We start from the raw sequence: 56,241 nt of genomic DNA, 5'->3' as shown, positions 1-56,241 counted from the left end.
GAGGTGAAGCCCGGATCGTAGGTGAATGTCCCCGTTTGCGCGTAGAGCTTGCGGATATCGATGACCTCAGGCCCGACCGAGCCCGGCAGCACCGGATATTCATGGTCTTTTCCGGCCACGCTCAGCTTCGCGGAGTCACTCATGCGGCTTCCTTTCGTTCGTTCTTCTCAAGCGGCGGACACCATCCGGTCGGCGATGCGTCCCAGGCTCTCCTCACGCCCGAGCAGATCGAGCACATCGAAGATGCCGGGCGACGTCTTGCGTCCGGTCAGCGCCGCTCTCAGCGGTTGTGCGACGGCACCCAGCTTCACACCCTCGGCCTCGGCCACCGAGCGCACTGCGGCTTCGGCCGCGGCGGCGTTCCAATCGGCGAGGGCCGCGAGCGCGTCGTGAATGCGCGCCAGCAACGTAGGTGCGTCGCCCCCTAGCAGATTGGCGGCGTCGTCGTCCATTTCCAGTGGGCGCCTGCGAAAAAGAAACTGCGCACCGTCCGCGAGGTCGAGCAAATTGGCGGCGCGCGGCTTCAGGAAGGACATGCTGCGTTGCAAGAGCGCGCGTTGGCCATCGGTGAGGGCGAAGCCGAGCCTGCCGGCGACGAGATCGGTGAGCCGCGCATCATCGGCCTCGCGGATATAATGGCCGTTGAGATTCTCGAGCTTCTTCAAATCGAAACGCGACGGCGACTTGCCGACGCCAGCGAGATCGAACCACTCGATCGCCTGTGCGCGGCTGATGATCTCGGCATCGCCATGCCCCCAGCCGAGCCTGAGCAGGTAATTGTCGAGCGCCTCGGCGAGAATCCCCATCTCGTCACGATAGGCATCGACGCCGAGCGCGCCGTGGCGCTTGGAAAGCTTGGCACCGTCACTGCCGTGGATCAGCGGGATATGCGCATAGGCGGGTTCCGCCCAGCCCATCGCGCGAATCACGGGAAGCTGGCGGAAAGCGTTATTGAGATGATCGTCGCCGCGGATGATGTGGGTGACGCCCATGTCGTGATCGTCGACGACGACCGCGAGCATATAGGTGGGCGTGCCGTCGGAGCGCAGCAGGACGAAATCGTCGATCTCGGCATTCTGGACGGTGACGTCGCCCTGGACGCGATCGGCGATCGTCGTCGCGCCTTCGCGCGGGGCCTTGAGGCGGACGACGAAGGGCGCGCCCTCGGGCGCCTCGGCGGGATCGCGATCGCGCCAGCGGCCGTCATAGCGGATCGGCCGGCCCGCGGCGCGCTGTTCCTCGCGCAGTGCCGCCAGTTCCTCAGGCGTCGCGTAGCATTTATAGGCGTGGCCTGTGGCAAGCAATTGCGCGGCGACCTCGGCATGGCGCCCGGCGCGCGCGAATTGGTGGACCGCATCGCCATCCCAATCGAGCCCGAGCCAGCGCATCCCGTCTAGGATCGCGTCGATCGCGGGCTGGGTCGATCGGGCGCGGTCGGTATCCTCGATGCGCAGCAGAAACTTGCCGCCGTGATGGCGCGCGAACAGCCAGTTGAACAGCGCGGTGCGCGCGCCGCCGATATGAAGGAAACCCGTCGGCGACGGCGCGAAGCGCGTGACGACGCCGGTATCAGACCTTGCGCTCAACTGCGCCTGCTCCCAAGCTGGAAAAAAGATGGCCAGTTCAGCCGCGGACGCCCCTAGCACGGCATCGGGGCCGCTTCAATTCGCGGCATCCCGGCGGCTGGGCCGTGCCCGGGACGCGCTCGAAACCTGGCTCGAAGCCGAGCGCGACCAGCTTCCCTTGTGGGTGCCGGTGATGCTGGGCGGCGGGATCACGGCGTGGCTCGTGCTGCCCGATTCCGGCCGGTGGATCGCCGCGCTGCTGCTGCTCGGCGCGCTCGCGCTGTTCGGGGTCGCGGTGGGGCGCGGCGGGCGGGCAGGGCGCGCGCTCACGATCGTCGCCGTCACCGCCGCGATCGGGCTGGCGCTGATCTGGTGGCGCGCCGAACGGGTCGCGGCGCCGGTGCTGGCGCATCCGACGGTGGCGGCGTTCGAGGCGCGGGTCGAGGCGGTCGCGCCGCTGCCGGCACGCGGGCTGGTACGGGTGCGGCTTGCCCCGCTTGGGAATGTGGGGATGCCGCCGCACGTCCGCGCCAATATCGCCGAGAAGGACGTGCCGGCGGGCCTCGCGCCCGGCGCCGTCATCCGGCTGCGCGGCTGGTTCATGCCGCCGCCCGAGGCCGCCGTTCCGGGTGCCTATGATTTCGCGCGGCTCGCCTGGTTCGACCGGCTGGGCGCGACCGGGCGGGCGTTCGCCCCGGTGACGCTCGTCAGCCCGGGAACGTCGCCCGGATCGGCGTTGCGTGCGCGGCTTTCAGCACACATTCAAGGCGAGGTCGCGGGCGGGCCGGGGGCGATCGCGGCGGCGCTCGCGACCGGGGACCGGGGTGCGATCGGCGATAGCGATGCCGAGGCGATGCGCCGTGCCGGGCTGGCGCACCTGCTCTCGATCAGTGGGCTGCACGTCACCGCGGTGGTCGGTGCGACGATGCTGATCGTGCTCAAGCTGCTCGCGCTGAGCCCGGCACTGGCATTGCGGCTGCGGTTGCCGCTGATCGCGGCGGGGGCGGGCGCGATCGCGGCGGTCGGCTATACGTGGCTGACGGGCGCCGAGGTGCCGACGATCCGATCGTGCGTCGCCGCGCTGCTGGTGCTGCTCGCGATCGCGATCGGGCGTGAGGCGCTGACCTTGCGGCTGGTGGCGGCGGGGGCGCTGATCGTGCTCGTCGCGTTGCCCGAATCGCTCGCGGGGCCGAGCTTTCAACTGTCGTTCGCGGCGGTGACCGCGATCATCGCCTTGCACGAGCATCCCAAAGTGCGGTCGTGGTTCAGTGCGCGGGGCGACGGCGCGGCGCGGCGGCTGGGCAGGGAATTGCTCTCGCTGTTGCTGACCGGGCTTGTCGTCGAGATCGCGCTGGCGCCGATCGCGCTGTACCATTTCCATCGTTCGGGGGTGTACGGGGCGCTCGCCAATATCGTCGCGATCCCGCTGACCACCTTCGTCGTGATGCCCGCCGAGGCGCTGGCGCTGGTGCTCGACGCGGCGGGGCTGGGGGCGCCTTTCTGGTGGGTGGTCGATCATGCGCTGCGGCTGTTGCTGTGGCTGGCGCATGTGGTGGCCGACGCGCCGGGGGCAAGCGCGGCCTTGCCGGCGATGCCCGACGACGCGTTCGGGCTGATGGTCGCGGGCGGGCTGTGGATTGCCTTGTGGCGGACGCGGTGGCGGCGGCTGGGCGCGGTGCCGCTTGCGATCGGCGCGGCCTGGGCGCTGGCGACCCCGGCGCCCGATCTGCTCGTCACCGGCGACGGCGAGCATCTCGCGATCGCGACCCCCAAGGGGCTGGCGCTGCTGCGCGAGCGGGCGGGGGATTATACGCGGATGACGCTCGCCGAGAACAGCGGCGTGACCGAGGAGCCGCTGGCGCTCGCCGACCTCGCCGAGGCGCGGTGCAGCCGTGACCTGTGCCTCGCCGACCATCGCGCGGGCGGGCGGACGTGGCGGATCATGGCGACGCGGAGCGACAATTTCGTCGATTATGACGAGTTGATCCGGGCCTGCACCAATGCGGACATTGTCGTCAGCGCCCGCGGGTTGCCGCGTGCGTGCCGGCCGCGCTGGCTACGGCTCGACCGGCAGACGTTGGCGCGCACCGGCGGCGTGGCGATCTCGCTGGCGAGCGGGCGGATCGTGACGGTGCGGCGGCCCGGCGCCGAACAACCGTGGCGCGATCCGCCGACGATCGCACCGCCGCGGCACCGGCGACAGGACGCGAGGAATCGCAGCAATATGCGAAAGCCGCCGCCGACGAGGGTGAGATCGATCGGATCGCAGAACAGTGCGGATCACCGCACGAAGACGGAGTTGTAGGACAGCGTAAATAACGAAGAGGGCGGGGTCGATCCCGCCGAGTAATGAGAAAGAAGAACGGCCCCCTTCGACTGCCTGCCAAGGCAGGCGCTCATGACAGGCTTCGACAGGCTCAGGGCGAACGGGGGGCTCCGGACCTTGCCTTCCTATTCCTTTCCCTCAGTCGTAGCGGCGGAGAAGGCCGGCGAGACGGCCCTGGACGCGGACTTGCGCGGGGGCGTAGCGTTGCGGATCGTAGGCGCGGTTGGCCGGATCGAGCCGGATCATCGCGCCTTCGCGGCGGAAATATTTGAGCGTCGCCTCGCTGTCTTCGATCAGCGCCACGACGATCTCGCCGTCGCGCGCCGTCTCGGTGCGGCGGATGAGCGCGTAATCGCCGTCGAGGATGCCCGCCTCGACCATCGAATCGCCCGCGACCTCAAGCGCGTAATGATCGCCGTTGCCGAGCAACGCGGCGGGGACCGACAGGCTCGACTGACCCTCGATCGCCTCGATCGGGACGCCTGCGGCGATCCGGCCGTGGAGCGGGATTTCGAGCACGTCGTTGGCGGGTTCGGGCATCGTCCGCGCGATCTCCGCCTTCGAGACGATGCGGGCGACGCCCTTGCGGTGCGGGGTGGGGCGTTCGGGCATCCGCAGCACTTCGAGCGCGCGCGCCCGGTTGGGCAGGCGGCGGATGAAGGCGCGTTCCTCGAGCGCGCTGATTAGCCGGTGAACCCCCGACTTGGACTTGAGATCGAGCGCGTCCTTCATCTCCTCGAACGAGGGCGAGACGCCCGTTTCGGCAAGGCGATCGTGGATGAAGCAGATGAGTTCGTGCTGCTTTGCGGTCAGCATTCCCAGTCCTCCAAAGGAACAGACACGGAACGTTTACGTATTGTTCGTGGACCTGTCAAGCGAGCGGCAGGATTCCCACGCTCTCGCCGGCCCGCGCGGCCGGTGCACCGGGTGCACGGTGGATGAGGCAGCCTGCGCGGGCGAGCGTGGCGAGCATCGAACTATCCTGGATCGTCGAGGCGAAGGCGCGGCCATCGCGCAGCTCGGCGCGCAGATAATCGGTGCGCGGGCCGTTGGCGGGCAGGTCTTCGCCAAGGGGCGCGGTGACGGTGCGGGGCCGCGGATCGGCGGCGCCCGCCATCGCGGCGATCACCGGGCGCACGAACAGCAGCGCGGTGACGAAGGCGGAGACCGGATTGCCGGGCAGGCCGAGCACGACCGCGCCGCCCAGCCGCCCGGCGAGCATCGGCTTTCCCGGCCTCAGCGCGATCCGCCAGTAATCGATGCTGCCGCCCGCTGCCCGCAGCGCGGGGCGGACGAGATCGTGATCGCCGACCGACGCGCCGCCGGTGGTGACGATCAGATCCGTGGCCGCGGAAAGTGAGGCGAAGGTTAGTCCAAGATCGTCGCATGAATCGGCGACGATGCCGCACTCGATCAGCTCGACGGGCAGGTCCGCGAGCAGCGCGGCGAGCATCAGCGTGTTCGATTCGGGGAGCTGGAGGCCGGTCGCGGGGGTGTCGACGGGAACCAGTTCGTCGCCGGTGGCGAGCGTCGCGACGCGGATCGGGCGACGGACGGGGAGCGCGGCGAGCCCGGCGGTGGCAGCGAGCGCGAGGCGCGCAGGCGTGATCCGGGCGCCGGCGTCGATCAGCAGGTCGCCGTCGTGGAAGTCGAGCCCGCGCGGGCGGACGTTGCGGCGCTTGTGCGCGGGGCCGTCGCCGTCGAGATGGACGAGGGTGCCCTCGCGGCGCGCTTCTTCCTGGACGAGGACGGTGTCGGCACCGAGGGGAAGCGCGGCGCCGGTGGAGATGCGCACCGTCTCGCCCGCGCCGACATTGCCGGCGAAGGGATGCCCGGCGGCGCTTTCGCCGATCAGGCGGAAGGGGCCGGGGAGATCGGCGTGCCGGATCGCATAGCCGTCCATCGCCGAGAGATCGGCGGCGGGCTGGGTACGGCGGGCGTGGACGGGCTCGGCGGCCCAGCGGCCGGCGGCGTGGCGCAAGGGGGTGTTCTCGACTGCGACCGTCGCCGCCATCGCGAACAGACGGGCCTGCGCCTCGGCGACGGGGAGAAGGGGCGATTCAGGCATGACGCGCGCGAAGTTGACCAAGTTGACGGTGCAGCGAGGGACAGGTGACGCGAAACGGCGGCGCACGCGCGGGTGAGGGGCGACGCGAGTTACGTTCGGGAGAGGCGAAGGATGAGGTCAAAGCAGGAACATCATGGCACAGGTGGGGCGTTGTAGGAAAGAGCGTTCGCCGCCGATGGCCTTCTGTCCTCCCCCTCCGTCATTCCCCGCCTTTGCGGGGAACGCCACCTCCCCCTGGCGGGGGAGGATCAGGCGCGGCGCGGGCCTATGGGAAATGCTCGATCGCGTCGCCGAGGATGGCGACCCAGGCGTGCTTGCGTTCCTCGTAGACCGAGTAATGCGGTGGCGGGAATTGGGGGTCGGCGAAGGTGCCGAGCGGGATGGCGGTGACGCCGGGTAGCCCCTCGCTGGTGTAGGCGATCGTCCCGCCGCAGGTCGGGCAGAAGAGGAAGATCGCGCGGTTGCCGTTCTCGGAGGTGCAGGTCCAGCGGTGCGCGTCGCCGTCGATTTGCACCTGCGCGTCGGGCCAGCGCGCCTGTGCGGCGAATGAGCTGCCGCTGCGCCTCTGGCAATCGAGGCAGTGGCAGACCGAGATGCGGACCGGCTCGCCGGTGCAGGTGGCGCGGAGCGCGCCGCAGCGACAGGTGGCGGTGCGGGACGGGACGGCGGCGGATGGCGTCATGGGGTGATCCTGCGCCAGTGCGGGTGCCGAAACAAGGCCGGCATGACGGGATCAGGGCGCGGTGAAATCGCCCGATTTGCCGCCCGTCTTGCTGAGCAGGCGCATGCCCTCGATCGTCATGCCTTTATCGAGCGCCTTGGCCATATCATAGATTGTGAGGAGCGCGATCGAAGTTGCTGTCAATGCCTCCATTTCAACGCCGGTCTTGGCGTCGGTGGCGCAGGTGGCGGTGGCGGTGACGGCGGTGTTATCGACCGTGAGATCGAGTGCCACGCGGGTGAGCGGCAGGGGGTGGCAGAGCGGGATCAGATCGCTGGTGCGTTTGGCGGCCATGATGCCCGCGACGCGCGCGACGGCGAGGACGTCGCCTTTCGTCGCGGTGCCGTTGCGGATCGCGGTCGCGGCCTCGGCGGACATGGTGATGCGGCCGGTCGCGATCGCCTCGCGCGCTGTTACGGCCTTGGCGGCGACATCGACCATGCGGGCGGCGCCGGTCGCGTCGAGATGGGTGAGATCAACCATCCGGCCTCACCCTTCCGCACCTCCGGCACTCCCTTCCGCTCGCAAAGGGAGAAGGGAAGACGGGGCCACCAGCGCCCGCGTGGCGGCGGTGAGATCGGGCTGGCGCATCAGCGCTTCGCCGATCAGGAAGCAGTCGATGCCGTGGGTCGCGAGCGCATCGAGATCGGCGCGGGTCGAAAGGCCGCTTTCGCTGACCAGCGTGGCGTCTTCGGGGGCGCGTGAGGCAAGCTCGATCGTGCGATCAAGATCGACACCGAACGTCTTGAGATTACGGTTGTTTATGCCGATCAAACGCGATTGTAGCTTGAGCGCGCGATCGAATTCGTCGCCGTCGTGGACCTCGACCAGCACATCGAGGTTACACTCGATCGCGGCGGCCTCGATCTCGGCCATCAGGCCGTCGTCGAGCGCGGCGACGATGAGCAGGACCGCGTCGGCGCCGATCGCGCGCGATTCGAGCGCCTGCCACGGATCGACCATGAAATCCTTGCGCAGCACCGGCAGCGAACATGCCTCGCGCGCGGCGGCGAGATAGGCGTTGGCGCCCTGGAACCAGCGCTCGTCGGTGAGGACCGAGAGGCACGCGGCGCCGCCCGCTGCATAGGCCGCGGCGTGGGCGGCGGGATCGAAATCATCGCGGATCAATCCCTTGGAGGGGCTTGCTCGCTTGATTTCCGCGATCAGCGCATGGCCGGTGCGGCGCCTCGCATCGAGCGCGGCGCGGAAACCGCGCGGGGCGCTCTGGGCGTCGGCGCGCGCGCTGAGATCGGCGACCGGAATCGTCGCCATCCTTGTGGCGACCTCGGCGCGCTTGGTTTCGAGGATTTTGTCGAGCATCGTGCTCATGAATAAGCGATCCAGGCATCGAGGAGCGTGTTGGCGGCGCCGCTGTCGAGCGCTTCGGCGGCGATCGCGGCGGCATCGGTGAGGGTGTCGGCGCGAGCGGCGACGACGAGCGCGGCGGCGGCGTTGAGCAGCACCGCGTCGCGATAGGCGCCGCGTTCTCCGGTGAGCAGGCGGCGCAAGGCGAGCGCGTTATAGGCGGGATCGCCGCCGTGGATCGCGGCGACCGGGTGGCGCGGCAGCCCGGCGTCCTCCGGGGCGATGCTGGGCGGCATGGCAAGGCTGCCCACCGACACCGCGATCGTCGGGCCGGCGCCCGACACTTCGTCGAGCCCTTCCTCGCCCGAGACGACGAGCGCGGCCTCGGTGCCCAGTTGCTCGAGCGCCTCGGCATAGACGGGGGCGTAATCGGGGCGTGCGATGCCGATCAACTGACGCGTGACGTGCGCGGGATTGGCGAGCGGCCCCATCAGGTTGAAGATCGTGCGGCGGCCGATCTTGCGGCGGATCGGGGTGATCCGCTTCATCGCCGGGTGGTGGTTGGCGGCGAACAGGAAAGCGATGCCGAGATCGGCGAGCGTCGCCTCCGCCAGCGCGCCGGCGCGTTCCATATCGAGGCCGAGCGCTTCGAGCGTGTCGGCGGCGCCCGCCTTCGACGAGGCGGCGCGGTTGCCGTGCTTGGCGACGGGCACCCCGCACGCCGCGACGACGAGGCTGACCGCGGTCGAGACGTTGAGCGTGTGATGGCCGTCACCGCCGGTGCCGCAGACGTCGATCGCGCCGGGCATCGCGGTGATGGGGAGTACGCGTTCACGCAGCGCGCGGGCGGCCTCGGCGATCTCGATGCTGGTTTCGCCGCGCTGGCTGAGGCGAATGAGGAAATCGGCGATGGCGTCGTCGCTCGCGCGTGCGTCGAGGATGTCGGCGAACGCCTGCGCGGCCGATTCGCGGGAGAGCGGCGTGGCCGGATCGGGAAGGGTAACGAAGGCGGTCAATCGTCCGCTCCCGCAGGTGGGACAGCGACATGCGCGATGCCGGCGATCGCGAGGAAGTTCGCCAGCAGCGCGTGGCCGTGCTCGGTGGCGATGCTTTCGGGGTGGAACTGGACGCCGTGGATCGGCAACGTGGCGTGGCGCAGGCCCATCACCGAGGCATCGGCGGCGGTGGCGTTGGCGATCAGCGCGCCGGGCACGTCCTCGACGACCAGCGAATGATAACGGGTCGCGGTGAAGGGTGAGGGGAGGCCGGCGAACACCCCGCTGCCGTCGTGGCTGACGGGTGAGGTCTTGCCGTGCATCAGCCCGCCGCGCACGACCTTGCCGCCGAAATGCTGGCCGATCGCCTGATGACCGAGGCACACGCCGAGCAGCGGCTTCCCCGCCTCGGCGCAGGCCGCAACGAGATCGAGCGATATCCCGGCATCGTCGGGGGTGCAGGGGCCGGGCGAGATCACGAAGGCTTGCGCGCCGGTGGCGAGTGCGTCGGCGGCGGTGAGTGCGTCGTTGCGCTCGACGCGCACCTCGACGCCCAACTCCATCAGATAATGGACCAGGTTCCAGGTGAAGCTGTCGTAATTGTCGACGACCAGGATCATGGCCGACGCCATAGCCGATGCGCGGGCGAGCGCAACCGCAGCGCTGCTTTGCGAGCGGCCCCGTGCCATTTGTTGGGGCGCTGCCTTGGTTTGGCCGCGAAGGCGCACCAGATGAGGGCTGTTCAGCCCGGAGCAATCAGGCTGGACAGACGTTGACCCCCGGGAGATTGCTCATGTTCGGTTCGCTTGCTGCCCTCGCGCTGATCGCCGCGCCCGCGATCGGCGTCGCGCAGGAAACGCCACAGGCGACGCCGACCGGCGATGGCCAGCAGGGCACGCCGCCCGAAAAAATCCGCAACGTCACCGTTTATGGCGACGAACCGTGCCCCAAGGCCGAGGACGGCGAAGTGGTGGTGTGCAGCCGCCGCGACGCCGACGAACAATTCCGCATCCCGCAGGAATTGCGCGAGACGCATTACAGCCCCGCGAAGAACAGTTGGGTCAACAAGGCGCAGGTGGTCGACGACGTGAGCCGCACCGCGGGCGGATTGCCCGACACCTGCTCGCCGGTGGGCACCGGCGGGCAGACGGGGTGCTTCATGCAGGCCGGGCGCGCCGCCGCGGCCGAGAAGCGCGAGCGCAAGCGGGCGGCGGAATCGATTCCGTAGGAAGCGGCTTGGCTGCGAGCCACTTTCCGTTCGTGCTGAGCTTGTCGAAGCACCGTTCTTTCTTTCAGCGCGAGAGAAAGAGAAGAAGAACGGCCCTTCGACAAGCTCAGGGCGAACGGAAGTAGCGGTTCGGCGCGGGGGTTACTGGCCGAAATCGGGCTCCGATGCGCGGGCGATGGCTTCGCGGGCGGCGGCGAGGAGGGCGCCAGCCTTGGCCTGGCATTCGCGCTGTTCGTAGGCGGGATCGCTATCGGCGACGATGCCCGCGCCGGCCTGAACGTGCATGACGCCGTCCTTCACGATCGCCGTCCTGAGCACGATGCACGAATCCATCGAGCCGTCGGGCGAGAAATAGCCGACGCCGCCCGCGTAGGCGCCGCGCACCTCGGGTTCCAGCTCGGCGATGATCTGGCACGCGCGGACCTTGGGCGCGCCCGAGACGGTGCCCGCCGGGAAGCCGGCGAACAGCGCGTCGAGCGCGTCCTTCGCGGGATCGAGCCGGCCGACGACGTTCGAGACGATGTGCATGACGTGGCTGTAGAATTCGATGCCGTAGCTGTCGGTGACGCGGACGCTGCCGGCCGCCGCCACGCGGCCGACATCGTTGCGGCCGAGATCGAGCAGCATCAGATGCTCGGCACGCTCCTTGGGATCGGCGAGCAGGCTCGTGCGGTTGGCCTCGTCCTCGCTCGCGGTCTTGCCGCGCGGGCGAGTGCCGGCGATCGGGCGGATCGTGATTTCGCCGTCGCGCACGCGCACGAGGATCTCGGGGCTCGAGCCGGTGAGCGCGAAGCCGGGCAGATCGAGATGATAGAGAAAGGGGGAGGGGTTCACGCGACGCAGCGCGCGGTACAGCTCGAACGGCGGCAACGCGAACGGCGCGGTGAAGCGCTGCGCGAGCACGACCTGAAAGATGTCGCCGGCGACGATATAGTCCTGCGCGGCGGCGACCATCTCGGCATAGCGGCCGGGCGGAAGCTGGGGCGCGAGATCGAGTGTCACTGCCTCGGTGCGCGCGGGCGGCGGCAGATCGGCGGCGGCGAGGCGGTGCTGCGCGGCCTCGATCCGATCGCGCGCGGCGGCGATCAGCGCGTCGGGATCGCGGCCTGCGGTGGGCCAGACGGGGGCGACCACGAACAGCGCGTCGCTCAGCCGGTCGAAGATCAGGATCACCGTGGGGCGCACGAACATCATGTCGGGCAAGCCGAGCGGATCGGCGGCGGGGCGCGGCAGATCCTCGACCAGCCCGATCGTCTCATACCCGAAATAACCGACGAGGCACGCGAGTGCGGGCGGAAGCTCGGCGGGGACGTCCATCCGGCACGATGCGACGAGCGCGCGCAACGCGTCGAGCGTGGGCTGGGGGCAGGGCGCGAAGGCATCGCGATCGGCGAGCCAGCGCGGGTTGATCGCGGCCTGGTCGCCGGCTGCGCGAAACACCAGATCGGGGGCGAGGCCGAGCAGGCTGTAGCGGCCGCGCACCGCGCCGCCTTCGACCGATTCGAGCAGGAAATCGCCGCGCCCCGGCTCGATCAGCTTGAGCGCCGCGGCGACCGGGGTCTGGCGGTCCTCGACCGTGCGCTGCCAGATGAGCGCGGGGCGACCGGCGACGAGCGCGGCGCGGGCGGCGGGGGTGCCGTCGATCATGGTCGGGGGCTCATGCTCATCCGTTCGTGCTGAGGGTTTGTTTGAGAAATCGCGGAAGAGCGATTTCCGAAGCGGTACCGGCCCACTCCCCCACGGGGTCCCCACAAAGTATTACTTTGTGGGGCTACACCCCCACCCGGCCACCCATCAGGATACACTCGTGGGTGGCCGGGTGGGGGAGTGGGCCGGTGCCGCCATGCGTCGCAAGACGCATTCCCAAACAGGCTCTCAGCTTGTCGAAGCACTGCTTTCCTTCGTCGAACAAGAGCGGCCCTTCGACAAGCTCAGGGCGAACGGAGGGAGGTTATTGCGTGTCTTGGCCGGTCAGCGCGGCGCGGACGTCGGCGATCGCCTTGGCGTTGCGCTGGACACCGACATGGCGGCGCACCGATTCGGCGAACTGCTCGGCATATTCGGCGCCGACCTGACGCGAGAGATCGGCGCGCGCGGCGTTGATGACGTCATCATGCCCCTTGGGATCGGCGCGTTCGATCTTGTCGAGCACGACGACGAAATAGCCGCGGCCACCGGGCGCTTCGAGCTGCTTGGCCTTGTGTTCGGCCATCGCGAACATCAGCGCGAGCGGCGGCGGGGCGCCGTCGCGGTTCTGGAGCAATTGCGCGCGGGTCGCGCCGAGCGGTTCGGCCGGGGGCAGCTTGACGCCCGCTTCGCCCAGCGCCTTGGCCAGCGTTTCGCCCTTGTTGATCTTGGCGACGATCGCCGTCGCGATGGTGCGGGCGGCACGGCGCGCGCGATCGGCCTCGAAATCGGCGACGACGCGATCGTGGATCTCGGCGAGCGGCCGGGGCGCGGCGGCGACGATCTTTTCGAGCGCGGCCACCGCGAAGCCGCCGTCCTGACCGACGGCGACGATCTGCGGCGCATCGCCTTCCTGCGCGTCGAAGCCGGCGGCGACGACCTGCGACAAGGCCGGATCGGGCTTGCTCGTGGGATCGAGCGGATCGACGCCGGTGACGGCGAGCGGGGGAGTCGTCTGCCCGGTGAGCTTCTTGTCGGCGGCGATCTCGGCGAAGGTGGCGCCGCCGACGATCGCCTCGTCGATCGAATCGCGCAGATCGGCCATCGCTTCCTGCGATTTCGTCGTGGTGAGTTCGCCGACCAGCGTGTCGCGCGCCTCGGCGAGCGTCTTGCCGGGAACACTGGTGATCTTTTCGACGCGCGCGATCGCGAAACCAAGCGGCGTCTGGACCGGCCCGACCACCGCGCCCTGCGCCGCCGCGAACGCGGCATCGGCCGCGCCCGCCGACGCCGATTTGGCGTAATCCTGCTTTTCGACATCGGTGATCGTCGAGGCTTCGAGCCCGGCGGCGCGCGCGGCGGCGTCGATCGCGGTACCCGAGGCGACCTTTTTGGCGAGCGCATCGGCAGCGGCGCGATCGGCAACGATGACCTGCTTCAGCGTGCGCGTTTCCTTCGCCGCGAAACGATCCTTCTGCTGGCTATAGGCCTGCGCGATCTCGGCATCGCTGGGTTTCGCGGCATCGGCGACGCGATCGGGCATGACGACCGCGTAGCGGATCACGCGCCGTTCGGGGACGGTGTAGCGCGCGGTTTCGTGGCTGTAGAAGGTCGCGATCTCGGCATCGGTCGGCGCCTTGCCCGCCGCCATCGCGGCCGCGGGAACGAAGCCGACATGGCCTTGCCGCTTTTCGAGCAGCAACGCCGCATAGGGCAGCGCGACCTGCATCGGAATCTGGCTGGCGCCGACCGTCGGCACGATGAGCTGGCGCGCGACGATCTCACGCGTCATATCCGCGCGCAGCGCCGCATCGGTCAGCCGCTGCTGCGCGAGCACGCTCTTGTAGATTTCCGGGCTGAACTTGCCGTCCGGGCCCTGGAGCGAGGGGATGCTGGCGATCTGCCCGTCGACGAGGCGCTTGCTGACGCGCATGCCCTGGCTTTCGGCGAATTTTTGGAATGCCACCCCATCGATCAGCCGCGACAGCGAGCCTTCGATCCCGCCGCCCTCGACGAAGCTGACGATATCGAGCGAGGGCTGCTGCTGCCGATAATTCTGCAAATCCTGCTGGACGCCGTCGCGCAGCGCGGTTTCGCCGATGCTGGTGCCGCCGACGGTCGCGACCGTCGTTGGCGTCATCCCGCCGCTGCTGGGGGTGATTCCCATCATGTCGCCCGCCGCAAAGGCGATCGCGATCACGCCGAGCACGATGAACGTGATCACCAGGCCGATCTTGGAACCGGTGATTTTGCGGATAATGCCGAGCATGCCTGACCGATCGTTGGAGAAGCGAAAGGGCCGCTTTACGGGCGGAGCAAGCCCGCTTCAAGCTTGCGTGCGCGGGCGGCGTTGTTAGAGGCGTCTTAGCCGGACCAAATCCGGGCGCGGCGCCGGCCCTCTCCCCCACCCGGCCACCCACTAGGATAATCGCATTGGGTGGCCGGGTGGGGGAGAGGGCCGGCGCCGCTCGTCCGGCAGGACGCAAAGGTGGAGGGTGATCGATGACGCGGCGTAAATTTGTGGCGGCGAACTGGAAGATGAACGGGCTGCGCGCCGACCTGCCCGAAATCGAGGGTATCGCCGCGGCGGCCGCCGCGCACGATGGGGTCGATGTCGCGGTGTGCGTGCCGTTCACGCTGATCGAGGCGGCGGCGCGGGTGGCGCCGGGGCTGCCGATCGGCGCGCAGGATTGCCACGACGCCGATTGGGGCGCGCACACCGGCTGCGTCGCCGCGCCGATGCTGGTCGAGGCCGGCGCGCGCACGGTGATCGTCGGCCATAGCGAGCGCCGCGGCGACCAGAACGAGACCAGCCAGGACGCCTGGGGCAAGGCCGCCGCCGCGCATCGCCACGGGCTGAACGTCATCCTGTGCTGCGGCGAAACCGAGGCCGAGCGCGACGCCGGCCGCGCCGAGCGCGTGGTGCAGGCGCAGATCGAGAAATCGGTGCCCGACGATGCGGCGGCGCGCTGGTTCACGCTCGCCTATGAGCCGCGCTGGGCGATCGGGACGGGGCGGACGCCGACGCTGGAGGAGATTTCGTCGATCCACGCGATCGCGCGCGCCAAGTTAAGGCAATTGGTGGGCGACGAGGCGCGGGGCATCCGCATCCTCTATGGCGGATCGGTGACCGGGGCCAATGCGGGCGCGATCCTGTCCGCGCCCGATGTCGACGGCGCGCTGGTCGGCGGCGCGAGTTTGACGGCGGCGAAGTTCGTGCCGATCATCGAGGCGGCGGCGGGGTGCCGGGCGGAGTGAGGAGAAACGCATCGATTACCGTCATGCCAGCGAAGGCTGGCACCCATGACTCTATCCGCGAGAGATAGACCCCAGCCTTCGCTGGGGTGACGAAACCGGGGGGCGACGTCTTCCAAGAGCGCCAGCGTTCACGGCTCATCGGCCCCCGGAACCCCTGGCTGTGCAGGGGCATGCAAGCCCGAGGCGACGGATGGAGGAAAGCCTCAGCGGCGGTCGACGTTGGCGAGGTGGCGGCCGGTGGCGATTGTCTGGATGACGAACAGCGCGATCAGGATCGTGCCGACGCCGCCGATGAGCAGATCGTAGCCCGAATAGTCGCCAAGCACGTCGGCCGCCTTGCCCTGGACGTACATCGCGATCGTGAGCGCGATCAGCAGCACGCGCAGCTCGGTGGGGCCGGCAGCGAGGTATGACAGCTTGAGTTCGCCGATCACGCGCGCCGACAGGAAGGCGTGGATCGAGAGCAGAAGATAGCCCGCGAGTGCGATCAGCGCGATATCCATCGTCACGAACGGGCTGAGGCCCATGCCGGCGAGGATCAGCAGCACCGCCAGCCCATCGCAGCTATGATCGATGAAATAGCCGTAGGACGGGCGCTCGATATGGCGGAAACGCGCGAGGCTGCCGTCGAGCGAGTCGCCGAGCCACTGGACGACATAGCCGCCGAGCGCGACGAACAGCCATTCGGCGGAGAAGGTGCTGAGCGCGTACCCGAGGAAGATAGCGACCGCCCCGACCATCCCCGTCACCGTGAGTTTGTCGGGCGTCACCCAGGCGGGCAGATGCGCGCACAGCCAGGTGAGGAGGCGACGTTCCGACCGGGCGAGGACATTCTGCTGGATCCGCGCCAGAGCCGGGTTTTCGGGGGATGGAGTCATGGCGCCTTATCGGCGCGTTGGGACAAGCGAGCAATCCCCGTGTAATACCCGTGTAATATTTGCGCTCGCGCGATCGATCGGCGCGATCAGCCGTAGCGCCGGCGAAGCAGCTCCCATGCTGCGCGCAGGCCGTAGGCGTCGCCGCCCTTGGGGCGGCCGGGCCGGGCAGCCGGTCGCCACGCGAACGTATCGAAATGCGCCCAGAGCGCGCCCTCGGGCACGAAGCGACGCAGGAACAGGGCGGCGGTGACCGCGCCAGCCATCCCGCCTTCGGGGGCGTTCACCATATCGGCGATGTCTGATTTGAGCATTTCGTCATAGCCGTCCCACAAGGGCATCCGCCACAAGGGATCGTGAACCGCGGTGCCCGCCGCGACCAGATCGGCGGCGAGCGCGTCGTCGTTGACGAAGGTCGCGGGGAGATCGGGGCCGAGCGCGACGCGCGCCGCGCCGGTGAGGGTCGCGAAATCAAGGATCAGTTCGGGCGCGGACTCACCCGCTTTGGCGAGCGCGTCGCCGAGGATCAGCCGGCCTTCGGCGTCGGTGTTGGTGTTCTCGACCGTCAGCCCTTTTCGCGAGCGGAGCACGTCGCCGGGGCGAAAGGCATTGCCCGCGATCGCATTCTCGACCGTGGGGATGACGAGGTGGAGGCGGACCTTGAGATGGTTCGCCATGACCAGCCCAGCGAGCGCGAGCGCATGCGCCGCGCCGCCCATATCCTTCTTCATCAGCTTCATCGATGCGGCGGGCTTGATGTCGAGCCCGCCCGAATCGAACACCACGCCCTTGCCGACGATGGCGACGCGGGGCGCATCGGCCGGCCCCCATTCGAGTTCGACGAGGCGCGGCTCGCGACCCTTGGCGGCGGCTTTCCCAACCGCGTGGATCATCGGATAGCCCTTGACCAGTGCGTCGCCGTGGGTGGTGGTAACGGTGGCGCCGTGCGCCTTCGCCAGATCCCCGACGGCGGCTTCGATCTCCGCCGGGCCGAGATCGGCGGCCGGAGTATCGACGAGATCGCGGACGCGCGCGGTCGCCTCGGCGAGGCGGACGGCATCGGCGATCGCGGCCGGATTGGAGGTGAGCAGGACGCGCGCGCCGGTATCGCCCTCGGGCGTGCGGTAGCGGGTGAAGCGATGCTGCGCGAGCAGCCAGCCGAGCGCGGCGGCGCCGGGATCGCCGGCGGCGAGGCGGTAGGTGCCCTCGGGCAGTGCCCTGGCGCGCGAGGCGATCCGCCAGGGCGAGCTTTCGGCTTCGTTACAGACGAGCAGCGCCGACCAGTCCTCGGCATTGTCGCCGGGCAGGATCGCGGCGTTGCCGGGCTTGCCGGTGAGGCGGTTGGCGGCCGCGATCGCGCGGACGCGCGGCGGCTGGTGGGCGAGCCAATCGGCCCAATCGTCAGGGTGGACGACGTGGAGCGTGCGGGCGGGCTGGCTCTTGTCGGGCTGGAGGAGGGCGGCGAAATCGGTCATCGGGATATCAACTCATGGGGGCGACGAGGAACTGCTCGTACCGGCCGTTCTCGCCGGGTTCGGCATAGGTGCTGACCGAAAGCTTCCGGTCGGGATAGGTGACGGTGTAGCCACGATAGACGAAGCCGCCGCGCAGCTTGGGGCTGCCGCGCGGCTCGAAGCTGACGGGTTCGCCGAGCGCGGAGAGGCTGGTCTGATAATCCTTCTGCGCCTCGTCGGTGAAATAGTAATTGGCATCCTCGGTCATCAGCGTGCGATCGAGCGTGCCGGTGACGAGCTGGTCGTAGACCTTGCGCGCTTCGGCGGTCTTGACGGTTTCGTCGGTGTCGGCGGCGGCGTTCGCGATGGCGGGGAAGGCGGTCTTGACGATCCCTTGCGTGATCGTGAGGAACGCGTTCGAGAAATCGCTGTTGACGAACACGACGACCGCCGCCTTGTCTTTGGGAAAGACGATGTTTTCCGAGAGGAAGCCGACCGCTTCGCCGCTGTGTTCGACATAGGCATGGCCGTTCTTCTCACCGACGTCGACACCGAGGCCGTAGCCGGTATCCTTGCCGTTCGTGAGCAGGATCGCGGTTTCCTGCGCGGCCCAATCGTCGGCGGGGAGCACGGTGCGGTCGATGCGGGCGATATCCCATTTGGCGAGGTCGCTCGCAGTCATCGCCAGTTCGCCCGCGGCGTAGAGCCAGCCGGGCGCGGCGGGCTTTTCCGGGCGCACCGGGCCGAGCGCGTAGCGATGATAGCCGACCGGATAGCCCTTGCCGATCGCGAGATCCTGGTTGATCGGGTGCATGTCGAGCTTCGAGAAGATGTGCGCCTTCAGGAAATCGAGCAGCTTCGTGCCCGAGACCTTTTCGACGATCATGCCCGCGACGACGTAACCCGTGTTCGAATATTGCCACTGGGTGCCCGGCGGGAAATCGAGCGGCTTCTTCGCCCAGCGATCGACGATCTGCTGCGGGGTGACGGGATGTTCCATCGCGGCGAAGCTGTAATCCTGCGGCCAGTAATCCTGGAGGCCGGAGGTGTGACTGAGAAGCTGGCGGATCGTGATGTGATCCCCTTGCGTGATGCCGGGGACGTATTTGCTCACGGGATCGTCGAGGGTGAGCTTGCCCTGATCCTCGAGCAGCAGCAGCGCGGCGGCGGTGAACTGCTTCGAGATCGAGGCGATCTGATAGGGCACGTCGGTGCGTGCTTGCGCGATGTCGAGCGATTGCTTGCCCCACGCTTTGGTGAAGACGATTTTCCCGCCGCGCACGATCGCGACCGAGGCCGACGGGACGCCGGTATCGGCGAGCGTCGTGGTGACGAGCGTGTCGATCTGTTGCGATTCTTCGGCCGTCAGCGCCTGCGCGAACGCGGGGACCGAGACGAACAGCGCCAGCGCGGCGACGGCGGAGCGGAACGGCTTCATGGAATTTCCCCGGATCAGAAACTGTCGTGGCGCGAGCATAGGAGGCTCGCGGGCCTCAGAACAGCCCCGGCACAAAGCGGCGCACGCGCGCGGCATAGGCATCGTAATCGGCGCCGAACATGGTGCGCAGCAGCGCCTCCTCGACCATGATCCGCTGCCAGGTGCCGAGCGCGTAGAGCGGAATCGCGACGATCAGCCGCGGCCAGGTGCCAAGGCCGATCGCGATCGCCAGCATGAACAGGAATAACGCGACGTAGATCGGGTGGCGGACATGGGCGAAGGGGCCGGTGGTGACGAGTTGGTGATCGGCGCGGGTGCGCGCGACGATGCTCCAGTTCCGGCCCATCGTGCGCGACGCCCAGACGAACAGGCCGACGGTGGCCGCCATCAGCAGCGCGACGGCCGCCGCCTGAAGCAAGGCGCGCGCGCCGAGCGGATCGAGCGTCGGGGTCCACGCCGCGCCCGCGACGATGGCGATCGCGATGCCCTGAATGACGATGCCGAGGATCGAGCGGAGCGATTGCCGGTGCTTTGCTTCCGGCGCGCGCCGCAACCAGGCGGCGATCAGGGCGACGAGGAACGCGACAAACCCGAGCGCGAGGGCGGCGAGCGCGGGGAGGCCGGTGGGGGTGGTCATGCCGACCGTGGCGCCTCAACCGTCATGCCGGGTTTGTTCCGGCATCCAACTATCCACCAGCGCTTGCGTTCGTGGCACGTTGGACCCCGGAACAAGTCCGGGGTGACGCATCGTTTGCCGCAACATCATTCCTTCTTCGCCGCCGCCGCGCGCTTGGCCATCTGCGCTTTCATATACGCCTGATAACGATCGATCGCGTCGTTCTGCTTGAGGATGCGGTCCCACGGATCGAGTACGACGTGCGCGTTTGCGGGGACGGCGAGCGTGCCGGTGCCTCCCGTCATCGGCAATTTGGTGACCTTGCCATCGACCTGGACCTCGACCGGCATCGGGAAGGGCAGGTTCGCCGGCGCCTGCCAGGTAAGCGTGAGTTGGTCGCCGCGCCGCTGCTGGACCAGCTTCGGCAGTGCCGCCTGTTTGAGATAGACGTCGAAGAACCAGCCGTAATCCTTGCCCGTCACCTTCTTCACGTTGGCGATATATTCTTGCGTGGAGCCGAAGCGCGGCTTGAAATTGCCGGGCCGTGGATCGGGACGGCCATAGACTTCGAGCGTCGTCACCTGCTTGAAGGCATCGTCGCCGATGAGGTTGCGGAGCGTGTGGAGCATCCACGCGCCCTTCATGTAGATGTCCTGGCCGGGGCCGCCCTTGTCGGCTTCGTACACTTCCTCCTCGGTGCGCAGTTTGCCCGAGACGATCGGCGCCTGATTCATGATGTTGTTGCGCTGGCCGAGCATCATCGCGGCATAGCGCGCCTCGCCCTCGCGCCAGCGGCCGTAGAAGGGCTGCATGTAGCTCTCATAACCCTCGTGGAGCCAGTAATCGTCCCAATTGGCGGCGGTGAGCTGGTTGCCGAACCATTCGTGGCCGAATTCGTGCTGGAACAGCCAGTCGAACCCCTCGGGCGCCTTGGCATATTCGTTGCCATAGGCGTTGATCGTCTGGTGCTCCATGCCCTTGTGCGGCGTTTCGACCACGCCGACCTTCTCGTCGCCGAACGGATAGGGGCCGACGACGCTTTCGTAGAAATCGAGCGTCGGCGCGAATTCGGCGAACAGTTCCTTCGCCTGCTGCTCCTCGCCCGGGAGATACCAATAGAACATCGGAATCTCGTTGCCGAAGCGGCTTTTGTAGGTGCCCGAAATCTCCTCATACGGGCCGATGTTGAGCGCGACGCTATAGGGATTGGGGCTCTTGGCGCTCCAGTTCCAGGTGGTGCGGCCGTCGGGAAGCGTGTCGACGCCGACGAGCACGCCGTTGGCGGGCGCCTTCAGCCCCTTGGGCACGGTGATGTGGAGATCGACGCGGCCCGGCTCGCCTTTCGGAAAATCGAGGCACGGCCAGAACAGGTCGCAACCATAGCCTTCGGCAGTGCTCGCGATCCACGGGCGGCCGTCGGGGGTTTGGGACCAGACCATGCCGTCGTCCCACGGCGCGCGCACCGCGACGTGCGGGGTGCCGCCATAGGTGATGGTCGTGGTCACCGTGCCGCCCTTGGCGATCGGCCTCGGCAGCGCGATCGTGAGCTGGCCGTCGGGGTTGGACCAGGCCGAGGCGGGCAGCGCCTTGCCGTCGATCGCGATTCCCTGCGGCCCCAGATTGGTGTCGAGATCGATCACCAGCCTTGCCAGCGGCGCGGTGGCGGTGAACGTGAGCGTCGCGACGCCCTTCAACTGCCGCATCTCGGGCAGCACCTCGATCGCGAGGTCGGCGACGTCGAAGCGCATCGCCTGCTGCTCGGGCGGCCGCTCGCCGCCCGATATTTCGGTCTGCGCGCTGATCGGCGGCTCGCCCTTTTCGGGCAGCGCCTGCGCGCTCGCAGCGGTGGCGACCGCGAGGAGCGAGGCGGCGAGGAGCGAGGCGGCGAGGAGGAATGTGGGCGTACGATGCACTAGTCGGCCTTTCGCTTTTCCATCTGGGCATTCCGCCATGCCCGGAAGGCGTCGACGGTATCGGACTGCTTGAGGATCTTCGCGCCCGGATCGGCGAGGACGTGGACGCCCGCCGGAACGGTGAGGCTGCCGGTGCCGTCCGTCATCGGCAGCGTCTCGATGGTGTCGCCGACGCGGACCTCGAGCGGCATCGGGAAGGGCTTGCCGTGCGGCGCCTGCCAGGTGAAGGTCACCTTGTCGCCGGCGCGGGTTTCGACCAGTTCGGGCAGCGCGGCATCATAGATGTAGACGTCGAACAGCCACTGATAATCCGTGCCCGAGGTCTGCTTCACGAAGCGGACGAAATCGGGCGTCGCGCGCGATGTCTGTTGATAATTGCCCGGCTTCGGATCGGTGCGATCGTAGACGAGCAGGCGCACGGCATCGAAGAAGGCCTTGTCGCCGATCAGGTTCCTGAGCGTGTGGAGCGTCCACGCGCCCTTGGTATAGATGTCGCCGCCGCGGCCCGGATCCCGGACGTACACGTCCTCGGCGGTCTGCGGCTTGCCGCGCACCAGCGGCGCCTCCGCGCTGATACCCTGGCGCGATTGCGCGAGCATCCCCGTATAGGCCCACTCGCCGTCGAGCCAGTCGCCGTAGAGCGGCTGCATGTAGGCCGCGAAGCCTTCGTGGAGCCAGAAATCGTCCCAGTTCGCCGCGGTCATCTGGTTGGCGAACCATTCGTGGGAAAATTCGTGTTGGAAGAGATTGTCGAAGCCGTAGGGCGATTTCGCGTATTCGTTGCCGTACGCGTTGATCGTCATGTGCTCCATGCCCTTGTGCGGGGTTTCGACCACGCCGAGCTTCTGGTCGCCGAAGGGGTAGGGGCCGATCACGCTTTCGAAGAAATCGAGCGTCTTGGGAAATTCGGCGAACAGTTCCTTCGCCTGTTGTTCCTCGCCCGGCAGATACCAATAGAACATCGGAATCTCGTTGCCGAAGCGGCTTTTGTAGGTGTCCGAGATCTGTTCGTACGGGCCGACGTTGAGCGCGATGCCGTAGAGCGTGGGGTGCTTCACGCTCCAGTTCCAGGTGGTGCGGCCGTCGGGAAGCGTCTGCTTGCCCTTGAACACGCCGTTCGAGGGCGCGACCAGCCCGGCGGGCACGGTGATGTGGAGATCGATCCGATCGGGCTCGTAGGTCGGATAATCGATGCACGGCCAGAACATGTCGCAGCCTTCCATCTGGACCGCGGTCGCGACCCAGGGCTGGCCGCCGGGGGTCTTCGCCCAGACGAAGCCGCCGTCCCACGGCGCGCGGACCGCGACGTGCGGGGTGCCGGCGTAGGTGATCCTGGCGGAAACCTTGCCGCCTGTGGGCACCGTCTTGCCGAGTTCGATCGTCATCCGGCCTTCGGGGTTCGACCACGCGCCTTTGGCGAGCGGCTTGCCGTCGATCGCGATCGCCGAGACGGGCAGGTTGCGATCGAGATCGATCACGAGGCGCGAGACGGGGCTTTCCGCGGTGAAGTTGAGCGTCGCGACGCCGGCGATCGCCTCGCGATCGGGGAACACCTCGAAACTGAGATCGGCGGTGTCGAAGCGAACCGCTTTCTGTTCGGGCGCAAGCGGGCCGCCCGAGGACGCGGTCTGCGCGGTGATCGGCGGCTGGTCCTTTTCGGCGGCGAGCGCGGGTGTGGTGGCGGCCAGCGCGAGCAGCGAGGCGGCGGCAAGGCGTGCGATCATCGGTCCCCCCTTTGATATGTCGGCCTTTATGGCTTCCGCGTGGGGATGAAGTCCAGCAGGCGATTGATGGCGGCAGCACGCTTCCCATATAAGCGGCGAGGAGCGCCCCGGTCGGGCGCCATTGGAGTGTTCATGACCCAGCGTTTCCCCGTTCTGCCGCTGCGCGACATCGTGGTTTTCCCGAACATGATCGTGCCGTTGTTCGTCGGTCGTGACAAATCGGTCGCCGCGCTCGAGGCGGCGATGGAGGCCGACAAGGAGATTTTCCTCGTTGCGCAGCTCGACCCGGCCGAGGACGATCCCGAGCGCGACGACCTGTACGACATGGGCGTCAGCGCGACCGTGCTCCAGTTGCTCAAGCTGCCCGACGGCACGGTGCGCGTGCTCGTCGAGGGCAAGCAGCGCGGCTCGCTGGAGGCGATCGAGCAGGCCGGCACCCATCTGACGGCGACGGTCGCGCTGATCGACGACGCCGAGGCCGAGGGAACCGAAGTGGCCGCGCTGATGCGCTCGGTGGTCGACCAGTTCGAGAATTATGCCAAGCTCAACCGCAAGCTGCCCGCCGAGACCGCGGTGCAACTGAGCGAGATCGACGATGCTTCGCGGCTTGCCGACGCGGTAGCGGGCAACATCTCGATCAAGGTCGCCGACAAGCAGGCGCTGCTCGTCGAGCGCGACCCGGCCAAGCGGCTGGAGATGGCCTATGCCTTCATGGAAGGCGAATTGGGCGTCCTCCAGGTCGAGAAGAAGATCAAGGGTCGCGTCAAGCGCCAGATGGAAAAGACGCAGCGTGAATATTACCTCAACGAACAGTTGAAGGCGATCCAGCGCGAACTGGGCAACGAGGGCGAGGAAGAAGGCGACGAGATCGCCGAGCTGACGGGCAAGATCGCCAAATTGAAGCTCTCCAAGGAAGCGCGCGCCAAGGCGACCGCCGAATTGAAGAAATTGAAGACGATGGCGCCGATGTCGGCCGAGGCCACCGTCGTGCGCAATTATCTCGACGTGCTGCTGGGGCTGCCGTGGGGCAAGAAATCGAAGCTCAAGAAGGATATCGCCATCGCGCAGGAGGTGCTCGACGAGGACCATTATGCGCTCGAGAAGGTCAAGGACCGGATCGTCGAATATCTGGCCGTGCAGGCGCGCACCAACAAGCTCAAAGGCCCGATCCTGTGCCTCGTCGGCCCGCCGGGGGTGGGTAAGACGAGCCTCGGCAAGTCGATCGCGCGCGCGACGGGTCGCGAGTTCGTGCGGCAATCGCTGGGCGGGGTGCGCGACGAGGCCGAGATCCGCGGTCACCGCCGGACCTATATCGGCTCGCTGCCGGGCAAGATCGTCAGCAACCTGCGCAAGGCGGGGACGAGCAATCCGCTGTTTCTGCTCGACGAGATCGACAAGCTGGGCCAGGATTTTCGCGGCGATCCGGCGTCGGCGCTGCTCGAAGTGCTCGATCCCGAACAGAACAACAAGTTCCAGGATCACTATCTGGAGGTCGATATCGACCTGTCGGACGTGATGTTCGTGACCACTGCGAACACCTTGAACCTGCCGCAGCCGCTGCTCGACCGGATGGAGATCATCCGGCTGGAGGGCTATACCGAGGACGAGAAGGTCGAGATCGCCGAGCGGCACCTGCTCGCCAAGCAGATCGAGGCGCATGGGCTGAAGGAAGGCGAGTTCACGCTCACCACCGAGGGGCTGCGCGCGCTGATCCAGTTCTACACCCGCGAGGCGGGGGTGCGCACGCTCGAACGCGAGATCGCCAAGCTGGCGCGCAAGGCGCTGCGCAGGATCCTCGAAGGCAAGGCGGAGAGCGTGACGATCACGCCCGAGAACCTCGGCGAGTTCGCGGGGGTGCGCAAATATCGCTACGGGCTGTCGGAGGAAGAAAACCAGATCGGCGCGGTCACCGGGCTCGCCTGGACCGAGGTCGGCGGCGAATTACTGACGATCGAGAGCGTGACGGTGCCCGGCAAGGGCCAGGCCAAGACCACCGGCAAGCTGGGCGACGTGATGAAGGAATCGGTCGAGGCCGCGTTCAGCTTCATCAAGGCGCGCAGCCCGAGCTATGGCATCAAGCCGAGCCTGTTCAACCGCAAGGACGTCCACATCCACCTGCCCGAAGGCGCGGTGCCCAAGGACGGGCCGTCGGCCGGGATCGGGATCGTGACCTCGATCGTCTCGACGTTGACCGGGGTGCCGGTGCGGCGCGAGATCGCGATGACGGGCGAGGTGACGCTGCGCGGGCGCGTGCTGCCGATCGGTGGCTTGAAGGAGAAGCTGCTCGCGGCATTGCGCGGGGGCATCGAGACGGTGCTGATCCCCGAGGAGAACGAGAAGGACCTCGTTGAGCTGCCGCAGAACATCAAGGACGGGCTCAAAATCATCCCCGTCGGCCATGTCGACGAGGTGTTGCGACTCGCATTGACCGCGCCGATCGAGGCGATCGATTGGACCGATGCGGATGAACTTGCGGCCCAGCCACCCGCCGGAACCCCGGGGATCGGCGGCGAAATGCACCATTGAGCGGCATAATCACCGGAATTTGGGACGACTTGCCCCGGATTCCGGCGATTTCCCTTTGACTCGGGCCGGTCGAATGGCCTTACTGCGCCACCGGCTTAGGCCGCGATTCCTTTTTTGACCATCAAACGGGGGTTCCCAGGGAATGAACAAGCAAGAACTGATCGGCGCCGTGGCCGATGCGTCGGGTCTCGGCAAAGGCGACGCCAGCAAAGCGGTCGAGGCCGTGTTCGATTCGATTTCGGGTGCGCTCAAGAAGGGCGACGAGGTTCGCCTGGTCGGCTTCGGCACCTTCTCGGTTTCGAAGCGCAAGGCATCGACGGGCCGCAATCCGCGCACCGGCGAGCCGATGACGATCAAGGCATCGACCCAGCCCAAGTTCAAGGCGGGCAAGGGCCTGAAGGACGCGGTCAACTAAAAGACCGTTACGCCATTGGCAGGCGGTCTGGACAAGTGCCGGCCGCCTGCTAAAGGGCTGCGAACGCGAAGCGGCGGCGTGATCCGCCGCTTTGTCGTTTCGGGCGCGTAGCTCAGTGGTAGAGCACTGTGTTCACACCGCAGGGGTCGCTGGTTCAATCCCAGCCGCGCCCACCATCCAAGGCTTCGAATTGACTGGATTTTCCAGTTGGTTCGGAGCCTTTGATTTTGGAAGCCGGTTGCGTCGGATCGGACAAGCTCAGGGCGAACGGGTCGGGGTCTGACACTCGTGTGCTGATGGCCCGTGTTCTAAACGATTGCCACCGCGACGAGCGCCAGCGCTACCAGCCCGGCGATGAAGATCAGCCGCCGGCGGCGCGTGCGCAGGATGATGGTGCCGCCACGCGCCTGCCGCGCCGTCAGATGGACCGGAGGGTCGTCGGGCATGGACGTCTCCTCAGTCGGCGACCGGCTGTTCGAGCCTGGGTTCGGCCGCGTCTTCGCCGGTGACGACGACCATATCGACGGGGACATATTCGTGCGGACCGGCATGATGCCTGGGCGCGCGGCAGATGCAGTTCGGCGGATCGTGGGGGCGGCGCAGGCAATCGCGCGCGGCATCGAGCACGAGCAATGTGATCATGGCCGCGGCCCGCGGTGGTGAAGGCGCCGGTATGCGGCCATCGGATGTCTCTCCTGCGACGCCCCCGATGCCCGCTGACGCGCCCCCGCGGCGCGCGATCGATTTCCATTAGAGCCTGATGATTTTAAGTCGAACCGCTCCCCAAACCCGTTCGTCCCCGGACTTGATCCGGGGTTGTCGAAGCACCGCACTTCATGGCGCAAGCGATTAACGAGCCCATCGCAGAACGGCCCTTCGACAAGCTCAGGGCGAACGGATCAACCTAAAGTCATCGCACTCTAGCACATCGGGCGATCGGATGGACGATGATGTGGCTTAGCTGTGCCTCAACGACGATCAGCCGTGGTTTTCGAAGCGGTGCTGGCCCGCTCCCCACCCGGCCTCCCAACGGCAGTATTCTATAGGTGGCCGGGTGAGGAGCGGATCGGCGCCGCAATGCGCCGACAGGCGCATCCGAAACGCGCTCAGGCGTCGGGTTCGGTGCGCGGGCGGGGCCAGGGGCGTTCGCGGAACCATTTGGTGATGATGTACTTGGTGCCGCTGCGCACCTTCATCCCGTGATGGAGCGTGGCCGGATTGAGCAGACCGTCGGGCCGGCGGTTGTTCCAGGCGAGCAGCTTGCCGGTTTCGGGCTGGATGGTCTTGTCGATCGCCTTGAAGCGGGTGGCGCCCCCGGCACCGGGCTGGTTCAGGTAGATCATCACCGTCCAGGTACGGTTGCCGGTGTGGCGGCAATGGATCTTATAGTCCTCGCCGCCGGGCTCGAAATAATCGGTGTGCGCCTTGAATTCCTGGCCGACCGCGTAGCGCTGCCCCTGGACCGGCTCGCCGTACGCGCGATCGAGCCCGGTGAACGCCGAGATCAGCGCCTCGACGCGATCGATCACCGGATCGGCCGAATCGAGATCGCACGTCTCGCTGGTGCGAAACGCAGTGTCGCCGTTGGCGTCGGCGATCGTCGAGGGACGGCGGCGGGCGTCGATCCGGTCGATCACCGCGGCGCAGGTTTCGGGATCGAGAAAGCCGCGCCTGGCGAACAGCGTCAGTTTGGGGGTCGGAACGCGCTGGATCGCGGGCTGGGCGCGCAGCGTTTCGAGGACGTGATCGGCGGGCAGGCCGGAGCCGGGATCGGCGACGCGGGCGGGCGGCGTGGACATGCGCCATCTGTGCCAAAATTCGCGATCGATCGCCAGCGCCGATGCGGGTATCGGGGAGCATGAGGCGCGTGGTCTCGTGCCACCTCCCCTTGCGGGGGAGGATCGACGCGGGCAGGGTGCGTGGCGCTTGACGCTGGGGCGGTCGCGCCGCTAGGGGCCACGCGATCACGGCGACCGTAGTTCAATTGGTTAGAGCGCCGGCTTGTGATGCCGGAAGTTGCGGGTTCAAGTCCCGTCGGTCGCCCCATTATCGCTCAGGGTCGGCGTCGCCGATTGCCGCCCCGTCGAAGGCCCCATCGAAGGAGAGCCATGACCGCGAGCTGGGGCTTCCCCGATTTCGATGCGCACGAAGGCGTTCACCTGTTCACCGATCCGGCCTCGGGGCTGAGCGCGATCATCGCGATCCATTCGACCGCGCTCGGCCCGGCGGCAGGCGGCGTGCGCTTCTGGCATTATGCCGATTCGGACGATGCGATCACCGATGCGCTGCGATTGTCGCGCGGGATGAGCTTCAAGAATGCGATGGCGGGGCTGGCGCTCGGCGGCGGCAAGGGCGTGGTGCTGGCAGCCAGGCCGGGCGAGACGATCAGCGAGGCGCAGTTGAAGGCGTTCGGGCGCGCGGTCGATTCGCTCGGCGGGCGTTACGTGACCGCCGAGGATGTCGGCATGTCCGAAGCGCGGATGAAGGTGATCGCCGGTGAGACGCGGTACGTCTCCGGCCTGCCAGTCGCGAGCGGTGCCGCGGGCGGCGATCCGGGGCCGTATACCGCGCGCGGCATCTATCTGGGCGTCAAGGCGGCCGCCAAGCGTGGGCTCGGCGCGGACGACATGAAGGGGGTTCATGTCGCGATCCAGGGCGTCGGCTCGGTCGGTGGCGGGCTGGCGCGGCTGCTCGCGAAGGACGGGGCGAGGCTGACGCTTGCCGACGTCGACGCCGACAAGGCGATGGCGCTTGCCGAAGAATTGGGCGCGGAGACGGTCGACGCCGCCGAGGTGCTGGCGCTGGAGGCCGATATCGTCAGCCCCAACGCGCTGGGTGCGATCCTGACCGAGCGGACGATTCCCCGGCTCAGGACCACGGTGATCGCGGGGGGCGCCAACAACCAGCTCGCGACGATTGCCGACGGCCAGCGGTTGTTCGAGCGCGGCATTCTCTATGCGCCCGATTATGTGATCAACGCGGGCGGGATCATCAACGTCGGGCTCGAATATCTGGGACATGGCGACGAGGCCGAGGTGATGGCGCGGATCGACAAAATTCCCGAACGGCTGACCGAGGTGTGGGACGAAAGCCTGCGCGCCGGCCGGCCGGCGTCCGAGGTCGCCGACGCGATCGCCGAGCGGCTGATCGGGCGGGGGTAGGAATCACCCTCGACTCCGTCGCCCTGAACTTGTTTGGCGACTATCCCCTTCAGATACGTACTTTCATTCACCACCCCGGCGAAGGCCGGGGTCCAGCATCGGGCGGCGCGCACCTGGGGCCCGGCCTTCGCCGGGGTGGGAAGAGGGGGTAATTCGGCGCTTACGTATCCGAAGGGGATGAACGCCAATTTGTTTCAGGGTCCATCGTGCAGCGGGCAACGTCGATGCGAACGGCAGAATGGATGCTGAAACAAGTTCAGCATGACGGCAAGTGATGGTGGATTCGCGCTCGGCGATCCCCTAACGATCGGCGGTGCCCGTGCTCCACGCCCTTGCCAACCCGACGCGGTTCCTGAAGATCGCGCGGCCGTTGACGCCAATCCTGTTATGGCTCGGCGTCGCGCTGTTCGCGGTCGGCGCGTGGGGCGGGCTGATGCGGACGCCGCCCGATTACCTTCAGGGCGAGACGGTGCGGATCATGTATATCCATGTGCCGACCGCGTGGCTCGGCATGGGCGGCTGGAGCGGGATCGCGATTTCGAGCATCGTCTTTCTCGTCTGGCGGCATCCGCTGGCGAGCGTCGCGGCGCGCGCGATCGCGGTGCCGGGCGCGGTGTTCGCAGCGCTGTGCCTCGTTACCGGATCGATCTGGGGACGGCCGACCTGGGGGACGTGGTGGCAATGGGACGGGCGGCTGACCTCGATGCTGCTGCTGTTCTTCGTCTATCTCGCCTATATCGCGCTGGCGCGCGCCGATCATGACCGCGGCGGCGACGGGCGTATTCCGGCGATCTTCGGGATTGCGGGCACGGTGCTGCTGCCGATCATCCGCTATTCGGTCACCTGGTGGAACACGTTGCACCAGGGGCAGAGCATCGGGCTGACCGGCTCGACGATCGATTCGGCGATCCTGTGGCCGCTGTTCTGGACGCTCGCGGGGGCGAGCCTGTTCTTCGCGGGCGTGGTGTTGATGCGAATGCGCGCACTGGTGGCGGCGCAGCGCGTCGAGGCGCGATTGCGGCGGCTCGCGGTATGACCCACTGGGGCTTCGTCGCGGCCGCTTACGGCGTGACGCTGACCGCCGCAGCGGTGCTCGCGCTGGCGAGCTGGCGCGCGATGGTGACGGCCGAACGCGCGGTCGAGGATCTGCGGCGATGAAGGCCAAGCATCAGCGACTGGTGCTCGTGCTGCTCGCGCTGGTCGCGGTGCTGGGCGCGAGCGGGCTCGCGCTCTCCGCGCTCAAGGATCAGGCGGCGTTCTTCTATGCGCCGGGCGATGTGGCGCGCGACGGCCTGCCGCTCGGCAAGCATGTGCGGCTGGGCGGGATGGTCGAAAAGGGATCGATCGCGCGACAGGCGGACGGGGTGTCGATCGCCTTCGTCGTCACCGATGGCGTGGCCAAGGTGCCGGTGCGTTTCCGCGGCGTCGTGCCCGACCTGTTCAAGGAGGATTCGGGCGTGGTCGCCGAAGGGCAGTTCCAGTCCGACGGCAGCTTCGTCGCCGACAATCTGCTCGCCAAGCATGACGAGAAGTACATGCCGCCGCAGGTCGCGGGAGCGATGCACGAGACCAAGTCGCTCGAGCCATGATCGCCGAAGCCGGTCTTGCCGCCTTGTGGTTCGCCGCAGCGCTGGCGCTGTTGCAGCTCGTGCTGGCGGCGATGGGCGTGCGGGCGACGCGTGCTCCTGCGGAAGCAGGAGCCCAGGCCCCCGAGGACGGCGCTCGTGACTCCTGGACTCCCGCTTTCGCGGGAGAACGGGGGGTGGCGGATCAGCTTCTTGCGGCGGTCCGGCCGGTGGCGGTGGTGCAAGGTGCTCTCGCAGTGCTGGCGATGGGGTTGCTGATCGCGCTGTTCCTGCGCAGCGATATGTCCGTCCTGCTGGTCGCGCAGAACAGCCACACCGCCAAGCCGTGGCTGTATAAATTCGCGGGCGCGTGGGGCAACCATGAAGGCTCGATGCTGCTGTGGGTGACGATCCTGGGCGCGGCGGGTGCGGCGGTGGCGCTGCTCGAAAAGCGGTTGCCGCCGGCGACGCTGATCGCGACATTGGGCGCGCAGGCCGCGATCGCGCTGGGTTTCTACGCCTTCCTGCTGTTTTCCTCGAACCCGTTCGCGCGGCTGCTGCCGGCGCCGGCGGACGGCAACGGGCTCAATCCGCTGTTGCAGGACCCTGGTTTGGCGTTCCATCCGCCGACGCTCTACGCGGGCTATGTCGGGCTGTCGGTGGCGTTTTCGTTCGCGGTCGGCGCGATGGTGACGCGCGACGTGGGGCCGGCATTCGCGCGGGCGATGCGGCCGTGGGTGCTGGGGGCGTGGATTTTCCTGACGCTGGGGATCACTGCGGGCAGTTATTGGGCCTATTACGAGCTTGGCTGGGGCGGCTGGTGGTTCTGGGATCCGGTGGAGAATGCGTCGCTGATGCCGTGGCTGGCGGCGACCGCGCTGCTCCATTCGGTGACCGTGCTGGCGACGCGCGACGGCCTGCGCGCGTGGACGGTGATGCTCGCGGTGGTCGCCTTCTCGATGTCGATGGTGGGGACGTTCCTCGTCCGGTCGGGGGTGTTGACGAGCGTGCATGCTTTTGCGCTCGATCCGACGCGCGGCGAGTTCATCCTTGCGCTGCTGACGCTCTATATCGGTGGGGCGTTGGCGCTGTTCGCGCTGCGGGTGGGGACGATCCGCGCGGGCGCGACGTTCGAGCCGGTGAGCCGCGAGGGCGCGCTCGTCATCAACAACCTGCTGCTGTCGGTGATCCTCGCGGTCGTGCTGATCGGGACGCTTTACCCGATCGTCGCGGCGGGGATGGGGGTGCAGCTTTCGGTCGGCGCGCCGTTTTTCGACAAGACCGCGGGGCCGATCGCGCTCGCCCTGGTCGCGGTGATGGCGGCGGGGCCGCTGATCCGCTGGCGGCGCGACCGCGCTGGCGCGGTGGCGCGGCGGGTGGCGGTGCCGGGAATCGTGACGGTCGCGGTGCTGGGAATCGTGCTGGTGGCGGTGCCCGGCATCCGGGTGCTGCCGCTGTTGGGCCTCGGCTTTGCGGCCGGGCTCGCGGTGGCGAGCGTGGCGCCGCTGTGGGGCCGGGCGCTCGGGCGGACGCCGCTGTTCACCTGGGGGATGGTGATCGCGCATCTCGGGATCGCGGTGAGCCTTGCGGGCATGGCGTGCGATAGCGCGTTCACCAAGGAAACGCTGGTGGCCGCGCGCGTCGGCGAGCCGCATCGCGTCGGGCCGTTCAGCGTGACGCTGGAAGGAATCCGCCCCGTCGTCGGCGACAATTGGTCGGCGCTCGAGGCTAAGCTCGTCGCGCGGCGCGGCGAAGGCGCGCCGTTCGTGCTGCGCCCGCAATCGCGCTTCTTTTCCGCGCCGCCGACGGTGACGAGCGAATCGGCGATCGCGACGCGGCTCGACGGACAGCTTTATACCGTGCTCGGGCAAGCCGATGATCAGGGCCGCTGGCAATTGCGGTTGTGGTGGAAGCCGTTCGTGACGCTGATCTGGCTTGGCGGCGCGCTGATCGCGCTGGGGGGCCTGTTGTCGCTGCTCGGGCGGCTGGTGCGCGAAGGCCGCGTGGCGCGGCGCGAGGAGGAGGCATGAGGAAGGCGCTGATCTGGCTGCCGTTCGTTGCCTTTGTCGGCGTGCTTGCGGTGGTGGCGATCGGGCTGTTCCGGCCCGCCGATCGCGATGTGCGGTCGGCGCTGGTCGGCCACGAATTGCCCGAATTTGCGTTGCCTGCGATGGTCGAGGGCGTGCCGGGCGTCGACAAGGCGCGCTTCACGCAAGGCACGCCGCGGCTGCTCAACGTCTTTGCGAGTTGGTGCATTCCCTGCATCGCCGAATCGCCGCAACTGATGCGGCTGAAGGCGATGGGCGTGCCGATCGAGGGCGTCGCGGTGCGCGATACGCCGGAGAATACCGGCATTTTTCTGCGCCGCTACGGCAATCCGTTCGTGGGCGTCGGCGACGATCGTGACGGGCGGCTGCAACTCGCGATCGGATCGTCGGGGGTGCCCGAAAGCTATGTGATCGACGGCAAGGGCCGGATCGTGCTCCAGCATATCGGCGACATCCGGGCCGAGGATGTCGAGACGATCGCCGCCGCCGTGCGGGGTGCGCGATGAAGCGGTTGGTGGCCCTCGCGCTGCTGGTCGCAGCGCCTGCGTTTGCCGACACGCCGCTGCCGCCCGCGGCGATGGCCGACACGCAGCTTCCCGATCCGAGGCAGGAGGCCAAGGCCAAGGCGCTGATGGACGAGTTGCGCTGTGTCGTGTGCCAGGGACAGGCGATCGCCGACAGCGATGCCGACATGGCGGGGCAGATGCGCGCGCTGGTGCGCGAACGGATCGCGCAGGGCGAGAGCCCGGACCAGATCCGCGATTGGCTGATCGACCGGTATGGCGCTTATATCACCTATGATCCGCCGATGAGCGCGGTGACGGCGCCGCTGTGGCTGGCGCCGATCGTGCTGCTGCTGGCAGGGGTGTGGATCGCGCGTGCGAGCTTCAAGCAGCGGAGGCGGCGCTGATGGGCTGGGTGTGGCTGATCGTGATCGGTGCGGGGACAGCGGGGGCGCTGGCGCTGCTCGGTGTCGGGCGCGGCTTGTGGTCGCTGGTGGGCGCGGCGCTGATGCTCGGCGCGACCGGCTATGCGCTGCAAGGTCGGCCCGGTGAAGCGGGCAGCCCGGCCGAGGCCGATGCCCAGCGGATCGAGATCGATCCCGGCATCGTCAAGCTGCGCGGCGCGATGATGGGCAACTTCACCGCCGAAACCCCGTATCTGGCGGCTTCCGATGCGATGATCCGGTCGGGCGCACCCGATGCCGGTGCCGCGGTGATGCTCGCCGGCATCCGCAAGATGCCGAGGGATATGGTGCTGTGGACGGGGCTGGGCGACGCGCTGGCGCAGCATGACGGCGGGGTAGTGTCGCCCGCGTCGCTATTCGCTTTTCGGCGTGCGATGGCGTTGGCGCCGAAGCATCCGGCACCGCCTTTCTTTCTCGGGCTCGCTTATGTGCGCGCGGGCGAGTTCGCCGAAGCGCGGCCTTATTGGGCGCGCGCGCTCGACCTGACGCCCGGGGATGCAAGCTATCGCCCCGAGATCGCGGTGCGCCTGATGTTGCTCGATCGCTTTCTGGCGGTGGCGAACGGCGAGCCGCCACCCGAATAGGGTTCAGCGGCGCTTTCCGGCGGTATTGAGGTCGATCGCCGAGCGGATGAGCGCTTTCAACGCTGTCTCGTCGACCGTATCGCCTTCGTGGAAGTCGATCGCGCGGCGGACGTTGCCGTCGAGGCTCGAATTGAACAGCCCGGCCGGATCGGCGAGCGACGCGCCCTTGGCGAAGGTCATCTTGACGTGGGTCTTGTAGGTCTCGCCGGTGCAGATCATGCCGTCGCGATACCAGACGGGAACGCCGCGCCACTTCCATTCTTCGACGATGTCGGAATCGGTTGCGAGGATGACGCCGCGCAGGCGGGCGAGCATCTCGCCGCGCCAGTCGCCCAGCGCGGCGATGCGATCGTCGATCAGTTGGGCAGGGGTTTTGGCGGTTTCGGTCATGCGTGTTTCGCCTTCAGGGGATCCAGCCGGGCAGTTCGGATGCCTGGCGAATCCAGCTTGCGACCCGTTTTTCGTCCAGCGAATCGTCTTCGTGGATGTGGAAATAACGCGCGTTCTTGTCCTTCGAATCGACGGGCGGGAGCGGATCGAGCGCGGCACCCTTGAAGAACGCGACCTTGATGTAGCGCGTGAAGCAATGAAAACTCAGGAACCAGCCCTGGCCCTCGACCCCGTAGAAGGGCGAGTTCCATCGGATCGCCTTCTGTACATCGGGAACGGTGCGCGTGATCAGTGCGTCGAGGCGGCGCCCGGCGTCGCTTTTCCAGCCCGGCATCGCGGCGATATAGGCCTGCACAGGCGCATCGCCGTTGCCCTTGGCGATCTGCGGATTACCGCCCGAAAGCAGCGTCGGTTCCTGAGGTACGGTTTTCGCCATCGCGCGCTCCCGCAGCCGAATCGGTGGTGGGCGTTGTAGAACGCGGGAGGGGGCTGATTCCACCCCCGGCCGCTTGCGGGTGGGTGGGAATGTATATACATAATGTATATACGGAGGAGGCGATGACGAAGGAATATCGCGCCAAGGTGTTCAAATCGGGCAATTCGGTCGCGCTCCGGCTGCCCAAGGCGCTCGGGCTGAAGGCCGGCGAGGAAATGATCGTGCGCGAAGAACACGGCAAGTTCGAATTCGAGCCGGTGGAGGATGAGCCTCGGCGGATCGATCTGACGGGGGTCTATGGGTCGCATCCAGGCTTGAAGCCGGTTGAACGCTTGCCGATGGAGCCCCGTGAACTCGATCGGGAAGGAAAGCTGCTCCGTCGTGGATGATCCGCGCTTTCTGCTCGATACCAACATCCTGATCTACATCGCGGCCGGTGCTTCCGAGGAACTGCGTCGTCGAGTGGAACAATGCATGCCCGGTATGGCAGTGACCTCGACGCTGTGCGTCGCCGAGGCGCTGTTCGGGATGGATGAGGAAGAGGCGCTGGCCGAGGTGCTTCAGGTCTTCGAAGCGCTGCCGTTTGATCTGGAGGCGGCGCGCGTCTTTCCGACGATACCCTTCCGGCGCGGGCGGCTCGATCGCTTGATCGCGGCGCAGGCATTGTCGCGCGACCTGACGATCGTCACCAACAACGAGCGCGATTTCGCCGATGTGCCGGGATTGCGTGTCGAAAACTGGACAGTCCCGCTGTGACCTGGCGTGCTACCGTCCTCACGCTCTACCCGGCGATGTTCCCGGGGCCGCTTGGCTTGTCGCTGGCCGGACGGGCGCGGGAGGAGGGGCGGTGGGCGCTCGATACCGTCCAGATCCGCGACTTCGCGACCGACAAGCATCGCACCGTCGACGATACGCCCGCGGGCGGCGGTGCGGGGATGGTGCTGCGCGCCGATGTCGTCGCGGCGGCGCTCGACAGCGTCGCCGATACGCGGCCGGTGCTGGCGATGACGCCGCGCGGCGCGCCGCTGACGCAGGGCCGGGTGCGGGCGCTTGCCGGGGGCGAGGGCGTCACGATTTTGTGCGGGCGTTTCGAGGGGTTCGACGAGCGGCTGTTCGAGGGTCGCGCCATCGAGCAGGTATCGATCGGCGACTATATCCTGTCGGGCGGCGAGATGGGCGCGCTGGTGCTGCTCGACGCTTGCATTCGCTTGCTGCCCGGCGTAATGGGCGCGGCTTCGAGCGGGGAGGACGAGAGCTTCGAGACGGGGTTGCTCGAATACCCGCATTACACCCGACCTCAGATATGGGAAGGGCGCACGATCCCCGAAGTGCTGCGATCGGGGGATCATGCGAAAATCGCCGCCTGGCGCAAGTCGATGGCGGAGGAACAGACACGGCTACGGAGGCCGGATCTTTGGGAGCGCCACGAGGGCGCTCGGGTCCAGTCTCCCTCTGGCGCGCGGCGACAGACGAAGGACGAATGAGATGAACCTCATCCAGACGCTCGAGGCCGAGCAGATCGCCAAGTTCACCGCCGAGAAGAAGATTCCCGATTTCCGTCCTGGCGATTCGCTGCGCGTCGGCGTGAAGGTCGTCGAAGGCGAACGCACCCGCGTTCAGAATTTCGAGGGCGTGTGCATCGCCCGGTCGAGCAAGGGCATGGGATCGAACTTCACCGTCCGCAAGATTTCGTTCGGCGAGGGCGTCGAGCGCGTCTTCCCGCTCTATTCGCCCAACGTCGATTCGATCACCGTCGTCCGCAAGGGCGCCGTGCGTCGCGCCAAGCTCTATTATCTGCGTGGCCGCACCGGCAAGGCGGCGCGCATCGCCGAACGCCGCGACAATCGCCCGGTGGCCACTGCCGCCGAATGAGCGATCGATCATCGAACTTTCCGAAGGGGCGTGGGAAGGATGCTTCCCACGCTCTTTTCGTCTGCGCGTTCCGGCATCCACGGCGCTTTGACGGCGGGTGCGATCCGGCCTAAGTTTCTGAAATGAGGGGAAAGGTATCGATTCTGGCTGTGACGTTGCTGGTCACGGGCCACGCAAACGTCGCCGCAGCGCAGACAGCCGCCGCTCCACGATCCGCTGAGCCGCAAATCACGGTGGGCGATTCCGAAGGGCAGGAGATCGTCGTTGAAGGCGAGCGAGTGCCGGTGATCAAGACTCCGACGAAGATTGTTCTGGCGGGTGGGGCTGCGATGATCGACAACAGGATCGCGCTCGATAAGGCGCAGATATTTGTGCATTGCCTGGGCGATATCGACCCGGGCGTGCTGCGCGAGATTCTCGATGGGCCGCCGAATAAAGCTTCGACACAATATGCGCAGGGCCTTCTCGTCAGCAAACATATCGGTTGTCATCTGGGCTATTCGCCCCTCTCGTTCGATGACGTGAAGTCGCGCGGCGACTCCATGTTCGATCGCGGGGCGCTACTCGAATATGCGCTCGAACGATACGCTCCCGATCTGTTGCTGACGGCGGCAGACACGCATGACCCGGCGGTGCGGCGGCGGTTCAACGAGCGCGAAGCGCCGCGTAACCGGTGGCGCCTGCCCGTCGACTACCGTCATTTCGAAATTGCGCTGTGCATGGTGCGCGAGGCGCCTGAACTGTCGGTGCGGCTGGTCAAATCGCCGGTCAATTCGGAGCTTCATCGGCGACTTCAGGCGGCGATCATCGGCATCGGGCGCATTTGCCTGGGCAGTCCAAAGAAAGTGGTCGTCGATGCTACGGCTTTCCGCATATGGATTGGCGATGCGGTATGGCGCTGGGCGGAGGCGGCACGCGACGTTGATTCACTGATTCCCTTGCCTGATTAGAACGCTTGTCACGGTATCGAATTGCGCACGCCGGTTCGTTTCATCCGCAACCTTTACGCCGGCGGCTGGCGCGGCGATAGTGCGGCATGGCCCCGATCGGGGCACGAGGGGCAATCGATCATATACCGGAGAGAAACATGCCGAAAACGTGGCTGCTGGCGGGCGTGATGCTCGCGTCGATCGCGGGCGTGGCGCATGCTGAGGACGTGGCGCCCAAGAAGCTGACGCTCGATCGCGTGTTCGGCGAGCCGAGCCTGGCGGGGCCGTCGCTGCGCGGGCTCAAGCTCTCGCCCGACGGCACGCTGGTGACACTGCTCAAGGCGCGGCCCGACGAGCAGGCGCGCTATGACCTGTGGGCGATCGACACCGCGACCGGCGCTGAGCGGATGCTGGTCGATTCGAAGAAGATCGGCACCGGCGCCGAGCTCTCCGAGGCCGAGAAGATGCAGCGCGAGCGGTTGCGCATCGGCGGCGACCGGGGCATCGTCACCTATGATTGGGCACCCGACGGCAGGACGATCCTGGTGCCGCTCGACGGCGACCTCTATCTCGCGAGCCTCGACGGCAAGGTGCGCCGCCTGACCGCCACCGAAGCCGGCGAACTCAATCCCACGATCAGCCCCAACGGCGCCTATGTCAGTTTCGTGCGCGACAATGAACTGTTCGTCGCGCCGATTGGCAGCGGTGCGGAGCGGCAGATCACGCAAGGCGCGAGCGATACGGTGAGCTGGGGCACCGCCGAGTTCGTGGCGCAGGAGGAAATGGGCCGGCGCACCGGTTACTGGTGGTCGCCGGGTGACCGCTACATCGCCGTCCAGCGCACCGACGAGAGCCCGGTCGGTATCGTCAGCCGCGCGGCGATCGGGGCGGCGGGCACCAAGGTCTACGACCAGCGCTATCCGGCGGCGGGCACGCCCAACGCGCTCGTCGATCTTTACGTCATGAAACCCGACGGGTCGGGCAAGGTGAAGGTGGACATGGGGGCCGACCCCGATATCTACCTCGCCCGAGTCCATTGGTCGGCCGACGGCGATACGCTGTACGTCGAGCGCGAGAATCGCGCGCAGACCCAACTCGATATGCTCGTCGTCGATCCCGCGACGGGCACATCGCGGGTGCTGTTTTCCGAGAAATCGGGGCCGAAGAGCTGGATCAATCTGTCTGATTCGTTCCGTGCGCTCAGCGACGGCAGCCTGATCTGGTGGTCCGAACGATCGGGCCACGGGCATTTGTATCACTATGCCAACGGCAAATTCGTCGCGCTGACGAGTGGGCCGTGGGAAGTGACCGGCCTGGTCGGCGTCGACGAGGTGAAGGGGCGGCTCTATTTCACCGCCAACAAGAATACGCCGATCGAGCAGCAGCTTTATTCGGTCGATATCGCGCGGCCGAACCAGCTCACGCAATTGACCGAAAACGGTTGGACCAACGGCGCGAGCATGGATGGTGCTGCGAGCAGGATCGTCGTCTCGCGCTCGAAGACCGATCACCCCGCGCAGGTCTATCTCGCCGATGCCGCGGGCAAGAGGATCGCGTGGCTGGCCGAGAACGACATCGACGCCAGCCATCCCTATGCGCCTTATGTCGCCGATCTGCGCCCGACCGTTTTCGGCACGATCAAGGCCGACGACGGCACCGTGCTGCATTATAAGATGATCACGCCGAAGCTTGAGACGGGCAAGAAATATCCCGTCTTCATGCAGCATTACGGCGGCCCCGGCGCGCAGAATGTGATCAATCGATGGAGCGGCGGGTTGCCGCAATATATCGTCGATCAGGGCTATGTGTATTTCGAGGTCGACAATCGCGGCATGGCCAACCGTGGCAAGAAATTCGAGGATGCGATCTGGCACGCGATGGGCACCGTCGAGGTCGCCGATCAGTTGAAGGGCGTCGATTTCCTCAAGCGCCAGCCGTTCGTTGCGCCCGACAAGATCACGACCTTCGGCTGGTCCTATGGCGGCTATATGACGCTCAAGCTGCTCGAAAAGACCAAGGGTGTGTTCGCGGCCGGGGTCGCGGTGGCGCCGGTGACCGACTGGAAGCTCTACGACACGCATTATACCGAGCGCTACATGGGCGATCCGCGCAAGGTGCCGGACGCCTATACCGCGTCGGGCGCGCTCGCCGAATCGGCGAAGATCGTCGATCCGCTGCTGCTGATCCACGGCCTCGCCGACGACAATGTCGTGTTCGACAATTCGAGCCAGTTGATGGCGAAGATGCAGGCCGCGACCCAGCCGTTCGAGACGATGCTCTATCCGGGCAAGACGCACAGCATTTCTGGCGTGAGCGCGCACGTCTATCTGACGATCCTCAACTTCCTCAACCGGCATGTCGGGTTGCCGCCGGTGGACCCGGATGGGGAGGCGAGCGGCGACTGACGCCCGGAGCGGGGTGCGTTCAATCGGAATCGCTCCCGCTCCGCTCGGGCCGAAGCACTGCTTTATTGCTTGGCCGATCGCAAGAAGGGCGGTGCTTCGACAGGCTCAGCCCGAACGGGGAGCGATCGCCGATGGCGACGCGGGCGGCGGCTGGCGCCTAATGCGCCGTTAACCAAAAACATTAGCTAATCGGCGTCCGAACAGGGCGTAATCGCTCCACGTGGCCGGTGGATGGGCCGCGTGGGAATGGTGATGAATGCGATAACGACGGTCGGCGCCCCCGGGTTGGCGCCGGTGCGCGGCACGGCGCGGATCGAGGTGCTCGATATGCTGCGCGGAATCGCGCTGCTCGGCATCCTGTTCATCAATATTCCGTATATGGCCGCCCCGGTGGCGCAGTTCAGCGCCGATGTGCGCGCGATCGGCTGGACGCTGCCCGACCGGATCGCGTGGAGCGTGAACTATCTCGTCTGGTCGGGCACGATGCGCTGCGTGCTCCAGTTCCTGTTCGGCGCGGGGATGATGATCCTGACCGCCAGGGCGATGGAGCCCGACGGGCCGGTGGCGGTCGCCGACCTCTATTACCGGCGCAACCTGTGGCTGCTCGCGTTCGGCGTGGTGAACGCGGTGGTGCTGTTCTGGCCCGGCGATATCCTGCATATCTACGCACTCGCCGCGCTGTTCATCTTCCCGTTCCGGCGGCTGGGGCCGAAGCTGCTGCTGACGCTGGGGCTCGGCTGGTCGGTGCTGTTCGCGCTCGGCATCCCCGATTACGGCGTGCGCGAATATGTGACGCGCACCGAGCTGGTGCACGACGTCAATCGCGCCGTCGCCACCGAGCAAGCGGGGCTGCCGCTGACGCGTGCCGATCGATCGGCGCTGGTCGATTGGCGGCGGACGATGGAGGCGCTCGACCGGCCAGCGGAAACCGCGACGGCGATCGCCGACGAACAGGCCGCGCACGCCGGCAGCCCGTTTGCCTATGCCGCGCATTTCTGGCGGATGTGGCGCGATCTGATCTCCGAATGGCTCGTCTGGAGCGTGATCGAGGCAGTGTGCACGATGCTGATCGGCATGGCGCTGTGGAAATGGGGCATCATCCAGGGGCAGCGCGACCGGGGTTTCTACCTGCGGCTGTTGATCGGCTGCTATGCGATCGGCTTCACTCTGCGCGGGATCGGGCTTGCCGAGACGCTGTCGTTTTCGCCGGGGCCGCGGACGATCTGGTTCACGGCCGAAGTCGCGCGGCTGGCGCTGGGGCTCGGCCATGTTGCGCTGATCAACCTGGCGGTGCAGACCCGATTCGGGAGTGGGCTGCTTCAGCCGTTCAAGGCGGCCGGCCGGGTGGCGTTCAGCCTCTATTTCCTCCAGCAGGTGCTTGGCATGTGGGTGCTGTTCGCGCCGTGGGGCTTCAACCTGTGGGGCCGGTTTGGCTGGGCGAGCATGAGCGCCATCGCCGTTTCGGTGATCGCGGGCGAGATCGTGCTCGCCAATCTGTGGCTGCGCTACTTCGCGAGCGGGCCGCTCGAATGGGCGTGGCGCTCGCTCGCTTATCAGCGATTGATGCCGATGCGGCGCGCGCCGCAAGCAAAACTTGCTTCCATTCCCGGCGTCACCACCTAAACAGCGCAGCGCGCGCCCGATCGGCGCGGGCGACGAGAATGGAATGGATCGAAACATGGGTTATCGGGTGGTGGTCGCGGGCGCGACTGGCAATGTCGGGCGCGAGATGCTCAACATCCTCGCCGAGCGCGAGTTTCCGGCGGACGAGATCGCGGTGCTCGCCTCGTCGCGTTCGGCGGGCGAGGAGGTCGATTTCGGCGAATCCGGCCGCAAGCTCAAGATTCGCAACATCGAGCATTTCGATCCCGCGGGCTGGGATTTCGCGCTGTTCGCGATCGGCTCCGAGGCGACCAAGGTCTATGCGCCCAAGTTCGCCGCGGCGGGCTGCACGGTGATCGACAATTCGTCGCTCTATCGCATGGACCCCGACGTGCCGCTGATCGTGCCCGAGGTGAACCCCGAGGCGATCGACGGCTATACGCGGCGCAACATCATCGCCAACCCGAATTGCTCGACCGCGCAGATGGTGGTCGCGCTCAAGCCGCTGCACGATGCGGCGACGATCAAGCGCGTCGTGGTGTCGACCTATCAGTCCGTCTCGGGCGCGGGCAAGGCGGGGATGGACGAACTGTTCGAGCAGAGCCGCAACATCTTCGTCGGCGACCAGGCCGAGGCCAAGAAATTCACCAAGCAGATCGCCTTCAACGTCATTCCGCACATCGATTCGTTCCTCGAGGACGGCTCGACCAAGGAGGAATGGAAGATGGTGGCCGAGACCAAGAAGATTCTCGACCCCAGTATCAAGGTGCAGGCGACGTGCGTGCGCGTGCCGGTGTTCGTCGGCCATTCGGAAGCGCTGACGATCGAATTCGAGAACGAGCTTTCGGCCGATGAGGCGCAGAAGCTGTTGCGCGAGGCGCCCGGCGTAATGCTCGTCGACAAGCGCGAGGACGGCGGCTACGTGACCCCGGTCGAGTGCGTGGGCGAATATGCAACCTTCGTCAGCCGTGTGCGCGACGATTCCACGGTCGATAACGGCATCGCCTTGTGGTGCGTGAGCGACAATCTGCGCAAGGGTGCGGCGCTCAACGCCGTCCAGATCGCGGAGTTGCTCGGGCGGCGGCATCTTCAGAAAGCGGCATAACGCCGCGGCTCTCGTCGTATTTTCTGAGACGGGCGTGTCGTGCTAGACACGCCCGATGCGCCGTTCCGTCCTTTTCCTTCTTGCGGGCCTTGCGCTGTCGGGCGCGGCGCCGGCACGCGCGCCTTATCATGCGCTGACTCATGATTTCGAGCGGTTCCACGACCGCACGGCGGAGATGCCCGAGGCGGCGCGCGTGGCGTTGTTCCGTAAAAGTTTCGACCGGCTGTTTCCCGGCTTCTACGAACCCTCGCCCGGGCAGAGCGACGTCGAGTTCGATCGGCAGGTGGCAAAGGCGCTGAACGGCTTTGCCGCGATCCGCCCGCAATATGAACGCGTCGAGCACGATTTTCCGGCGGCCTATGCCAAGGCGATGGAGCATTTCCGCACCTTCTTTCCCGGTTTCCGGCCGACGCTTCCGGTGTGGTTCATCCATTCGCTGGGGCGGATGGACGGCGGCACGCGGACGATCCGCGGTACGACCTATCTGGTCTTCGGCGCCGACGTCATCGCGCGCATCCACAGCGACGGCACGATCGGGCCGTTTCTCGACCACGAACTGTTCCACGTCGAGAACGGGCGGTGGTTCAAGGATTGCGCGCCCGAAACGACGGTGTGGTGCGCGTTGTGGCAAGAAGGCGGAGCGACCTATGCCGCGGCGCAGATGAACCCGGGGGCGGACGATCATGCGCTGATGCTCGATCAGCCGAAACCTATTCGCGCTGCGGTCGACGCCGACTGGCGCGCCGCGCTCTGCACGACGAAGCGTGATTTCGATGCCGACACGCGGGATGCCTATTCGGGCTATTTCCTGGCTGATGGCGCAGGACGTTTCCCGGCGCGCTGGGGCTATTATGTCGGCTATCGGCTGTTGCAGCGGGTCGGCGAACATCATTCGCTCAGCGACATCGACCACATGGACCATCGTGCCGCGCGAGCGGCGCTGACGAAAGCGCTCGATGCGGCGATTGCCGAGGCGGGCGGCTGCGCATGAGCCGTAGCGTCACCGGCGGCTGTCGTTGCGGCGCGGTTCGGTACGACCTCACGCCCGATCGTCTGCCGCCGGTTTATTGCTGCCATTGCCGCGATTGCCAGACCTGGTCGGGCAGTGCGTTTGTCGAGCAGGCGGTGGTGCCGGCCAATGCGCTGTCGATCACCAAGGGCGCGCCGACCGAGCAGGCGTTCACGACGCCGATCGGCGTGATCTCCCGGCAGTTCGGCTGCCCGGCCTGCTTCTCGCGGCTCTACACAGCAAGCCCCTCGCGGCCGGGAATGCTGACGCTGCGGGCGGGAACGCTCGATGCCAGCGATGCGGTGATGCCGATTGCGCACATCTGGACAAAGCGGATGCAGCGGTGGATCACGTTGCCCGACGGCGTGCCGGCCTTTGCAGAGAACGCGCCGGCCGATGCGTTCGCAGCGATCCTGAGTCGCGCCGTGCGAGGGGAGGCGACATGACCGAGACGATGACCGGCGGGTGCCAGTGCGGGCGCGTGCGCTACGCTGTCGCGGTGCATGACGACGAGGCGTATCTGTGCCATTGCCGGATGTGCCAGCGCGCGACCGGGGGCGTCTCGATCGCGTTCAAGAACGTCAAGCGCGCCGACGTGACGTGGGAGCGAGCGCCCGATTGGTATGCCTCCTCGCCGTTCGCCAAGCGTCCTTTCTGCTCGGCGTGCGGGACGCCGCTGGGCTTCGCCTTCGACGAGGGCAGCGAGAATATGGATCTGACGATCGGCAGTTTCGACGATCCTTCGCGCTTCGTCCCCAAGCACCATTTTGGCGCCGAGAGCGTGCATGAGGCCTGGCTCGACACGCGCGACCTGCCGCGATACCGCACCGACGAGCACAAGCCGCTCGTCGATCGCTGGATGAAGACCGTTGGCAAACTCCCCGACTGAGACGCGGTTCTTCGAGAGTTTCGACGGCACGCGGCTGGCGTGGCGCGAACTGGGCCCGGAGACCGGAGACGCGCGGCCGGTGGTGTTGATCCACGGTTATTTCTCGGACGCGTTCACCAACTGGATTCGGTTCGGCCACGCGGCGGCGATCGCGGCCAAAGGCTTCCGCGTGATCATGCCCGACCTGCGCGCGCACGGCGAGAGCGGGAAACCGCACGATGCGGCCGCCTATCCGCCCGATACGCTCGCGCGCGACGGGATGGCGCTGATCGAGCATCTGGAACTGACCGACTATGATCTCGGCGGCTATTCGCTCGGCGCGCGCACGACGGTGCGGATGCTGGCTGGATTCGGGGCGGCGCCCCGGCGCGTGATCGTTTCGGGGATGGGGCTCTCCGGACTGCTCGATACCGGAAAGCGGGCGGGGCATTTCCGCAATATCCTCACCCACCTCGGCAGTTTCGAGCGCGGCAGCCCCGAATGGCTGGCCGAGGCATTCCTCAAGACGACCGGGGGCGATCCGGTTGCGCTGCTCGGTATTCTCGATACCTTCGTCGATACGCCGCGCGATGCGATTGCGGCGATCGATCAGCCGACGCTGGTGCTCGCGGGCGACGAGGACGGTGACAACGGTTCACACGAGGCGCTGGCGGACCTGCTGCCGCACGCCAGGCTCGCGAGCGTGCCGGGCGGGCATATGAGTGCGGTGACCAAGCCCGAGTTGGGGCGGGCGATCGCGGATTTCCTCGCCGCTTGACCCGCGTGCGGCTTTGTCGGACAAATCCTCTTGCTGCACCGCAGCAAAAGGATTATATCGCCGGCATCATGAGTCACGCGCCAACGATTTTCGAAGCCATCGTCAAGCAGCAGGCGGTTGCCGCCACCTACAATCTCGGTGAGGTGACGCTGGCGCCGCATATCATCTATACGCGCCACGGCGAGATGTATGTCGATGCGTTGACGCTGGCGCGGGACGGCAAGCCGCCCAAGGAGCCCAAGATCGGGGCGTTCAAGCTCGACGGGCTGGGCGCGTTGCGGCTGACCCCGCGCAAGTTCGAGCCGAGCGAACTGTTCGTTCGCGACGATCCCAAATATGACGGTGTCGCGCTGCTCGCGATCGAGACCGAGAGCCTCGCGGCCTGAAATCGCTTTGCTTGACAAGCTGATGCCCCGCCCGCTTGGATGCGGGGAGGATCGGCTGATAGGGACGGCATCGCGACATGAACGGCGTTTCGGCGACTCCAAACCTGCGCGATCGCCGTGAGGAAACCGATGGCGACGGCCGTGTGTGGCTGCACTGGGCGGTTGGCGAGATCGAGGCGGATGCGGCGCGATCGGCCGATACGCATCTGATCAAGGTGCCGCTGGCCGGGCTCGACGGCATCGAGATCTATTTCAAGGACGAATCGACGCATCCGTCGGGGTCGCTCAAGCACCGGCTGGCGCGGTCGCTGTTCCTCTATGCGCTGTGCAACGGCTGGGTGCATAAGGGCACCCCGGTGATCGAGGCGTCATCGGGATCGACAGCGATCTCGGAGGCCTATTTCGCGCGGCTGCTGGGGCTGCGCTTCATCGCGGTCGTGCTGCCCGGCACCGCCGCCGCCAAGGTTGCCGAGATCGAACGGCTGGGCGGCGAATGTCATTTCGCCGAGGGCGGCGACATCTATTCGGCGGCCGAGCGGCTCGCAGGCGAGCTGGGGGGCCATTACATGGACCAGTTCACCTTCGCCGAGCGCGCGACCGACTGGCGCGGCAACAACAATATCGCCGAATCGATCTTCGAGCAGATGGCGCGCGAACGGCATCCGGTGCCGACCTGGATCGTCGTCGGCGCAGGGACGGGTGGCACCTCGGCGACGATCGGACGCTATGTGCGCTACACCCGCGCGAGCTGCTGTCGCACCCTGCTCGCGGTGGTCGATCCCGAAGGATCGGTGTTCGCCGAAAGCTGGCGGACCGGGCGCACAGACCTCACCACCGATGCGCGCAGCCGGATCGAGGGGATCGGGCGGCCGCGGGTCGAACCTTCGTTCCAGCCGCACGTCATCGATCGCATGATCGAGGTTGAGGATGCGGCGAGCTTCGCCGCCGCGCGGTTCCTTTCCGAACGCCTGGGGCGTCGCGTCGGCCCGTCGACGGGAACCAACCTGATCGGCGTGATCGACCTGGCCGAGGAAATGGCGGCGCGGGGCGAGCAGGGCAGCATCGTCTCGCTGATCTGCGATTCGGGCGAACGCTATCTCGACAGCGCCTTCGATCCGGGCTGGCTCGATGCCAATGTCCCCGCACATGGCGAATGGACCGGGCGGCTGTCGCGCCATCGAGAGGGATGAGGATGACGTTTTTCGGCAAGGCACTGGCGATCGCCGGCGCACTGGCGGCGGCAGCACCGGCCTGGTCGGCCGAGCCGCAAACGGTTCTGTTCATCGGTAACAGCTTCACCTTCGGCGCCAATTCGGCCGCGATCCGCTATCGCGCCGACAGCGTCGAGGATCTGAACGGCGACGGGATCGGCGGCGTGCCGGCGTTGTTCAAGGCGTTCACCGAGCAGGCGGGGCTCGACTATCGCGTCAGCCTCGAAACATCGCCCGGCAAGACGCTCAAATGGCATTGGGAAAATCGCCGCGACCGGATCGATCGCGTCTGGGATCACGTCGTGATGCAGGAATTGAGCGTGCTCGATTACGCGCATCCCGGCGATCCGACGGTGACGATCGATTATGCGGGCCGGCTCGCAGCGATGATGGCGGCGCGTAATCCCAAGGTCGACGTCAGCATGACCGCGACATGGACGCGACCCGACCAGACCTATCGGCCCGAGGGGCATTGGTACGGCAAGCCAGTGACGCAGATGGCGCTCGATCTCAGGCGCGGCTATGACGCGGCGGATGCCGCGAGTGATGCGATTGATCGCGTCAATCCGGTGGGGCAGGCGTTCAACTGCGCGATTCAGGCGGGCTTCGCCGATCCCAATCCGTATGACGGCATCGCCTACGACCAGCTCGATCTGTGGTCGTACGACCATTATCACGCGAGCATCGCAGGCTATTATCTGGAGGCGCTGGTCGTGTTCGCCGGGATAACGGGCAAGGATCCGCGAACGCTGGGCAAGGGGGAAAAGGCCGCCGGCGATCTGGGGCTGTCGGGCGAGCAGGCCGTGCGGCTCCAGCAGGCGGCCGCCGCGACGGTGCTCGGGCAGGACTGCGCAGCATTGGGGGCGACCGCCGACTAGGCCGATTGCGATCAGCCGACTCATGTTCCCCCGCGCATGGGGGGGCAGAGTCGGGCGTGCATTGCCTCCTGGGCTCCCGCTTTCGCGGGAGCACTGATTCCAAGCGAGATTACCGTTCGATGCAGGGTCGCTGTTCGCGAGCCGCTTCTCCAACAAGCGGCTGCATGCGCGATTTAATTGACAAGAAAATTGTTTTACTTATTCTCCCGACGGTACGCGGATGCCGGCACGACAGTGCGGGCCGCGGCCACGAAGCAGAAGCAGGGAGGGGTCGATGCCGGAGCACCGGATTTCAGGAAGAAGGCGCCGCAGGATGGTCAATCTGGCGTTGGCCGTAAGTGGCCTTACGCTGGCGGCTGCTGGTCTGGGCGTGGCCGTCCACGCGCAGGACGTGCCGTCGCAGGCACCCGTCGACCTCGCCGATCCGCTGGTCGGCACCGCGGCGCTCGATCGGCAGGACCTGATCGGCAACGCGCCGCCGCCGGGCGAGCCGGTCTATTCGGGGCAGACCTCGCCGGGCGCGCGGTTGCCGCACGGATCGGTCGCGGCGTCGCCGGTCAACAACAATATCGAACTGCAATATCCCAACGGCGTCGCCGTTCCCTATTATTACACCAACCCGACGATGATCGGCTTCACCGCGGGCGGTGGCTCGACCTATGGCGGCCGGGCCGAGCCGATCATCATGCCGGTGGTGGGTGATTGGTCGCCGGCGCCGGCGTATAAGGAAGCCTATTACGACAAGGCGCGCGAGAAGACGTCGCCGGGTTATTATTCGGTCTATCTCGATACGTTCAAAACCCAGGCCGAATTGACCGCGACGCGCTGGGCGAGCGTGATGCGCTTCACCTTCCCCGCAAGCGAGCGGTCGAACGTGATCATCAACTTCCCGCGCCACGGCGGCACGGTCGAGATCGTCGGCGATGCCAAGGTGCGGGGCGTTTCGGAGCAAAGCCGGGCGACCGATGGCGCCTATTTCGTCGCCGAATTCTCCAAGCCGTTCACCGCGCTCGGCACGTTCCGCAAGGCGCCGGGTGAACATGAGGGCTGGGGGATCGGCAATAGCGATGTCGTCCCCGGCCGCCGCGACGTCTCGGGTAGCTATGCGGGCAGCTACGTCACCTTCAAGACGACGGCGGGCGAGCAGGTGCTGATGAAGATCGCGCACGGCACCAGCTACGAACAGGCCGAGCAGCGGCTGCGCGACGAGGTGCCGGGCTGGGATTTCGATCGCGTCCACGCCGCCGCGCGCAGCGAATGGGCCAACCTGCTCAACCGCGTCCAGGTGACGGGCGGCACCGAGAAGCAGCGCAAGCTGTTCTATTCGACGCTGTTCCAGTCGTTCGCCTCGCCGCGGCTGATCGCGGCCAAAGGCGAACAATTCGCCGACACCAACGGCAAGGTGCAGACCGCGACCCACGACCGCTACGGCCCGGTGCCGTTCTGGGATACGGGGCGCAACCAGATCGTGCTGCTCGAGCTGATGGAGCCCGAGGTCGTCCAGAACATCATGGCCTCCGAACTCGATATGGCACGTGAGAAGGGGTATATGAATACCTCGTTTCACGGCGATAATGCGGTGTTCCTGTATCTCGGCGCGTGGGAGCGCGGCATTCCGTTCGACTACGAAGCCGTCTACGAATATCTGCGCAAGAACGCGGTCGATCCCAAGGGGCCGCGAGGCTACCTCGCCGAATATATGAAGCAGGGCTGGATTTCGGACATCGTCCCCGATCACAATCCCAGCCCGCCTTATGCCGGCGGCAAGGCGGGCGCGGCGACCACGATGGAATATGCGTGGGATGATTATGCGCTGGCGCAATATGCCAAAAAGCTCGGTAAGACCGATGATTACAAGATGTTCCTCAAGCGCGCGGGCAATTACGCCAACGTGTTCGACAAATCGATCGGCTTCATCCGCGGGCGCACCGCCGACGGCAAATGGATAGCGCCGTTCGATCCGCAGGAGCCTTATTATAACTTCATGATGAAGGAGGCGTCGGGGTGGTCGACGCTGTGGCTGGCGCCGCACGACGTGCAGGGGCTGATCGGGCTGCTCGGCGGGCGCGACAGGTTCAACGCCAAGCTCGATGAATTCTTCACCAAGCCCTACAATCCCAACGGCATCTGCCGCGATTGCACGGGGTTGATCGGGCAATATGTCCACGGCAACCAGCCCGACCAGCAGGCGCCTTATTATTACAATTGGAGCGGCCAGCCCTGGAAGACGCAGGCACTGGTGCGCAAGATCCTCGACCTCACCTATGGCAGCGATGCGGCCGGGTACGGCTATCCGGGGATGGACGACCAGGGCGCGACCTCATCGTGGTACATGCTGAGCGCGATGGGATTCTATCCGGTCGATCCGTCGAGCCAGGATTACATCATCGGCAGCCCCGTCTTCGACGATGTCAGTCTCGATATGGGCAACGGCCGGAAACTGCGGATCGTCGCGAAGAACAATTCGCCGACCAACGTCTACATCCAGTCGGCGACGCTCAACGGCAAGCCGTGGAACAAGACGTGGTTCAGCCATGACGACATCAAGCAGGGCGCGACCTTCGTCTTCACGATGGGGCCGACGCCGAACAAGAAATGGGGCGCCGCCCCCGACACCGCGCCGCCATCGATGACGGCGCGCTGACACCAACCTGCCCGACACCTCCGCCGTACCATCCTCTTGCGGCGGAGGCCGGAGCCCGGGATCGTCCCTTCCTTCCCCTTGCGATCCCGGGCTCCAGTTCACGACAAGGGCGCGCTGCGCCACAGGAGACAGCTATGCGTACTGCGTTCGGTTTCGTGGCTTTGCTGGCGATGTCGGCGGCCGGCGCTGCGGCATCGGCGCAGACCCCCGCAACACAAGCGAGCCCGATCCCGGCCACCGAACTGATGACGCGCTGGGGCAAGGCAGTGACGCCCGACAATGCGTGGCGCAGCTATCCGCGCCCGCAATTGCAGCGAACGCGCTGGCAGAACCTCAACGGGCTGTGGGACTATGCGATCGCGCCCAAGGCCGCGCCGCTGCCCGCGCGGATGGACGGGCAGGTGCTGGTGCCGTTCCCGATCGAATCGAAGCTCTCGCGCGTCACCCGCAAGGTCACGCCGGATGACCGGATCTGGTATCGGCGCAGCTTCACCGTGCCCGCCGACTGGGCGGGCGAGCATGTCATGCTCAATTTCGGCGCGGTCGATTATGCGACGACGGTGCGCGTCAACGGATCGGTCGTCGGCAGCCACAAGGGCGGGTTCGATGCATTCGGCTTCGACATCACCGATTATCTGAAATCGGGCGCGAACGAGATCATCGTCGAGGTGACCGATCCGACCAGCGCAGGCACGCAGCCGCGCGGCAAGCAGATCCTCGATCCGTCGGGCATCTGGTACACTGCGGTCAGCGGCATCTGGCAGACGGTGTGGATCGAGCCGGTACCCAAGCTCCACATCGCCGACGTGCGCGCGACGCCCGACATCGATCGCGGCGTGATCGACGTTGCGGTCGCGCTGAGCGGGTGGGCGAACGACACCGACGCGGTGCGGCTGACCGCGAGCGCGGGCGGCAAACAGATCGCGCAGACGATCATCCGCGCCAATCGCCGCGCGACGATTCGCATTCCGAACGCACATCTGTGGTCGCCCGACGACCCGTATCTCTACGATCTCAAGGCCGAGCTGGTCACGGTGCGCGATCCCTATAGGAGCGAAAAGGAGCGCGACCGGGCGGCCTATGATTCGCGCTTCACGCAGCACGAAAGCGAGGTCTACGCGGGCGCGAGCGTCACCGGCGCCCCGCGCGACAGCGTCCAGGCCTATTTCGCGATGCGCAAAATCTCGATCGGGCCGGGCAAGGTGAAGGGCCAGCCGGCGATCCTGCTCAACAACCGGCCCGTCTTCCAGAACGGCACGCTCGATCAGGGCTGGTGGCCCGACGGGCTCTACACGCCGCCATCCGAGGAGGCGATGAAGAGCGATCTCGTCTTTCTGAAAAAGGCGGGATTCAACATGCTGCGCAAGCACATCAAGGTCGAGCCCGCGCGCTATTATTACGATGCCGACCATCTCGGGATGCTGATCTGGCAGGACATGCCCTCGGGCGGCGGCGAGGATCAATTCCTTGCCGGGACAAGCCAGTATCAGGCGATCTTCCCGTCCGAGGCAATCGCCGAGCAGCAAAAGGAACTCGCCGAGATGATCGGCGAACTGCGCGTCTTCCCGTCGATCGTGATGTGGGTGGTCAACAACGAGGGCTGGGGCCAGTACGATTCGGCGACGCTGGCGCGCTACGTGAAGGGAATGGACCCGTCGCGGCTCGTCGACGCCGATTCGGGGTGGCTCGACGTCGCGCCCGAGGCGTCCGACGTGCTCGATATCCACACCTATGAGGACGTGCCGCACACGCCGGCACATCAGGCGAATCGCGCGATCGTGATGGGCGAATATGGCGGCATCGGGCTTCCGGTCGAGGGCCATATCTGGCGACCGGGCAAGAAGAACTGGGGCTATCAGGTCGCGACCGGCGAGCAGGATTATCTCGCCCGCTTCCGCCGCAAGATGGACGAGGTGATCCGGCAGGCGAAGGAGGAGGGGCTGAGCGCCTCGGTCTACACCCAGACCACCGATGTCGAGGACGAAATCAACGGCTTGCTGACCTATGACCGCGCGGCGCCCAAGGCGCCCGCGGAGGCGTTGTCACGCATCGCCGAACCGCTCTGGGGAGATTGAAACAAGCAAGGGGGCAGCCCTTCCGGCATGGTTGACGAGTGTGACGCTGCGGCGGTTGTCGTGGCGGCGGATGTCGGCTGCCTGCCGTGAAACGGCGCGGAAATGCGACGATCCGATGCCCGACTGTGGGGTCTTTGCAACGGGTTGCGGGAAGCATCGTTCGGCCCAAAGAATTTATTTGACAAATTGCTTTTCATATTATGAATTCAGTACCGCATCGGTCCAATGGACGCGAGCCGGTGATGGGTGCCGGCGAGAACGAACGGAAGCGTGGAGCTTCCGTCATGGGAGGAGGAACATCGTAATGAGGGCTCGAAATTCGTATCGATCGACTGATCGGCGCGCGGCGCTGGTGCGCGATCTGATGTTGACCGCGGGGGCGGTCGTCGGTTTGTGCGGGGCGGGGCAGGCGTACGCGCAGACCGCGCAGCCGCAGACCGGTCAAGCGGCGCAGGGCGCGGACGATTCGATCGTCGTCACGGGGTATCGCGAGTCGATCGAACGCAGCCTCGAGCAGAAGCGCAACGCCAATGCCTTCATCGATGTCATCACCGCCGAGGACGTCGGCAAGTTCCCCGACAAGAACGTCGCCGACTCGCTCCAGCGCGTGCCCGGCATCATCATCTCGCGCGACGGTGGCGAGGGCAGCCGCGTCAGCATCCGCGGCCTCAGCTCCGATCTGACGCTGACCGAACTCAACGGCAACTTCATCGCCTCGACCGGCGGCAATCCGTCGCGCTCGTTCGATTACCTGCTGCTGCCCTCGAGCTTCATCGGCAGCGTCGAGGTGTACAAGTCGTCCGAGGCGCGGCTCGACGAAGGCGGCGTCGGTGGCGTCATCATCAACCACACGCGCAAGCCGTTCGACCTCAAGCCGTGGTCGGGCAACGTCCAGGTCGAAGGCACCTATGCCGATGTGACCGACAAGATCGAACCGTCGGTTTCGGGCCTCATCTCCTGGAAGGATCCGAGCGAGCGGATCGGCTTCCTGGTCGGTGCGACCTATCAGGAGCGTACCAACCGCTCGCTGAGCGCGTCGGGCGATTCCTGGCATTGGTGGACCGACGACAAGAGCACCAATCCCGCGGTCGACGTGAACGGCAATCCGTTCGCGAACGACGATGCCATCTCGTACTGGAACAGCGGCAACAACGCGGGCACGACGACGCGCGACGGCCAGCATTACAGCGGCTATTGGGCCCCGCAATCGGTCGCCGAGAACATCTTCGACCAGAAGCGCAAGCGGCTCGGCATCCAGGCGACGGCGCAGATGCGACCGTTCGACAATTTGACGATCACCGCCAATTACTTCCGGTTCCAGCTCGACGGCAATTATCGGTCGAACACCATCAAGGTTCCGGAATGGGGCTATGGTAATTTCTTCACCGGCGCGACGCTCGACCCCAGCGGCACGATCTTCACCGGTGCGTCGTTCGAGGTGCCGCCCGAGGGCACCGAATGCCGCGTGCCCGGCAACATGTGCACGATGGAGACGCCGGCGCCGCAGAATACGCTGACGCGGGAGAAGACCGTCTCGAACACGTATGACGTCCAGGGCGAATGGACCAAGGATCGCCTCGACGTTCATTTCGCGATCGGCAAGACGCGCTCCAAGGGTGGCCCGGCCTTCCAGTTCTTCGCGCAGGCCAAGCCACGCAACGGCAGCGACAACGGCAATCACCTCAGCGCATGGAACTTCACCAATCAGGGCCTGGCGATGGCGTTCTCGCCCGACGTGCTGCAAAACATGCTCGACGGCACCGCGCAGATCGACCTCGGTTCGACCGGATCGGGCTTCTCCAACAGCACGCTTTCGCAGCGTTATGCGCAGGTCGACGTGACGCGTCACTTCGACACCTTCATCGATTCGGTGCAGGTGGGCGCCAAATGGCGCGACGCGGCGATCCATCGCGAGACCGGGCGGTTCGAATGGTATTCGGACGCGGCGAACACGCGGCGTTTCCAGGATACGCCGGGCGGGGCGCTGGCGCTGCCCGAATTCTTCTATCCCGAATCGATGGGCAACATCGCGGGCGGATTCGAGACGACCGCTTTCCCCGCGATCAACATGGAAAACTACATCGATTATCTGACCAAGACGTACAACGGGCCGGTGCGCGTGCCCGAGCCGCAGAATCGTTACGATATCGGTGAGCGGATCTGGGCCGGTTATGCCCAGCTCAACTTCAAGACCGACACCATTCGCGGCAACATCGGCGTGCGTGTCGCCCATACCAAGCAGACGGGCACCTCGACCGACGTCATCACGTACGAGAACGAATATTGCGTCGACGGCCCCGGTGGCCATTTCGATCCGAACAAGCCGAAGGGCGAGGACGGCAACTGCCTCGTGATCCCGCAGGACGGCGATCCTACCGCGACCCCGCCGGTGCCGCCCCGTCAGGTCAAGGTCTTCAGCCCGAACAGCGAGGAAAAGAGCTACACCGACATCCTGCCCAGCTTCAACATCAGTTGGGAGCCGATGCAGAACCTGCTGGTTCGCGGCGCGGTGGCGAAGGTGGTCGCGCGGCCCGGCTATGGCGATCTCGCCGGCGCGCGGTCGCTGACCTTCAATTCCGATCCGTTCGTGTTCGACCGGGCGGAGTTCGGGGCGCTGCCCGGCTGGTTCGGCAACGGCGGCAACTTCAACCTGAAGCCGTTCAACGCATGGCAGTACGACCTTGGCGTCGAATGGTATTTCCATCGCGGCTCGGTGCTCGGCGCGACCTTGTTCCGCAAGGACGTGCACGATTTCATCGTGCCGATCGTGATGGACATCCAGAGCGAAGTCGCCGGCGAGATGGTGACGATCCAGCAATATTCGACGCAGGCGAACGGCTCGTCGGCGGTGTCGCAGGGCATCGAGCTTTACGCCCAGCATACGCTGGACTTCGGGCTCGGCGCGCAGGTGAACTTCACCTACAACGACACCTCGGTCGCCGACGTCAGCCTGAACGGCGAGAAGGTGGGCACCTCGCCGCTGGTCGGCAGCGCCAAGACGCAGGTCAACGCGTCGCTGTTCTACGAGCACGGACCGGTTCTGGTTCGCGCGTCGTATAACCGTCGCGGCCAGGTCGTGGGTGGTCTGTCGTCGGGCCTGAACATCTATTCGGACCCGTATGAGCAGGTCGATCTCAACGCGTCGTACGATCTGTTCGACAACCTTCAGTTGACGGCCTCGGTCATCAACCTGACCAAGTCGGAACAGCGCCAGCATCTTGGCAACGACACCAAGGACCGGTTCATTTCGAACGTCTATTCGGGACGCCGGTTCT

General features: G+C 66.6%; 53 protein-coding genes and 2 tRNA genes (2 of these 55 cut by a window edge). 33 read left to right on the top strand and 22 right to left on the bottom strand.

The features are described from left to right. Positions 1-143, bottom strand: the start of a protein-coding gene (locus tag DFR49_RS07285) for a citrate synthase (protein WP_119034957.1). 1,141 nt of this gene lie to the left of the window's left edge; the window shows 143 of its 1,284 coding nt (coding positions 1-143); the start codon lies at positions 141-143; the stop codon falls past the left edge of the window. Between the two features lie 24 nt (positions 144-167). After that, complete coding sequence (gene gltX / locus DFR49_RS07280) at positions 168-1,586, bottom strand: glutamate--tRNA ligase (protein WP_119034956.1); 1,419 nt, start codon at positions 1,584-1,586, stop codon at positions 168-170. Between the two features lie 28 nt (positions 1,587-1,614). On the opposite strand from gltX, the gene DFR49_RS07275 reads away from it, so the two are divergent. Further along, positions 1,615-3,870: a ComEC/Rec2 family competence protein gene (locus DFR49_RS07275; protein WP_119034955.1), complete on the top strand. Its 2,256-nt coding sequence runs from the start codon at positions 1,615-1,617 to the stop codon at positions 3,868-3,870. 159 nt (positions 3,871-4,029) lie between these two features. Here DFR49_RS07275 and lexA read toward each other — a convergent pair whose 3' ends face one another. The 7 genes from lexA to DFR49_RS07240 form a co-directional block, all read right to left on the bottom strand. Beyond that, positions 4,030-4,707, bottom strand: a complete 678-nt coding sequence (gene lexA, locus DFR49_RS07270) for a transcriptional repressor LexA (protein WP_119034954.1) — start codon at positions 4,705-4,707, stop codon at positions 4,030-4,032. A gap of 55 nt (positions 4,708-4,762) precedes the next feature. Beyond that, a complete protein-coding gene (locus DFR49_RS07265) occupies positions 4,763-5,959 on the bottom strand; it encodes a molybdopterin molybdotransferase MoeA (RefSeq protein ID WP_119035339.1) in 1,197 nt (398 codons plus the stop codon). A 265-nt stretch (positions 5,960-6,224) separates the two neighbouring features. Then, positions 6,225-6,641, bottom strand: coding sequence for a GFA family protein (locus tag DFR49_RS07260; protein WP_119034953.1), 417 nt, complete (start codon positions 6,639-6,641; stop codon positions 6,225-6,227). A 51-nt stretch (positions 6,642-6,692) separates the two neighbouring features. After that, positions 6,693-7,163, bottom strand: coding sequence for a cyclic pyranopterin monophosphate synthase MoaC (moaC, locus tag DFR49_RS07255; RefSeq protein WP_119034952.1), 471 nt, complete (start codon positions 7,161-7,163; stop codon positions 6,693-6,695). A 6-nt stretch (positions 7,164-7,169) separates the two neighbouring features. Next, positions 7,170-8,009, bottom strand: coding sequence for an indole-3-glycerol phosphate synthase TrpC (gene trpC / locus DFR49_RS07250; protein WP_119034951.1), 840 nt, complete (start codon positions 8,007-8,009; stop codon positions 7,170-7,172). Continuing rightward, positions 8,006-9,001 (bottom strand): anthranilate phosphoribosyltransferase, encoded by a 996-nt coding sequence (gene trpD / locus DFR49_RS07245; protein ID WP_119034950.1) that lies wholly within the window; start codon positions 8,999-9,001, stop codon positions 8,006-8,008. Before trpD ends, trpC begins: the two co-directional genes overlap by 4 nt. Beyond that, complete coding sequence (locus DFR49_RS07240; RefSeq protein ID WP_119035338.1) at positions 8,998-9,600, bottom strand: anthranilate synthase component II; 603 nt, start codon at positions 9,598-9,600, stop codon at positions 8,998-9,000. The genes trpD and DFR49_RS07240 overlap by 4 nt, the downstream gene beginning before the upstream one ends. Before the next feature lie 173 nt (positions 9,601-9,773). On the opposite strand from DFR49_RS07240, the gene DFR49_RS07235 reads away from it, so the two are divergent. Next, positions 9,774-10,208: a hypothetical protein gene (locus tag DFR49_RS07235; RefSeq protein ID WP_119034949.1), complete on the top strand. Its 435-nt coding sequence runs from the start codon at positions 9,774-9,776 to the stop codon at positions 10,206-10,208. A 141-nt stretch (positions 10,209-10,349) separates the two neighbouring features. Here the strand turns inward: DFR49_RS07235 and trpE are convergent, their stop codons facing one another. Together trpE and DFR49_RS07225 are read right to left on the bottom strand one after the other, a co-directional pair. Further along, positions 10,350-11,855: an anthranilate synthase component I gene (gene trpE / locus DFR49_RS07230; RefSeq protein WP_119034948.1), complete on the bottom strand. Its 1,506-nt coding sequence runs from the start codon at positions 11,853-11,855 to the stop codon at positions 10,350-10,352. Between the two features lie 304 nt (positions 11,856-12,159). Continuing rightward, positions 12,160-14,103: a peptidylprolyl isomerase gene (locus tag DFR49_RS07225; RefSeq protein WP_119034947.1), complete on the bottom strand. Its 1,944-nt coding sequence runs from the start codon at positions 14,101-14,103 to the stop codon at positions 12,160-12,162. A 233-nt stretch (positions 14,104-14,336) separates the two neighbouring features. Between DFR49_RS07225 and tpiA the strand changes: the two genes are divergently transcribed. Continuing rightward, positions 14,337-15,092 (top strand): triose-phosphate isomerase, encoded by a 756-nt coding sequence (tpiA, locus tag DFR49_RS07220; RefSeq protein ID WP_119034946.1) that lies wholly within the window; start codon positions 14,337-14,339, stop codon positions 15,090-15,092. Positions 15,093-15,295: 203 nt separating this feature from the next. Here the strand turns inward: tpiA and DFR49_RS07215 are convergent, their stop codons facing one another. The 6 genes from DFR49_RS07215 to DFR49_RS07190 all read right to left on the bottom strand — a co-directional run bounded on the left by DFR49_RS07215 (position 15,296) and on the right by DFR49_RS07190 (position 23,112). Beyond that, on the bottom strand, positions 15,296-15,970 hold the full coding sequence (locus DFR49_RS07215) for a CDP-alcohol phosphatidyltransferase family protein (RefSeq protein ID WP_119034945.1): 675 nt from the start codon (positions 15,968-15,970) through the stop codon (positions 15,296-15,298). Positions 15,971-16,056: 86 nt separating this feature from the next. Continuing rightward, a complete protein-coding gene (locus DFR49_RS07210; protein WP_119034944.1) occupies positions 16,057-17,442 on the bottom strand; it encodes a leucyl aminopeptidase family protein in 1,386 nt (461 codons plus the stop codon). Positions 17,443-17,449: 7 nt separating this feature from the next. Further along, positions 17,450-18,859: a serine hydrolase domain-containing protein gene (locus DFR49_RS07205; protein WP_119034943.1), complete on the bottom strand. Its 1,410-nt coding sequence runs from the start codon at positions 18,857-18,859 to the stop codon at positions 17,450-17,452. 55 nt (positions 18,860-18,914) lie between these two features. Continuing rightward, complete coding sequence (locus DFR49_RS07200; protein WP_119034942.1) at positions 18,915-19,496, bottom strand: methyltransferase family protein; 582 nt, start codon at positions 19,494-19,496, stop codon at positions 18,915-18,917. A gap of 125 nt (positions 19,497-19,621) precedes the next feature. Beyond that, positions 19,622-21,223, bottom strand: a complete 1,602-nt coding sequence (locus DFR49_RS07195; protein WP_245968320.1) for a M1 family metallopeptidase — start codon at positions 21,221-21,223, stop codon at positions 19,622-19,624. Positions 21,224-21,387: 164 nt separating this feature from the next. Continuing rightward, positions 21,388-23,112, bottom strand: a complete 1,725-nt coding sequence (locus DFR49_RS07190) for a M1 family metallopeptidase (RefSeq protein WP_119034940.1) — start codon at positions 23,110-23,112, stop codon at positions 21,388-21,390. 132 nt (positions 23,113-23,244) lie between these two features. Here DFR49_RS07190 and lon point away from each other — a divergent pair, with 132 nt between their 5' ends. The 3 genes from lon (at position 23,245) to DFR49_RS07175 (ending at position 26,229) form a co-directional block, all read left to right on the top strand. Next, complete coding sequence (gene lon, locus DFR49_RS07185) at positions 23,245-25,638, top strand: endopeptidase La (protein WP_119034939.1); 2,394 nt, start codon at positions 23,245-23,247, stop codon at positions 25,636-25,638. Between the two features lie 142 nt (positions 25,639-25,780). Beyond that, positions 25,781-26,053: an HU family DNA-binding protein gene (locus DFR49_RS07180; protein ID WP_119034938.1), complete on the top strand. Its 273-nt coding sequence runs from the start codon at positions 25,781-25,783 to the stop codon at positions 26,051-26,053. 101 nt (positions 26,054-26,154) lie between these two features. Further along, positions 26,155-26,229: transfer RNA gene (locus DFR49_RS07175), tRNA-Val, on the top strand. Between the two features lie 132 nt (positions 26,230-26,361). Here the strand turns inward: DFR49_RS07175 and DFR49_RS07170 are convergent. From DFR49_RS07170 to DFR49_RS07160, 3 genes are all read right to left on the bottom strand, one after another. Next, positions 26,362-26,499 carry a peptide ABC transporter permease gene (locus DFR49_RS07170; protein WP_119034937.1) on the bottom strand — a complete coding sequence of 46 codons (138 nt, stop codon included), beginning with the start codon at positions 26,497-26,499 and terminating at the stop codon, positions 26,362-26,364. A gap of 10 nt (positions 26,500-26,509) precedes the next feature. Then, positions 26,510-26,695, bottom strand: coding sequence for a hypothetical protein (locus tag DFR49_RS07165; protein ID WP_119034936.1), 186 nt, complete (start codon positions 26,693-26,695; stop codon positions 26,510-26,512). Between the two features lie 464 nt (positions 26,696-27,159). After that, positions 27,160-27,852 (bottom strand): prolyl hydroxylase family protein, encoded by a 693-nt coding sequence (locus DFR49_RS07160; RefSeq protein WP_119034935.1) that lies wholly within the window; start codon positions 27,850-27,852, stop codon positions 27,160-27,162. A gap of 170 nt (positions 27,853-28,022) precedes the next feature. Here DFR49_RS07160 and DFR49_RS07155 point away from each other — a divergent pair. The 9 genes from DFR49_RS07155 (at position 28,023) to DFR49_RS07120 (ending at position 34,378) form a co-directional block, all read left to right on the top strand. After that, positions 28,023-28,099, top strand: a tRNA-His gene (locus tag DFR49_RS07155). 62 nt (positions 28,100-28,161) lie between these two features. After that, entirely contained in the window at positions 28,162-29,214 is a 1,053-nt protein-coding gene (locus DFR49_RS21920) for a Glu/Leu/Phe/Val dehydrogenase family protein (RefSeq protein WP_170150950.1), read from the top strand. Positions 29,215-29,527: 313 nt separating this feature from the next. Next, positions 29,528-30,250, top strand: a complete 723-nt coding sequence (gene ccmC / locus DFR49_RS07145) for a heme ABC transporter permease CcmC (RefSeq protein WP_119034933.1) — start codon at positions 29,528-29,530, stop codon at positions 30,248-30,250. Next, entirely contained in the window at positions 30,247-30,372 is a 126-nt protein-coding gene (locus DFR49_RS22370) for a hypothetical protein (protein ID WP_281271745.1), read from the top strand. The genes ccmC and DFR49_RS22370 overlap by 4 nt, the downstream gene beginning before the upstream one ends. Further along, entirely contained in the window at positions 30,369-30,803 is a 435-nt protein-coding gene (gene ccmE / locus DFR49_RS07140; protein WP_119034932.1) for a cytochrome c maturation protein CcmE, read from the top strand. Before DFR49_RS22370 ends, ccmE begins: the two co-directional genes overlap by 4 nt. Next, on the top strand, positions 30,800-32,809 hold the full coding sequence (locus DFR49_RS07135) for a heme lyase CcmF/NrfE family subunit (RefSeq protein WP_119034931.1): 2,010 nt from the start codon (positions 30,800-30,802) through the stop codon (positions 32,807-32,809). Before ccmE ends, DFR49_RS07135 begins: the two co-directional genes overlap by 4 nt. Next, positions 32,806-33,333: a redoxin family protein gene (locus DFR49_RS07130; RefSeq protein ID WP_119034930.1), complete on the top strand. Its 528-nt coding sequence runs from the start codon at positions 32,806-32,808 to the stop codon at positions 33,331-33,333. The genes DFR49_RS07135 and DFR49_RS07130 overlap by 4 nt, the downstream gene beginning before the upstream one ends. Beyond that, positions 33,330-33,737 carry a cytochrome c-type biogenesis protein gene (locus DFR49_RS07125; protein WP_119034929.1) on the top strand — a complete coding sequence of 136 codons (408 nt, stop codon included), beginning with the start codon at positions 33,330-33,332 and terminating at the stop codon, positions 33,735-33,737. Before DFR49_RS07130 ends, DFR49_RS07125 begins: the two co-directional genes overlap by 4 nt. Beyond that, the gene (locus tag DFR49_RS07120) at positions 33,695-34,378 is read left to right on the top strand and encodes a tetratricopeptide repeat protein (protein ID WP_342768461.1); all 684 of its coding nucleotides are present in this window, start codon (positions 33,695-33,697) and stop codon (positions 34,376-34,378) included. Before DFR49_RS07125 ends, DFR49_RS07120 begins: the two co-directional genes overlap by 43 nt. Positions 34,379-34,381: 3 nt before the next feature. Here the strand turns inward: DFR49_RS07120 and DFR49_RS07115 are convergent, their stop codons facing one another. Both DFR49_RS07115 and DFR49_RS07110 read right to left on the bottom strand, forming a co-directional pair. Beyond that, on the bottom strand, positions 34,382-34,768 hold the full coding sequence (locus DFR49_RS07115) for a DUF1801 domain-containing protein (RefSeq protein ID WP_119034927.1): 387 nt from the start codon (positions 34,766-34,768) through the stop codon (positions 34,382-34,384). Between the two features lie 13 nt (positions 34,769-34,781). Further along, the gene (locus tag DFR49_RS07110) at positions 34,782-35,204 is read right to left on the bottom strand and encodes a DUF1801 domain-containing protein (protein ID WP_119034926.1); all 423 of its coding nucleotides are present in this window, start codon (positions 35,202-35,204) and stop codon (positions 34,782-34,784) included. 122 nt (positions 35,205-35,326) lie between these two features. Between DFR49_RS07110 and DFR49_RS07105 the strand changes: the two genes are divergently transcribed. The 18 genes from DFR49_RS07105 to DFR49_RS07020 form a co-directional block, all read left to right on the top strand. Continuing rightward, the gene (locus DFR49_RS07105) at positions 35,327-35,593 is read left to right on the top strand and encodes an AbrB/MazE/SpoVT family DNA-binding domain-containing protein (protein WP_119035337.1); all 267 of its coding nucleotides are present in this window, start codon (positions 35,327-35,329) and stop codon (positions 35,591-35,593) included. Next, a complete protein-coding gene (locus DFR49_RS07100) occupies positions 35,586-35,960 on the top strand; it encodes a type II toxin-antitoxin system VapC family toxin (RefSeq protein WP_119034925.1) in 375 nt (124 codons plus the stop codon). Before DFR49_RS07105 ends, DFR49_RS07100 begins: the two co-directional genes overlap by 8 nt. Next, positions 35,957-36,688: a tRNA (guanosine(37)-N1)-methyltransferase TrmD gene (gene trmD / locus DFR49_RS07095; RefSeq protein ID WP_119034924.1), complete on the top strand. Its 732-nt coding sequence runs from the start codon at positions 35,957-35,959 to the stop codon at positions 36,686-36,688. Before DFR49_RS07100 ends, trmD begins: the two co-directional genes overlap by 4 nt. Position 36,689: 1 nt before the next feature. Then, the gene (rplS, locus tag DFR49_RS07090) at positions 36,690-37,076 is read left to right on the top strand and encodes a 50S ribosomal protein L19 (protein WP_119034923.1); all 387 of its coding nucleotides are present in this window, start codon (positions 36,690-36,692) and stop codon (positions 37,074-37,076) included. Between the two features lie 149 nt (positions 37,077-37,225). Then, on the top strand, positions 37,226-38,026 hold the full coding sequence (locus DFR49_RS07085; RefSeq protein ID WP_147373661.1) for a hypothetical protein: 801 nt from the start codon (positions 37,226-37,228) through the stop codon (positions 38,024-38,026). Positions 38,027-38,163: 137 nt separating this feature from the next. Beyond that, positions 38,164-40,410 (top strand): S9 family peptidase, encoded by a 2,247-nt coding sequence (locus DFR49_RS07080; protein ID WP_119034921.1) that lies wholly within the window; start codon positions 38,164-38,166, stop codon positions 40,408-40,410. Between the two features lie 252 nt (positions 40,411-40,662). Then, a complete protein-coding gene (locus tag DFR49_RS07075) occupies positions 40,663-42,033 on the top strand; it encodes a DUF418 domain-containing protein (RefSeq protein WP_119035336.1) in 1,371 nt (456 codons plus the stop codon). A 55-nt stretch (positions 42,034-42,088) separates the two neighbouring features. Further along, positions 42,089-43,117 carry an aspartate-semialdehyde dehydrogenase gene (locus tag DFR49_RS07070; RefSeq protein ID WP_119035335.1) on the top strand — a complete coding sequence of 343 codons (1,029 nt, stop codon included), beginning with the start codon at positions 42,089-42,091 and terminating at the stop codon, positions 43,115-43,117. A gap of 55 nt (positions 43,118-43,172) precedes the next feature. Beyond that, on the top strand, positions 43,173-44,108 hold the full coding sequence (locus tag DFR49_RS07065) for a DUF2268 domain-containing putative Zn-dependent protease (protein WP_119034920.1): 936 nt from the start codon (positions 43,173-43,175) through the stop codon (positions 44,106-44,108). Then, positions 44,105-44,572: a GFA family protein gene (locus DFR49_RS07060; RefSeq protein ID WP_119034919.1), complete on the top strand. Its 468-nt coding sequence runs from the start codon at positions 44,105-44,107 to the stop codon at positions 44,570-44,572. Before DFR49_RS07065 ends, DFR49_RS07060 begins: the two co-directional genes overlap by 4 nt. After that, positions 44,569-45,015: a GFA family protein gene (locus DFR49_RS07055; RefSeq protein WP_119034918.1), complete on the top strand. Its 447-nt coding sequence runs from the start codon at positions 44,569-44,571 to the stop codon at positions 45,013-45,015. Before DFR49_RS07060 ends, DFR49_RS07055 begins: the two co-directional genes overlap by 4 nt. Beyond that, entirely contained in the window at positions 44,996-45,772 is a 777-nt protein-coding gene (locus DFR49_RS07050) for an alpha/beta fold hydrolase (protein WP_119034917.1), read from the top strand. Before DFR49_RS07055 ends, DFR49_RS07050 begins: the two co-directional genes overlap by 20 nt. Before the next feature lie 68 nt (positions 45,773-45,840). Continuing rightward, positions 45,841-46,158 carry a hypothetical protein gene (locus DFR49_RS07045; RefSeq protein WP_119034916.1) on the top strand — a complete coding sequence of 106 codons (318 nt, stop codon included), beginning with the start codon at positions 45,841-45,843 and terminating at the stop codon, positions 46,156-46,158. Positions 46,159-46,235: 77 nt separating this feature from the next. Further along, positions 46,236-47,348: a PLP-dependent cysteine synthase family protein gene (locus DFR49_RS07040; protein WP_119034915.1), complete on the top strand. Its 1,113-nt coding sequence runs from the start codon at positions 46,236-46,238 to the stop codon at positions 47,346-47,348. A 2-nt stretch (positions 47,349-47,350) separates the two neighbouring features. Then, positions 47,351-48,247 (top strand): PEP-CTERM sorting domain-containing protein, encoded by an 897-nt coding sequence (locus DFR49_RS07035; RefSeq protein WP_119034914.1) that lies wholly within the window; start codon positions 47,351-47,353, stop codon positions 48,245-48,247. Between the two features lie 313 nt (positions 48,248-48,560). Beyond that, on the top strand, positions 48,561-50,891 hold the full coding sequence (locus DFR49_RS07030) for a GH92 family glycosyl hydrolase (protein ID WP_119034913.1): 2,331 nt from the start codon (positions 48,561-48,563) through the stop codon (positions 50,889-50,891). 134 nt (positions 50,892-51,025) lie between these two features. Next, a complete protein-coding gene (locus tag DFR49_RS07025) occupies positions 51,026-52,966 on the top strand; it encodes a glycoside hydrolase family 2 protein (RefSeq protein ID WP_211325815.1) in 1,941 nt (646 codons plus the stop codon). A gap of 304 nt (positions 52,967-53,270) precedes the next feature. After that, positions 53,271-56,241, top strand: the 5' portion of a protein-coding gene (locus DFR49_RS07020; protein ID WP_119034912.1) for a TonB-dependent receptor. Its footprint extends 26 nt past the window's final position; only the first 2,971 of its 2,997 coding nucleotides appear in the window; the start codon lies at positions 53,271-53,273; the stop codon falls past the right edge of the window.

It is taken from the genome of Hephaestia caeni, assembly GCF_003550065.1.
Taxonomy (GTDB): domain Bacteria; phylum Pseudomonadota; class Alphaproteobacteria; order Sphingomonadales; family Sphingomonadaceae; genus Sphingomonas; species Sphingomonas caeni_A.
This window is presented reverse-complemented; position numbering and strand designations above follow the sequence as displayed.

What these genes read in the sequence shown, in the direction of transcription:
- DFR49_RS07275 (WP_119034955.1), top strand. Translation starts at nt 1,615, where the DNA reads ATGGCCAGTTCAGCCGCGGACGCCCCTAGCACGGCATCGGGGCCGCTT.
- lexA (WP_119034954.1), bottom strand. Translation starts at nt 4,707, where the DNA reads ATGCTGACCGCAAAGCAGCACGAACTCATCTGCTTCATCCACGATCGC.
- DFR49_RS07265 (WP_119035339.1), bottom strand. Translation starts at nt 5,959, where the DNA reads ATGCCTGAATCGCCCCTTCTCCCCGTCGCCGAGGCGCAGGCCCGTCTG.
- DFR49_RS07260 (WP_119034953.1), bottom strand. Translation starts at nt 6,641, where the DNA reads ATGACGCCATCCGCCGCCGTCCCGTCCCGCACCGCCACCTGTCGCTGC.
- moaC (WP_119034952.1), bottom strand. Translation starts at nt 7,163, where the DNA reads ATGGTTGATCTCACCCATCTCGACGCGACCGGCGCCGCCCGCATGGTC.
- trpC (WP_119034951.1), bottom strand. Translation starts at nt 8,009, where the DNA reads ATGAGCACGATGCTCGACAAAATCCTCGAAACCAAGCGCGCCGAGGTC.
- DFR49_RS07240 (WP_119035338.1), bottom strand. Translation starts at nt 9,600, where the DNA reads ATGATCCTGGTCGTCGACAATTACGACAGCTTCACCTGGAACCTGGTC.
- DFR49_RS07235 (WP_119034949.1), top strand. Translation starts at nt 9,774, where the DNA reads ATGTTCGGTTCGCTTGCTGCCCTCGCGCTGATCGCCGCGCCCGCGATC.
- trpE (WP_119034948.1), bottom strand. Translation starts at nt 11,855, where the DNA reads ATGATCGACGGCACCCCCGCCGCCCGCGCCGCGCTCGTCGCCGGTCGC.
- DFR49_RS07225 (WP_119034947.1), bottom strand. Translation starts at nt 14,103, where the DNA reads ATGCTCGGCATTATCCGCAAAATCACCGGTTCCAAGATCGGCCTGGTG.
- tpiA (WP_119034946.1), top strand. Translation starts at nt 14,337, where the DNA reads ATGACGCGGCGTAAATTTGTGGCGGCGAACTGGAAGATGAACGGGCTG.
- DFR49_RS07215 (WP_119034945.1), bottom strand. Translation starts at nt 15,970, where the DNA reads ATGACTCCATCCCCCGAAAACCCGGCTCTGGCGCGGATCCAGCAGAAT.
- DFR49_RS07210 (WP_119034944.1), bottom strand. Translation starts at nt 17,442, where the DNA reads ATGACCGATTTCGCCGCCCTCCTCCAGCCCGACAAGAGCCAGCCCGCC.
- DFR49_RS07205 (WP_119034943.1), bottom strand. Translation starts at nt 18,859, where the DNA reads ATGAAGCCGTTCCGCTCCGCCGTCGCCGCGCTGGCGCTGTTCGTCTCG.
- DFR49_RS07200 (WP_119034942.1), bottom strand. Translation starts at nt 19,496, where the DNA reads ATGACCACCCCCACCGGCCTCCCCGCGCTCGCCGCCCTCGCGCTCGGG.
- DFR49_RS07195 (WP_245968320.1), bottom strand. Translation starts at nt 21,223, where the DNA reads ATGCGCTTCGACGTCGCCGACCTCGCGATCGAGGTGCTGCCCGAGATG.
- DFR49_RS07190 (WP_119034940.1), bottom strand. Translation starts at nt 23,112, where the DNA reads ATGATCGCACGCCTTGCCGCCGCCTCGCTGCTCGCGCTGGCCGCCACC.
- lon (WP_119034939.1), top strand. Translation starts at nt 23,245, where the DNA reads ATGACCCAGCGTTTCCCCGTTCTGCCGCTGCGCGACATCGTGGTTTTC.
- DFR49_RS07180 (WP_119034938.1), top strand. Translation starts at nt 25,781, where the DNA reads ATGAACAAGCAAGAACTGATCGGCGCCGTGGCCGATGCGTCGGGTCTC.
- DFR49_RS07170 (WP_119034937.1), bottom strand. Translation starts at nt 26,499, where the DNA reads ATGCCCGACGACCCTCCGGTCCATCTGACGGCGCGGCAGGCGCGTGGC.
- DFR49_RS07165 (WP_119034936.1), bottom strand. Translation starts at nt 26,695, where the DNA reads ATGATCACATTGCTCGTGCTCGATGCCGCGCGCGATTGCCTGCGCCGC.
- DFR49_RS07160 (WP_119034935.1), bottom strand. Translation starts at nt 27,852, where the DNA reads ATGTCCACGCCGCCCGCCCGCGTCGCCGATCCCGGCTCCGGCCTGCCC.
- DFR49_RS21920 (WP_170150950.1), top strand. Translation starts at nt 28,162, where the DNA reads ATGACCGCGAGCTGGGGCTTCCCCGATTTCGATGCGCACGAAGGCGTT.
- DFR49_RS22370 (WP_281271745.1), top strand. Translation starts at nt 30,247, where the DNA reads ATGACCCACTGGGGCTTCGTCGCGGCCGCTTACGGCGTGACGCTGACC.
- ccmE (WP_119034932.1), top strand. Translation starts at nt 30,369, where the DNA reads ATGAAGGCCAAGCATCAGCGACTGGTGCTCGTGCTGCTCGCGCTGGTC.
- DFR49_RS07135 (WP_119034931.1), top strand. Translation starts at nt 30,800, where the DNA reads ATGATCGCCGAAGCCGGTCTTGCCGCCTTGTGGTTCGCCGCAGCGCTG.
- DFR49_RS07130 (WP_119034930.1), top strand. Translation starts at nt 32,806, where the DNA reads ATGAGGAAGGCGCTGATCTGGCTGCCGTTCGTTGCCTTTGTCGGCGTG.
- DFR49_RS07125 (WP_119034929.1), top strand. Translation starts at nt 33,330, where the DNA reads ATGAAGCGGTTGGTGGCCCTCGCGCTGCTGGTCGCAGCGCCTGCGTTT.
- DFR49_RS07115 (WP_119034927.1), bottom strand. Translation starts at nt 34,768, where the DNA reads ATGACCGAAACCGCCAAAACCCCTGCCCAACTGATCGACGATCGCATC.
- DFR49_RS07110 (WP_119034926.1), bottom strand. Translation starts at nt 35,204, where the DNA reads ATGGCGAAAACCGTACCTCAGGAACCGACGCTGCTTTCGGGCGGTAAT.
- DFR49_RS07105 (WP_119035337.1), top strand. Translation starts at nt 35,327, where the DNA reads ATGACGAAGGAATATCGCGCCAAGGTGTTCAAATCGGGCAATTCGGTC.
- rplS (WP_119034923.1), top strand. Translation starts at nt 36,690, where the DNA reads ATGAACCTCATCCAGACGCTCGAGGCCGAGCAGATCGCCAAGTTCACC.
- DFR49_RS07080 (WP_119034921.1), top strand. Translation starts at nt 38,164, where the DNA reads ATGCCGAAAACGTGGCTGCTGGCGGGCGTGATGCTCGCGTCGATCGCG.
- DFR49_RS07075 (WP_119035336.1), top strand. Translation starts at nt 40,663, where the DNA reads ATGAATGCGATAACGACGGTCGGCGCCCCCGGGTTGGCGCCGGTGCGC.
- DFR49_RS07070 (WP_119035335.1), top strand. Translation starts at nt 42,089, where the DNA reads ATGGGTTATCGGGTGGTGGTCGCGGGCGCGACTGGCAATGTCGGGCGC.
- DFR49_RS07065 (WP_119034920.1), top strand. Translation starts at nt 43,173, where the DNA reads ATGCGCCGTTCCGTCCTTTTCCTTCTTGCGGGCCTTGCGCTGTCGGGC.
- DFR49_RS07060 (WP_119034919.1), top strand. Translation starts at nt 44,105, where the DNA reads ATGAGCCGTAGCGTCACCGGCGGCTGTCGTTGCGGCGCGGTTCGGTAC.
- DFR49_RS07055 (WP_119034918.1), top strand. Translation starts at nt 44,569, where the DNA reads ATGACCGAGACGATGACCGGCGGGTGCCAGTGCGGGCGCGTGCGCTAC.
- DFR49_RS07045 (WP_119034916.1), top strand. Translation starts at nt 45,841, where the DNA reads ATGAGTCACGCGCCAACGATTTTCGAAGCCATCGTCAAGCAGCAGGCG.
- DFR49_RS07040 (WP_119034915.1), top strand. Translation starts at nt 46,236, where the DNA reads ATGAACGGCGTTTCGGCGACTCCAAACCTGCGCGATCGCCGTGAGGAA.
- DFR49_RS07035 (WP_119034914.1), top strand. Translation starts at nt 47,351, where the DNA reads ATGACGTTTTTCGGCAAGGCACTGGCGATCGCCGGCGCACTGGCGGCG.
- DFR49_RS07030 (WP_119034913.1), top strand. Translation starts at nt 48,561, where the DNA reads ATGGTCAATCTGGCGTTGGCCGTAAGTGGCCTTACGCTGGCGGCTGCT.
- DFR49_RS07025 (WP_211325815.1), top strand. Translation starts at nt 51,026, where the DNA reads ATGCGTACTGCGTTCGGTTTCGTGGCTTTGCTGGCGATGTCGGCGGCC.